Source organism: Mesocryomonas lacus, from assembly GCF_055730135.2.
Genome location: NZ_JBUZWE020000021.1, coordinates 1 through 42904, shown reverse-complemented (window position 1 = coordinate 42904; position 42904 = coordinate 1). Strand labels below are relative to the sequence as shown.

36 protein-coding genes and 4 pseudogenes are annotated in these 42904 nt (G+C 62.1%); 23 read left to right on the top strand and 17 right to left on the bottom strand.

All coding sequences use genetic code 11. From position 1 onward, the window contains the following. The first annotated feature begins 515 nt into the window (after positions 1–515). Complete coding sequence (locus ACZLZY_RS23805) at positions 516–779, top strand: hypothetical protein (protein WP_472936467.1); 264 nt, start codon at positions 516–518, stop codon at positions 777–779. A 339-nt stretch (positions 780–1118) separates the two neighbouring features. After that, positions 1119–1601 carry a Ros/MucR family transcriptional regulator gene (locus ACZLZY_RS23800; protein WP_472936466.1) on the top strand — a complete coding sequence of 161 codons (483 nt, stop codon included), beginning with the start codon at positions 1119–1121 and terminating at the stop codon, positions 1599–1601. Between the two features lie 320 nt (positions 1602–1921). Here ACZLZY_RS23800 and ACZLZY_RS23795 read toward each other — a convergent pair whose 3' ends face one another. After that, positions 1922–2137 carry a hypothetical protein gene (locus ACZLZY_RS23795; protein ID WP_472936465.1) on the bottom strand — a complete coding sequence of 72 codons (216 nt, stop codon included), beginning with the start codon at positions 2135–2137 and terminating at the stop codon, positions 1922–1924. Positions 2138–2232: 95 nt separating this feature from the next. Here ACZLZY_RS23795 and ACZLZY_RS23790 point away from each other — a divergent pair, with 95 nt between their 5' ends. After that, positions 2233–2619 (top strand): hypothetical protein, encoded by a 387-nt coding sequence (locus ACZLZY_RS23790; protein WP_472936464.1) that lies wholly within the window; start codon positions 2233–2235, stop codon positions 2617–2619. Here the strand turns inward: ACZLZY_RS23790 and ACZLZY_RS23785 are convergent. The 10 genes from ACZLZY_RS23785 to ACZLZY_RS23740 form a co-directional block, all read right to left on the bottom strand. Continuing rightward, positions 2600–3568 (bottom strand): hypothetical protein, encoded by a 969-nt coding sequence (locus tag ACZLZY_RS23785; protein WP_472936463.1) that lies wholly within the window; start codon positions 3566–3568, stop codon positions 2600–2602. The genes ACZLZY_RS23790 and ACZLZY_RS23785 overlap by 20 nt on opposite strands. Before the next feature lie 72 nt (positions 3569–3640). Continuing rightward, complete coding sequence (locus ACZLZY_RS23780) at positions 3641–4309, bottom strand: hypothetical protein (RefSeq protein WP_472936462.1); 669 nt, start codon at positions 4307–4309, stop codon at positions 3641–3643. Positions 4310–5722: 1413 nt separating this feature from the next. Further along, positions 5723–7828: an AAA family ATPase gene (locus tag ACZLZY_RS23775; RefSeq protein ID WP_472936461.1), complete on the bottom strand. Its 2106-nt coding sequence runs from the start codon at positions 7826–7828 to the stop codon at positions 5723–5725. A gap of 34 nt (positions 7829–7862) precedes the next feature. After that, entirely contained in the window at positions 7863–8222 is a 360-nt protein-coding gene (locus ACZLZY_RS23770; protein ID WP_472936460.1) for a hypothetical protein, read from the bottom strand. Positions 8223–8259: 37 nt separating this feature from the next. Continuing rightward, on the bottom strand, positions 8260–8868 hold the full coding sequence (locus ACZLZY_RS23765) for a hypothetical protein (RefSeq protein WP_472936459.1): 609 nt from the start codon (positions 8866–8868) through the stop codon (positions 8260–8262). A gap of 152 nt (positions 8869–9020) precedes the next feature. Next, on the bottom strand, positions 9021–9968 hold the full coding sequence (locus ACZLZY_RS23760; protein ID WP_472936458.1) for a 3'-5' exonuclease: 948 nt from the start codon (positions 9966–9968) through the stop codon (positions 9021–9023). A 332-nt stretch (positions 9969–10300) separates the two neighbouring features. Beyond that, positions 10301–10498, bottom strand: coding sequence for a hypothetical protein (locus ACZLZY_RS23755; RefSeq protein WP_472936457.1), 198 nt, complete (start codon positions 10496–10498; stop codon positions 10301–10303). Between the two features lie 278 nt (positions 10499–10776). After that, on the bottom strand, positions 10777–12051 hold the full coding sequence (locus tag ACZLZY_RS23750) for a hypothetical protein (protein ID WP_472936456.1): 1275 nt from the start codon (positions 12049–12051) through the stop codon (positions 10777–10779). A 353-nt stretch (positions 12052–12404) separates the two neighbouring features. Beyond that, on the bottom strand, positions 12405–12698 hold the full coding sequence (locus tag ACZLZY_RS23745) for a hypothetical protein (RefSeq protein ID WP_472936455.1): 294 nt from the start codon (positions 12696–12698) through the stop codon (positions 12405–12407). Positions 12699–12981: 283 nt separating this feature from the next. Next, on the bottom strand, positions 12982–13995 hold the full coding sequence (locus ACZLZY_RS23740; protein WP_472936454.1) for a hypothetical protein: 1014 nt from the start codon (positions 13993–13995) through the stop codon (positions 12982–12984). Positions 13996–14657: 662 nt separating this feature from the next. Between ACZLZY_RS23740 and ACZLZY_RS23735 the strand changes: the two genes are divergently transcribed. The 3 genes from ACZLZY_RS23735 to ACZLZY_RS23725 all read left to right on the top strand — a co-directional run bounded on the left by ACZLZY_RS23735 (position 14658) and on the right by ACZLZY_RS23725 (position 17539). Beyond that, on the top strand, positions 14658–14981 hold the full coding sequence (locus ACZLZY_RS23735) for a hypothetical protein (protein WP_472936453.1): 324 nt from the start codon (positions 14658–14660) through the stop codon (positions 14979–14981). 325 nt (positions 14982–15306) lie between these two features. Then, entirely contained in the window at positions 15307–15726 is a 420-nt protein-coding gene (locus ACZLZY_RS23730; RefSeq protein WP_472936452.1) for a hypothetical protein, read from the top strand. Further along, entirely contained in the window at positions 15716–17539 is a 1824-nt protein-coding gene (locus ACZLZY_RS23725) for a recombinase family protein (protein ID WP_472936451.1), read from the top strand. Before ACZLZY_RS23730 ends, ACZLZY_RS23725 begins: the two co-directional genes overlap by 11 nt. 1345 nt (positions 17540–18884) lie before the next feature. Here ACZLZY_RS23725 and ACZLZY_RS23720 read toward each other — a convergent pair. Then, positions 18885–19468: pseudogene (locus ACZLZY_RS23720) on the bottom strand (oxidoreductase); the annotation flags it as partial. 14 nt (positions 19469–19482) lie between these two features. Continuing rightward, positions 19483–20178: a DNA-binding protein gene (locus tag ACZLZY_RS23715; RefSeq protein ID WP_472936450.1), complete on the bottom strand. Its 696-nt coding sequence runs from the start codon at positions 20176–20178 to the stop codon at positions 19483–19485. A 257-nt stretch (positions 20179–20435) separates the two neighbouring features. Between ACZLZY_RS23715 and ACZLZY_RS23710 the strand changes: the two genes are divergently transcribed. Next, positions 20436–20969: a hypothetical protein gene (locus ACZLZY_RS23710; RefSeq protein ID WP_472936449.1), complete on the top strand. Its 534-nt coding sequence runs from the start codon at positions 20436–20438 to the stop codon at positions 20967–20969. Positions 20970–21052: 83 nt separating this feature from the next. On the opposite strand, the gene ACZLZY_RS23705 is transcribed toward ACZLZY_RS23710, so the two are convergent. Then, the gene (locus tag ACZLZY_RS23705) at positions 21053–22372 is read right to left on the bottom strand and encodes a TIR domain-containing protein (RefSeq protein ID WP_472936448.1); all 1320 of its coding nucleotides are present in this window, start codon (positions 22370–22372) and stop codon (positions 21053–21055) included. A gap of 538 nt (positions 22373–22910) precedes the next feature. Between ACZLZY_RS23705 and ACZLZY_RS23700 the strand changes: the two genes are divergently transcribed. Continuing rightward, a complete protein-coding gene (locus tag ACZLZY_RS23700; RefSeq protein WP_472936447.1) occupies positions 22911–23495 on the top strand; it encodes an alpha/beta hydrolase in 585 nt (194 codons plus the stop codon). Between the two features lie 201 nt (positions 23496–23696). Then, a pseudogene (locus ACZLZY_RS23695) lies at positions 23697–24116 on the top strand (DUF4231 domain-containing protein); the annotation flags it as partial. Positions 24117–24265: 149 nt separating this feature from the next. On the opposite strand, the pseudogene ACZLZY_RS23690 reads toward ACZLZY_RS23695, so the two are convergent. Then, positions 24266–24898 (bottom strand): annotated as a pseudogene (locus ACZLZY_RS23690) (alpha/beta fold hydrolase); the annotation flags it as partial. 476 nt (positions 24899–25374) lie between these two features. Here ACZLZY_RS23690 and ACZLZY_RS23685 point away from each other — a divergent pair. The 4 genes from ACZLZY_RS23685 (at position 25375) to ACZLZY_RS23670 (ending at position 30174) form a co-directional block, all read left to right on the top strand. After that, the gene (locus ACZLZY_RS23685) at positions 25375–26451 is read left to right on the top strand and encodes a sugar ABC transporter substrate-binding protein (RefSeq protein ID WP_472936446.1); all 1077 of its coding nucleotides are present in this window, start codon (positions 25375–25377) and stop codon (positions 26449–26451) included. Positions 26452–26624: 173 nt separating this feature from the next. Continuing rightward, complete coding sequence (locus ACZLZY_RS23680) at positions 26625–27662, top strand: ABC transporter permease (protein ID WP_472936445.1); 1038 nt, start codon at positions 26625–26627, stop codon at positions 27660–27662. Positions 27663–27667: 5 nt separating this feature from the next. Continuing rightward, positions 27668–29191 (top strand): sugar ABC transporter ATP-binding protein, encoded by a 1524-nt coding sequence (locus ACZLZY_RS23675; protein ID WP_472936470.1) that lies wholly within the window; start codon positions 27668–27670, stop codon positions 29189–29191. Next, on the top strand, positions 29188–30174 hold the full coding sequence (locus tag ACZLZY_RS23670) for an ABC transporter permease (protein WP_472936444.1): 987 nt from the start codon (positions 29188–29190) through the stop codon (positions 30172–30174). The genes ACZLZY_RS23675 and ACZLZY_RS23670 overlap by 4 nt, the downstream gene beginning before the upstream one ends. A 44-nt stretch (positions 30175–30218) precedes the next feature. On the opposite strand, the gene gloA is transcribed toward ACZLZY_RS23670, so the two are convergent. Then, a complete protein-coding gene (gene gloA / locus ACZLZY_RS23665) occupies positions 30219–30626 on the bottom strand; it encodes a lactoylglutathione lyase (RefSeq protein WP_472936443.1) in 408 nt (135 codons plus the stop codon). Between the two features lie 206 nt (positions 30627–30832). On the opposite strand from gloA, the gene ACZLZY_RS23660 reads away from it, so the two are divergent. The 7 genes from ACZLZY_RS23660 to ACZLZY_RS23630 all read left to right on the top strand — a co-directional run bounded on the left by ACZLZY_RS23660 (position 30833) and on the right by ACZLZY_RS23630 (position 38391). Beyond that, positions 30833–32257, top strand: a complete 1425-nt coding sequence (locus tag ACZLZY_RS23660; RefSeq protein WP_472936442.1) for an FAD-binding oxidoreductase — start codon at positions 30833–30835, stop codon at positions 32255–32257. A gap of 2 nt (positions 32258–32259) precedes the next feature. Beyond that, positions 32260–33051 carry a FadR/GntR family transcriptional regulator gene (locus ACZLZY_RS23655; protein WP_472936441.1) on the top strand — a complete coding sequence of 264 codons (792 nt, stop codon included), beginning with the start codon at positions 32260–32262 and terminating at the stop codon, positions 33049–33051. A 72-nt stretch (positions 33052–33123) separates the two neighbouring features. After that, positions 33124–33867: a FadR/GntR family transcriptional regulator gene (locus tag ACZLZY_RS23650; protein WP_472936440.1), complete on the top strand. Its 744-nt coding sequence runs from the start codon at positions 33124–33126 to the stop codon at positions 33865–33867. Between the two features lie 201 nt (positions 33868–34068). Then, on the top strand, positions 34069–35055 hold the full coding sequence (locus tag ACZLZY_RS23645; protein WP_472936439.1) for an aldo/keto reductase: 987 nt from the start codon (positions 34069–34071) through the stop codon (positions 35053–35055). Between the two features lie 132 nt (positions 35056–35187). Next, positions 35188–36024, top strand: coding sequence for a 5-dehydro-4-deoxy-D-glucuronate isomerase (kduI, locus tag ACZLZY_RS23640; protein WP_472936438.1), 837 nt, complete (start codon positions 35188–35190; stop codon positions 36022–36024). Next, positions 36021–36773 carry a 2-dehydro-3-deoxy-D-gluconate 5-dehydrogenase KduD gene (gene kduD, locus ACZLZY_RS23635; RefSeq protein ID WP_472936437.1) on the top strand — a complete coding sequence of 251 codons (753 nt, stop codon included), beginning with the start codon at positions 36021–36023 and terminating at the stop codon, positions 36771–36773. The genes kduI and kduD overlap by 4 nt, the downstream gene beginning before the upstream one ends. Positions 36774–36804: 31 nt before the next feature. Next, a complete protein-coding gene (locus tag ACZLZY_RS23630) occupies positions 36805–38391 on the top strand; it encodes a GMC family oxidoreductase (RefSeq protein ID WP_472936436.1) in 1587 nt (528 codons plus the stop codon). Between the two features lie 186 nt (positions 38392–38577). Here the strand turns inward: ACZLZY_RS23630 and ACZLZY_RS23625 are convergent, their stop codons facing one another. Continuing rightward, positions 38578–38796 carry a hypothetical protein gene (locus ACZLZY_RS23625; RefSeq protein ID WP_496253604.1) on the bottom strand — a complete coding sequence of 73 codons (219 nt, stop codon included), beginning with the start codon at positions 38794–38796 and terminating at the stop codon, positions 38578–38580. A gap of 681 nt (positions 38797–39477) precedes the next feature. Here ACZLZY_RS23625 and ACZLZY_RS23620 point away from each other — a divergent pair. The 3 genes and pseudogenes from ACZLZY_RS23620 to ACZLZY_RS23610 form a co-directional block, all read left to right on the top strand. After that, entirely contained in the window at positions 39478–39927 is a 450-nt protein-coding gene (locus ACZLZY_RS23620; protein ID WP_472936434.1) for a (2Fe-2S)-binding protein, read from the top strand. Between the two features lie 9 nt (positions 39928–39936). Continuing rightward, positions 39937–42090, top strand: coding sequence for a xanthine dehydrogenase family protein molybdopterin-binding subunit (locus ACZLZY_RS23615; RefSeq protein WP_472936433.1), 2154 nt, complete (start codon positions 39937–39939; stop codon positions 42088–42090). Positions 42091–42631: 541 nt separating this feature from the next. Beyond that, positions 42632–42904 (top strand): annotated as a pseudogene (locus ACZLZY_RS23610) (hypothetical protein); the annotation flags it as partial.

Sequence of the window (42904 nt, the reverse complement as noted above, 5' to 3'; positions counted from 1 at the left end):
TTCCTGCTAATTGCCGATCGAGTATGCCAACTGCTAAGGGTGAGCATAAGATACCGAACTTCCTCAATATCACATTAGCTAAATTAAGAATAACAAACCTTTAAATGTCGAAATTAGGCGAGGGTAGATAACCCAAGCGCTGAATCTGCTTCGACTTCAACCTGGCGCAATTCCAATAAAAACGACCGTTCGGCCTTTTAGGCGGTCTTGGGATGCTTTCGCCGGTATTCATTTTCTGCCAAGGCGGGCCGTAGGCGGGCGGTAGGTAAGCGATCTCATTGTCGGTGGCCCCTGTGTCCGGTTGTATGACTACGATCGTCTCGCGGGCCAGAGGAAGGGACAGCGCCTCTTCCCGGTTGATCCCGGCGCGCTTCAGGATCCCTGTAGCTTTGGCCACGCTGATGCGCGCTCGCTCGACTTGTTTGGGGCGAGTAGTTCGGTGATCATCACCAGTCGTTCACGTCACTGCGGCGAAAGGGGATCGCTACTCGTCACTGTCGCCTCTGTAGGTGACCTTGGGCCTGCAACTCGCCGGTGTCGTTCATCGGGTTCAAGGGCCCCTTAACCTCAACCGTCAGTGGATTGTTCGCCGGGCTGCTGAAGAACGTAATTGTGTGCGGGATATCGCCCTGCGCCATGATGCCGAGACGCTCGAGGATGCTGCGGCGAGCGGTGCCTACAGACTTGCCGCGTGCGATCGCCTTGAATATCGCTCTCGCCTCGCCGCGGCAGAAGACGCCGGCGAAGGGCGCGCCGGAGCGAGAAAGCTTCTCGGCTGAATCGGTGATGATGAATTCGTTCGGGGTAATGCCGGCGCGGTTCGCAGTGTCGAAGAGCTCTGCGTGAAAGTTGGACGTAACCCGAGCGCACTACATGAAGAGCTGATCAGTCGCGATGTTCGATTAATTGGGCATTGAACAAAACCCTCACAGGTCGACCTTCATTCGCCCATAGCGAGAGACGATAGTGCGGTGGATGCGTCTCAGCATATACGAACATGACAAACCAGCTGATGAACTATCACTATCAGCTGATCCGTATTGCATCTTGTTTGATAGCTGCTAGTCACGCTCCACTTGCATCCAGCAGCTCAACGAGAAAAAATCAGGAAGAATTTGATGGATACCGAAAACTCCGATCGGAACGAAACGGTCGAGCTTACCGCAGACATCGTGTCCGCCTATCTCAGCAACAATCATGTCGCCGTTACCGATCTTCCCGCCCTGATCGCGAGCATTCACAACTCTCTTCATTCCCTGGGAGAGCCGGCCGCTGCCCCAGTCCCGGATCACGTCGCTCCTGTACCAGCTGTGTCTGTCAAAAAGTCAATTACGCCGGAATACATCATCTGCTTGGAAGACGGGAAGCAGTTCAAATCAATGAAGCGCCACCTGGCTACAAAGTTCGGCATGTCGCCGGACGATTACCGTCGCAAGTGGAACCTGCCAGCCGACTACCCGATGGTGGCGCAAGCCTACGCGACCAAGCGCTCAGAACTGGCTTTGAGCCTTGGCCTTGGCCGTAAGAAGTCGGATCCTTCGCCTGAGCCGGTAGCTGCAAAGAAGCCTGCCCGTGCCAAGAAGGTCGCCGCGGACGTTTGATGCACCAAGGGCGCACGGTCGAAAGATCGAGCGCCCTTACTACTCCAGTCCGAGGCGCTCGACGTATCGCCTGACTCGCTGCATGGTGAAGTTGCCGCGGCGCAGATCGTCTAAAGCCTGATCGGCTTTTTACTACTTTTCCTCGAGCGCAACTGCCGAGATCTGCCAAGGTGCCGACGGCTCTGCCTGGCGACCGGTACCGCTCTGCCCGCACCACCGGACGAAAGTATTTAGTGAACGCTTCGACCGGTCGACGGCTTCCTTCAGCCCGATGAGCCCGCTTTCCCGCATAAGGACAGGAATAACTCGAAGCTTACCCATCATGGATTATTCAGCGTGTAGCCGCTGCCGCCGTTCTTAAGCGCGGTCAGAACGCCGGCCACCGCAATGGCGACGTCGGCGTGCCCACAAGGACTATGGTCGATGTTGTCCTTCGCCGAGGGCTGCCCTGCACTCGAGCCAACTGGTTCCGCCGGCGCTTCGACCCTGGCCCTGAGGATCGCATCGGCATCGGCCTCGAACAAATTGCCCGTCATGATGATCGACGCAGGCAACCAGTCTGGCGACGCTGCTCCGGCTCCACGTCCTCGCGGACTAAGGGCAGACGATCACCTGATGCCAGTACACGAAGGTGAGCCTCATCCTCACGCCGCCAGTCCTCCTCGCGACGCTGGTGGCGCCATGGCTCTGGCTGCCGGTCGTCTCCTTACCGCCCTGGCAGGTGATCTCGGCACTTGGCATCGAGATCCTGGCGTGGGGATGGTCCTTCTACCTGCCCGCCGTCTTCGTGCTTCCCATCGCCTGGAAGACGGGTTGGCTGCTACCTTCGGAAATCGGTGGCGTGAGCGTCGAGTTGCCCTTATCGGCCGCCATCTCTTCCCGGGTCGGCCCAACAACCGGAAAGACAGGCGTCAGCCCGGTTCTTGCCGTCAGCACGCTGCTGCTGTCCCTCGGGTCGAGGGCCCGCCCTCAAGACCGTTCACCGCCGGAATGCGCCGTCATCGCAAAGCGACATTGAGGGAATCCAGGTAGAAGGCGAAGTCGATGAATGTCGCCAGCGCGTTTCGAGCGGCCGTAGCTCGGATCGAGTTCTTGCTTGCTGCCTCCAGCATACCCTTGCCTTGACAGGGATCGGATATGCCTCGGATCGAGAATGCGTGCATCCTGGGTGACTCTCTCTCCATGAATGCGGTCGCGGATCTGAAGAAGCCATAGCTCTCCATGTCGACGCAGGCTATCCGGGTATTGAGCCATCTGTTGCGCGCCTTCTCCGATGCGTCCCCATACTCGTGATACCAACCAAGCTGCTCGTCCTTTTCCCTATCCTTGAGAAAACAGACGAATTCCTCGGAATCGACGACCCACTCGGATCCGAGGATCGCCCCCTCCCGGAGAAGCGGCATCCTGGGTGATGATCCGGTGGTGGAGCTAACATGTGCGTCCGCTTCGAGATGCGGACGGTCTCCCGGTTTGCGGCTTTTCAGATACCGCGAGATGAGGACGCTGGAATCGCCTAACTCGAGTGCATCACGTCGGAACCGCAACCAGCTGTCCGTGCCAAGGCGTTTCCGGTCGTCCAGATGGCTGACCGATCCGTCACTTCGGTCATCCCCCGGCTTGGACCAGCGCTCGCGACTTTCGTCGAACTTCTTGACCTTGTCAGGACCGATGTATTTGACGCTGCTCGAAATAACGACGTCCCCGAGCGCAAACTCGTCGACGTCGAGCGTCCCGGCGATACCGACTATGAAAGCTGCGGGCGGGGTTTCCTTGACGAGCTGACCATAGACTGTCGCGGCGGCACCCGTATTCCCCATCTCGGCGAGAACGACGAACTGGATTTCGATCCCCCTGCCGTAACGCCCGAAGGGAACGACGTAATTATGTATCGGCCTGCGTTTATCGAACTTTCCACCTCTGACGTAGGTCGCATTATGACGTTGCAATTCCTCGTCGATATAATCCATCTCTTCGGACAAAGGCACAAAACAGACGTATTTCGTTTCCGACATGATGACCCAGCAATATTTTGTTGATTATTATTTAAGCGTTTCGACTTGCTGGACCTGCACTGAAAATCTGTCTGTCAGTGTCCGCCAAAAAGGCATCGAGAGCCGTTGCTCAACGAGCGTGCTGCCAATATTACTTTGTTTCCCAATACCATATGATTTGCTTAACTCGACTGCATTTGGAACCTCGACACAAAAAGACATCGCAACACATCCGGTGTCAATATAAGAAAGTCTATTAACGAAAGGCATGTGATTCTCAAAGGCCCTCCTGAAGCTTGATAGCGAGTATACCGCGTGCTCATCTAATAGGGCATATCGATTTTGAATTCCTTGAAGCTTAATATCAAGTAAAAAATCCACTATTACAATTTCAGATGTTTCTAATGCGGCGCTTCTAAATTCCTGAGATCTGTCTATTATATATTCCATTTTAGATCGACTTGGATTCAGTCTACGTACAGTTGATCCGTTTAGCAGGCATATTTTGTAAAGGCAGAGATAGACTCTGTCGAAATCAGACCAGTCATCCTCCTGGACAAAAATGCGAAGATCCGCGATCGCCTCCTTGTCGAGGTTCATGTTGTGCTCGAGATAGCTTTCATGGATCTGCATGGCTTCCGAAAGCGCTGATGCAGACAGGAAAAGGCCGCCGCTGGCGGATGAATCCTGGACCTGTCGATCTTTCAAATCCGGCACTCCCTTCGTCTCCACCAACACGAGTCGTGCTTGGAACGCATGAGTCAATGTTCATGGTGACATATGTACTATCTTTTTTGCCTTAAAGCTTGACAGGCGGCAAAATTTGATCGTCGGCTCCTATGGAGCGCACCCGCCTCGATCGGACACTTGGCATTGCCGAAAAGGTGGGGCAATCATCAGCCAGACCGGCGTCCGACCTAAGGTCAGCGCACTTGTCGACATGTCTGTCCAGGTGCCGGAAGTAGGCGAGGACCATGCCGCGCCGGGGGCAAGATATCCGAGGCCGACTGTATCGTCCCGCGTAGCGGATACGGATGGCCTCTCCCGATTGAAGCAGGAAACTATCCTCGAGAGTTTCGCTGGCGACGTTCCGGAAGTCAGTGTGCGGGCGCTGCGGGCTGCCCGAAGGGAGAATGCGGACCAACCGTTTTCCGTCAAGAGCCCGGAGCGGCTTGCGATACGGAGCCCAATTTATTCGCTGTCGTGACGAATGACCGGACGATCTCTCACGACCTCGTGCGTTTCGCGGCAAAGCGGCCGGGCGCCACCACGGTCGAACCGAAGTCCAGTCACGTCCCGTCGATCCGGCATCTTCGCGAAGGCGCCGGCCTGATCCTCGACGCTACCGGCCACAACGTAATGAAGTTGTCCCTCGACGGAATGGCGGCGAACGCTCGAGCGTCGCTCCGTCCCCCATGGACTGGGCCTGGCCTGCCGTTGACCCGACAGCCTCCAGGGAAACTGCGGGTGCCCATGGAACGACGATCGCTCCATACCCTTCGGGGCGTGAACTCGTTGTTCCTCTGACCGACCGTACAGGGCTGCCTTGCGGATCATACGGCAACTGTCGGCAGCATGCCCGTGCCGCTCGGGCTTGGTGGCACATCGAATGACGCCGGAGCTTCGCTTCGGCCGCCTCCTGGTAAGCCAAACCGCATGGCTTGGTGCTCGGACGCCCCGGATCACCCGTATAAATTATGCGATCATGCCGGAAGCTGGCGAGGTTGGCCCAGAGTGCGTCGCAATGCCGTCCGTACCCTGGGCGACGGTGATCGACTACGTGAAGACAGTCTGCGACGTCGACCTTCTTTGCAGGCAGGTTGCGATACTCCGGTCCGCACGGATGGGCAGATAAGTGCTTGCATGCGGACGCTTCTCATCGCCGGGCGTTTCGTCGGCGGTCCGGCACGCCGGGCGGCTTATGATGGGGTTCTCGATCCCGGCTCTCAGCTGACCTGTCCCGTCTGCCAGGGAATCCATCTCCCCCGACTGAGACGGGGCGCAAGTCCATGCAAGCGGCACTGTTCCCAGCACCCTGCGCGGTCCATCCGGGTATCGGGCGTTCCCGAACCCGGATGGCGCTCGCGGCGTGAATGGGAATGCTCCCGGGACTTGCAGCTCCCCGGCGCTCTACGCGGCGACGTCGTCATCGCGCTGCAGCGACTTCGGCGTGAACCGCTTCACCTTGCCCAGGCTTTCCAGGACCGCGACTTCGCCGAGCCTGCCCTCCGCATCCAGACGCGATGCACACCGTCGGATCGCCGCGACGTTGGCCATCACCAGACGGGCCGCCTCGCGCTCGGCATGATGCAGCAGGTTGATGACGGAAGCGAACACGATGTCGGGCACGGGGCCCCTCGGAACGCCCGGAGACTGGAGCCAGACCGGCCCGAGACGACCCAGTCCCCAGGAGCTCTCGATCGAGAGCGCCGTCTGCATGGCCTGCGAGAGATCGCTGTGCGGCGGCCCCCCGGCGCCAGCCGACACCTGGCCGAGGATCGCCCGCTCCGCCTCACGTCCGGCAAGCAGCTGGACGATGCCCGCCATGGCGACGTCCAGGGTGAGGATCGACGCCGAAGGCCTGAACGCCGTCGTTCCGCCGGTGCCGTGCAGCGTCAGCTCGAGCACCGTGCCGAGCTTCAGGGCCATCGCCGCGCAGGCATGCCCGGCCTCGTGCACCGCCGCTCTCCAGCGCTCCTCCGTGGAAAGCACGTTGCGTCCTTCACCCGCCGCGGCGAGAAGATCTGCAATCTCCAGCTCGCGTCCGGCCCTGCGGGCGATGCCGCGGGCGCGACGGACCCACGCGCTCGCATCGGCACCCGAGGCGCCGCGTCCGGCGAGGACCACGGGCATGAGATCGTCATCCTGGAGCTGCTTGCCAAGCAGGCTCCGGATGATCCCGACCAGTCCCGCCGCGTCGGGAAGTTCGATGTGGACGACCCGGTCGAGGCGACCGGGTCGCAAGATCGCGGGGTCGATCCGGTCGACCAGGTTGGTGGCGCCGAGGACGACGACGCCGGTGCGCTCCTGTGCTCCGTCGAGTTCCTCGAGAAGTCCGTTGACGACCTGGCTCGAATAGTCGCGATGGTGATCGTGGAAGCTGCTCCGGTCTCCGAAGCTGTCGAGCTCGTCGATGAAGAGGACGGACGGCGCTTCTGCCCGTGCCGCCGCGAAATCCTTCTTCATCGCGCCCAGCGTGTCGCCGAGATGCCCCTTCGACTGCCAGGTCGCCAACGATCCCACGATGAGCGGAAGGCCGGCGCTTCGGGCAAAGCTGGCGGCGAAAAAGGTCTTGCCGGTCCCGGGCGGGCCGGCGAGCACGAGGCCGCGATCGACGGCGCTCCAGGGGATGCTGCCGGCACGATACGCCTCGAGATCGGAGATCATGCCCAGCGCGATCTCCTTCGCCTCCCCGTAACCGGAGAGATCCTGGACAAGCGGCGCGTCGATCGTCTTGGCCTTGCGGATTTCGACCGCTTTGCGGAGCTTGTCGAGCGAGGCCGCCCCGCCTCTGTTCAGGGAGACGGACATCCTGAGGTCGCTCGGCGTGACCGCGGCGATCCACGCCGCGTCATCGACCGGGACGGCGTCGCCAGTAACCGCCTCGATCAGAACCTCCATACTTCTGGCGTCCAAGGGACCGAAGGCGACCGTGCGGTCTGAGAGCGTCCTCAGGGTCTCGGGGACCGTCACGGGCACGTTGATCGCCAGCGCGACGATTGGAACATCGAGCGCGATCGCCGTCAGTGCCCGCGCCGTGATCTTGGAAAGCATGCGCTTGTCGGCATCACAGGGCATGATCACCGCGGACCGACGTTCCAGGCGTCGCTGCGTCGTCCGCATCTGGTCGAGCTGGTGCATCGAGATGAGCTTGGTCGAGTGCCCGACGAGACACATCCGGCTCACCTCTTCCAGCGGCTCTTCGAAGCTCTCGTCGGGCATCTGGATCAGGACGACCGGCGTCTCCCGGCGGAGGGCCTTCAGGAGAAGCGGGGTCGTCTCCAGCTGCGCCGCGAGCATGACGGCCGCCATGGCGACGTCGACCGACAGGGTGGACCGGTCGACCGGTTCATCGTCGTCATCATCGAAACCCGGGAACGCTTTGTCCGGAAGCTCTTTCACGGGCTTGTCGAGCAGCATCGCGACGAAGCGCTTCGCGAGCATGCCGCTTTCGGGCAGTTCGAAACCTGCGGCGGGATCGTCCACGGTTCCGGTCGGCTTAGGGGTATCGAGCATGGAATCTCCTGGAACTGTGGGGGTGAGGGGTGATTCAGTAGTCCTGGTCTTCGTGATCCCGGTCTTCGATCGGGATCTTGGGTCCGAGGCGCCAGAGACGTTCGTCGCAGCGCATCCAGCGCATCGAGAAGCCGACGGCTCGTACGACGCCGGTGATGCCCTGCACCGGTTCTCTTCCGACGATGCCGGACACCTCGCCGACGAAGCGCCAGCATTCGCCTTCGCTGCGAGGGATCCAGTCGCGCAGCAGCGGAGCCTCGGCCAGCTGCCGATCTGTCGGAACGAGCCCGGCACGGTATCCCTGCAGATCGGCGGCGAGCGATACGATGCGGTCGATCTCCGCGGACTCCTGGAAGAGTTCGACCGAGGGCATGAAGAACGGAAGTCTCGGCATCGGATGTCCTCGCGAGGTCGAAGGAAGGCTGGCGGGCCTAGAGGGAAAGCGGATCGAAGACAGTGATCCTGGTCTCGGAGCTGATCGGCTGGGCCGTGTCGACGGAGATCACGCAGCGCGAGGCGAGCGACAGGACCGAGGCGACGGGATCCTCGGAGCGAACGAGCCGGGCCAGGTCTCCGAGGGGCGCGTTGCCGCCGGCATCGAGGAGCGCATCCATGACCCGGATCCGCTCGGAGGCGGTCAGTCGGGCGTGTCCCGCGTCGGCGATCATCTGGCGGCAGTCACGCTGCGGCCAGCGCCCGAGCCGCTTGGCAGGCATCAGGACCATGCGCCGTCCGCGACGGGCGGCTTCGCGTTTGAGCCTCAAGGCATCCTCCCGGGCGGCGCCACGTTCCGGCAGGACGGCGCAAAGGCAGATGCCGTGCCAATGCCGGACCTCGACCGAGCCGTCCTCGAGCGGCATGTATCCCTGGACCCCCGGTTCCGTCTCGAGGAGGAAGAAGAGCGCCATCTGCTGCATGCTGCCCGTCAGGACCGCATTGTTCTTCGCGCTCCGGAAGGTCGTCGAGAAGGGCGCCACGCCACCCGGGCGCGGGTAGTATTGTGTCGAAGGATGGGAGAGGGGCATTTCCATGCAGTTCAACGGCGTTCTCCTTGCTGCGGCCGACGGGCCTATTTCTGTGTTCGCAAAATTAATTTAGCGAACACAGAAATTATTGCAAGTGGAGTCCGCCCGACATGGTTGACCCTTGGTTAACGCCGGCCAGTTCGAAAGTCGGGGGACCCGCCTATCGGCTACCGATAGCGGGTAGTCGCATCGAGCCGCCGCATCGGGGGCACGAAGGAATTCCGGTAGACCTCGGTCTGCAGGAATTCGAGCTCGGCACGGATCGCACCCTCCGGCAACGTCGTCTTCCAGGCCTTGCCTCGGCCATCGTCCCCGGGGTTCCAGCGGTAGCCCCGCGCCTTCAGGACATCCTTGGCCAGGAAAGGGGCGCCCTCCGCCGTGATTTCCACGGTCGTCGAACGGGCGGACTCCAGAAGGCCGGCGAACGCTCCCTTCCGCATGCAGGTGGCGGATGCGAGAAGTTCGAGCAGCGCGTCGCAGTCCGCGAGCGCCCGGTGAGCGTCGTGGAACAATCCGACCTGGGTCAGGAGGACACCGAGCTTGGCAGTTTCGAAATGCATCGCACGCCAGTCGATCTCGGCCATCGTGCATGCCCAGGGAAGCTTGGCGAAGATCGGGTGCAGCTTTTCGCAGAATGGCCGATCGAAGCGGGCATTGTGCGCGAGGATCAGGTCGGCGCCCTTCGTGAAGTCCGCGAGCGCTGCGCGGTCGATGGAACGACCGGCAAGGTCCGAGTCAGTGATGCCAGTGAGCTCCTTCACTAGCGGGGAAAGAGGCCGCGACGGCTGCTGAAAGGCTTCGTGACGATCCACGATGTCATGGATCGAGCCCGCGGAGTCGAAGGTGAACGCGACCATTCCGATCTCGACGACCTCGTCGGTGGCATGATCGAGGCCGGTCGTCTCGGTGTCGATGATGATGCCGCGTTTCAGGCTCGTGCCTGGGATCTGCACGGTGTCACGGCGCATCGGCCTGGGGGTGAGGCGACGCAGGACACGGTAGAGCCCGGTCGCCTCCAGCTGACGTACCATCGCCTCATGTGCGGCCGGTTGCCCCCTCGCTCCGTCCGGCTGCGAGTTCGGGAGATCGAGCGAGAATGAATGCTTCGGGTGCATATGAGCTCCTGGATCGGACTGCACCGGTCGCGACAGTCGCCATCTCGGCATCGCGGGACGGCGGCGGAGGAGCGAATATAGCGAACACAAAAATTATTTAAAGTGGCCTCCCGGATGTTCCGGCGGAGGCGGTGGAGATGATCTCCCAGACCGCGATGTGACCAAGCGCTTGGTCGACTTTAATAGAGACGCGTCACCGGGGCCGAAGTGGCCCGGGCGATGCTTCGTCGCATAAGAAGCCGAGGATAAGCATCCGGGCATGCCCTCGTCGAGCCCGCCTTGGCCTCACGATGCAGCATCCGTCCGATCTTCCACAGGACGTCCTGCACCCTCTAGTTCGAGATCTCGTTCTGAATATGTACCGACATCGTGTCCGCGATATAAGATGAAAGCGACTTTCCCTCGGCAGCCGCCAGCTCTCGAAGAAATTCTACATCAGTATTCTTCATCCTTATGGCAAGTTGCCTCGTCGTGTCCTCGGGCTTGTTGCGCGGACGTCCGGCTGTGGGGTACTTCTTGACTTTGGTCATGACGACTCCTTTCGACCGGAGCCTATCATCAATTAATGTGTTCGCATAATAATTTATCGAACACAAAAATTATCGTTGTGGATAACGGATGGCGATACGTCGGAATGATTCCTGCCGGAGCGTATCGCTGTGTCGGGCGGAGAAGGGGAGGCGAGACCCCGTTCGCCGTTCGCCGTTCGCGGTTCGCCGATCGGCAAGTTGGTTTCGAGTCGTCTCGACACCGGAGCACGCGATCTGGTCGATCGATCCGAAGTTCACCAACGTTCCCGGCACGCGTCCTACACGTCTCGACCTTTCCGCGTGCCTGGTACGGTGTGGGCCCCACCGTCATCTGACGGCCAGTTCGGATGATCATGCCAGACAAGTCCCGAGATCTCTCTCAGCCAATGGCCGAGCGTCGGATCCCGGTCCGAGAGCGGGAACGTTTCGTCAGACCTCGCATGGACGGTCGTCTTCGACCATACCTGCAGATGCGGCGCCATCATCGCCCTTCGCGCATGCTCGATCGCCGCCGCGTCGTCCTTGAAGGTGCCCGTGTCACTGGTGGTGAGTCCGGGTCTTTCGAATGAAAAACCGTGCGTGTGCGTCTCGTACCGGTCATCGATCGTCAGGCCTGATGGAAATTCGTAGGGAGAATCCTGGTCCCGCAAGCATGTGAGGCATGTACCCTCGAAGATGACGTCGCCCTTGCATCTCGAGTTGATGCATCCGGATCGCTCCACTTCGGAATCCTCGTCGCAGATGATGCAATGAAGGCGGGTTGCGCCCTTGGCCTTCGTGGTGAGTTGGGCCAGCGTGGGAAACTCCGTCTGCCAGTCCCGATCGGCACGACGATGGCAGACCGGGCAGACATAGCTCCTTCGTGTAGTATCGAACCCGAAGAAACGTCTGCGCTCGGCCGGCAGAAGGTGACTCATCGCGCTGTCGACCTGGCTCATGACGACGTTCTGTGCGTCGTCGGTAAGTCCATACGCCGCGTATTTCCCTGCCTCCTGCATTTCGAAGAGGCGCTGAGCCCATGGGGTCTCCCCGAAGAGCGCCTCGGCGGCGGTCAGGATGCTGCGAACCAGCTGCGACGGTTCGAACGAGCGGGGCGCCAGCGAGTGCATCAGCTGGTTCCGCTCACGCCGGACTCCATCCCAGAAGACCCGGAACCGATCATCAAGCGGCACCCGGGCGAAGGTATTATGCACCCTGACCAGATCGGCCGCATCGAGCGTCCGGAAGTCGCTGAAAGGCACGTTTCTGACGTCGGAGCCCTTCGGCCAGTCCTTGGGGTCCCGCGAGATGAGCAGGAAAGGCGAGATGGCGGCGATCCGACCCTTCAAGGCCATCTCCATCGCCTGCTGGACGAGCCCGAAGGCGTTCGCCAATGCGGGCTGGGATCGGACCCAATATTCGCAGGCGGCATCGTCGCGTTCGGCGCCGTCGTCGAACGTCTCCTGAAGTTCGTCGAACTCCTGGACGGCATGCATGGATATCTGCCATGCGAGATGGAGCTGGTTCGCGCCTGCGGCGTGGAACTCGGCGGCGGTGGGTATCTCTGCGATCATGGAGCTTTTCGGCCTGGCGTGGCGAAGGGCGACCTGCTGACCAGCCCTGATGTGCCGACTTCTCTATACCATCGTCCGAACGCCAGTCAGTAGGACGGCGCATGGTGCTACGGGATCTACCGGGCTGCGGTTCCAGGGACAGGTCCGCGAGATCGTCGGACACCCGCAGCCTCACCCTGAGTCGAAGACATCCGTTTCGGAACGAAGGCTGTGCGCCTGATCGGCAGTCGACCGCAAGCTCACCTTCGCGCGCATCATGTAGGAACGTAATTGTCTTCTGGTCGGACTTGCCGAGGCAGACCTGCGCATCGGGGTTTTGGCGGTGCAGGTCGTCCGCATGGGCGGATACCCCTTCACGACCGGGAGATGCTTTTGCGTCCGAGGTCCGCGGTCGTGCGTAGGACGTCGACGGGGTGGACATCCGCCTTGCGGCCGCTTTCCGCCGAAGTGGTATTCGACGTCGGTATGTCGGCCTCTGCAGCGGCGGTTACCGGTCGACTCTTCCACGCGGAGGTTTCTTGACCGGCGCAGGTTGTCACGCCGGCATGCTCCTTGCCTCTATCGAGCGGTTTGATGCGCCCGTAGTTCGGCGGCCCGGACACGGCCGTACGGCGTCGTCTGATATCGACATAGACGCCGTCAGCCAACTAAAGCATCCAAGATGCGAACGTTTCGGCTGCCGACGACAGCCAAATGTTGGATACACGAGGAAGTGATGAGGCTCATTTCGGTCAAAAACGTAGCCGGCCGCTGCCGGCCTGAAGGAATTTCCGAAGCCACTTTTCGGGGCCACGGAAAATCCTTTGCGCGAGGCGTTGATTCTATACTTGTCGCAGCCCGGACGGTGCGATTCTCCGCATCGGCCAGTCAGACACGAATGGATGCCGAGCCTGGTGCGATTTCAGTGGTCATCGGAAGCGCAGACGTAGATCACTTCTGACCGAAAAGCCGCTCTACCGGCATCCTGGCAGCTAGCCTCCGATCCATGCTGAGCGAAACGACAGGGAGGTGGAAAGCCTTGCTCCTCCTCCTTGAGCCGCGTTTCCCGGACGGCTCCGCGGACAGGGTCGTCCGAAGCTCGAACCCTTGTTCCGAGACCGTCAGTAAGAGGTCGCCTTCGACCTTGTCTTCCTTCAGGCATACGACCACCTCGACCGCCCCGCCGGCTGTTACCGGACGGAAGCAGACGTAGTCCAGCGCGGTAAGTCCGGCCGCTTCCAGTCGTAGTGCCGGCACCGCGACGGTCATCTGTTTGGTGCCGACCGGGGGCACTTCTCCGTTCAACGCGTCGTACAGCAGACCTGGATCCTCGAAGAGTCGAACGTCAACGCTGGCATCGCGGACCGTGGGAACGTTGCTGGTGGCGCTCCTGTAGGCCGTGACTTCGGCGGGAGTGCGCGCTTTCTGCGAGGACAGTGCTCCTGGCGGTAGATCACAGCCCCCCAGTGAAGCGTCGAACGTCGCCGCAGGGACGCCGAACGCGAAGGCGTAGACTGCAGCGGTCCGCGGATTGATGGCCGACCTTCCGAATTCGTGTGAGTGGTAGGTCGTGTAGCGGAAACCGAAATGGCGCGCCGCCTCGAGTATCGACGGGAAGCCACGGGCGATGCGGACGGTCTCGAGCGCCTTCGCAGCGCGAGCTATGCTTTCGGTCGTCTGACGGTTCACCGAGCGGGCTCCCGCACCGATGAAGGCCATGGCTTCACGGTCGTGTTCGGTGACCGGATGGCCGGTCAGAAGGAACCTGTCGGAAACGCCGAAGCCATGCGCGTAGAGCCGCGCTTGCTCGACCGAAAGATTGCCGATTCCCGATTCCTTGAGACAGTAGGTCCCTACCGGCCATCCAAAAGCCTTGGCAGCCTTCGGTGCCGATGCGAACCCCCGCCACCGCCTCACCGCCCGGAGTCTTGCTTCGCTCTTATGTCTTGTTAGATTTTTGCTCATGAAACTATAGTTGGTTTTACATACGTGCAGAGTCAATAGTCCGCTCGGGGAATCGGGAAGCGAAGCCTGACGACGTGAATCTGGGGTTAATTGCGTTTTCAAACGCATATGAGAAAAAATCCGGTAACCCCTGCTGTAAAACGGATACAGCTATTTTTCGGGATCCCATTTTAACGATCGTTCACGTGGGATCCTGAATTTTAACCTTTGATTAACCATGAGCCATTTCTACTTCTTGAACCTCAGAAAACAAAGACCAAATTCCGTCTCAAGAAGGGATATTCTTACAGCAAAATACTTATGCGGGCGAGTCGATTCCCTCAAAGTAAAGGACGGTTTCAGAGCCGGTTTTTTCCTTTGAATGTCGCTCTTTTCAGCCAAGGGGAAATCCTTCAGCACCCACGAGAAAGTTCTTGGAAAAAATGTCACTGAAGGATTTTTCCAAGCATAGAATTGCAAGAATTACGTATTCGGTCGGATGCCGCCCTGTCGTATGGCCGTCTTGATAAATCAGGACCATTGATACACTTGGCATTCATCGGCAATGAGCCGAAGGATGATGCGTGTATCCAGGTAATACATGTCGATGACGCGTGAGGGCAGGCCTCTCAGTCTCGAATACCCCGATCCACGCTTCGACTTAATGTGAAGGAGAAGACGATATGGGGACGAACAACAACAGGAGGCCGTGCTGCACGGCCCAGGACGAGATGCCGAAGGACGGCATGTCGTCCGATGATGCGACCTGGATCGAATTCCTGCCGCTTATCTACGGCGTCAGCGAAGCCCGTGATCTGTGCAGGAGACTTCGCCTGCCGGCGCCCATGATCTGCCGTCACGACGGCACGGCCGAGCCCGACCGCATGCCCGGCGAGCTCGTGCCCGGTCATGCTGCCGAGACTCGTCATGCCAAGCGTGCGTCCGCACGCAAGAGGAAGTTCGATGCGAGAGCGGCAAAACTCCGCCTCTTCCGCAAGTTCTCCTGAAACATCCAACAGCAGAAGAGGAATCTACATGAACGCGCATGTCGCAACGACTCCGATACGGGAGGGGCGGCGTTGGCCGCCCCTCGGTATCTACTATTTCAAGGAGCCCTTCCCGTGGACGAATCCGACCGCCCGCTGGCAGATACCGGTGCCGCCAGCTCCTGCAACCTCTCCCTTCGCCTCGAGATCGAGGCGTCTGAAGGACGGCTCGGCGACCCTCATCCGATGGGACCGTCCACGGAGAAGTGTCTACGAGCGCATCGCGATGCGACGCCCGCCTATCGCCTACCTTCTGAGAGCTCTGCGGGAAGATGGTCTTCGTACAGTGATCGATCTGATAGACCTTGGAGCAAGTTGGAACAATAGAAGCTTCTCCTTGCTGCACGCACACGGCGCTCTGATGCGCGAATATCAGATCATGGAAATAGAGGCTAATAAGACTCCCTGGACGACCAATCCAGCCACCAAGCCATACTGGCAGCGTCGTTATTGCCCCGTCGGGGAGCAGTACGCCGGAAACCGTCCCTCAGGTCAGGAAAAGAGCGCGCGACGGCCGGCGGCGACGAAGATGGTTCGCGCCGGTCGCTACGGTCGCTTCAGCCGCCTTTCGGCGAACGGGGACGCGTTCGCCCTCATCGACATGAGTTCGTTCGGGTTCGAAGTCGTCGCCCGATACCTCGATGGCGGAGCCGGCACCGCGCCGGCGATCGTCTCCGATTTGAAGAGGAGCAATGATGGAAACTGAGCAGGAACCGGCGAAGCCGAGACCCATAGACTACCTCTACCCCGGCGCCGCCTCCCTCCAGGCGGCAAAGGAGATCGCCAACAGGGCAGCCTCAGAATTGGAGGAGGAGCAGCGCCTGGCGACCCGTGGCGCGGATGGCGGTGACCAGAACAGGCAGACACGGGTCAAACCTATTCTGCCGTACCGCGCCCAAAGTCGTGGTGCGGTCGCCGAGGGCGACAGGTTCCTGAAGGCAGGCGCCTATGGGAGGATGAGCGCCCCATCCAAGAACGGGGCAAACTCCAGATCCTCCCAACAACAGGTCGCCGTCTGTATCACTGACGCACCACGTCATGGCCTCGTCGTTGTCGAAACCTACATGGACGACAACGTGAGCGGAGTGTCGATCGAGGATCGCCCGGGGGTAAAACGTCTCATCTTCGATGTCGAGCGGGGGTGGATCGAGGCGATCATCGTCGCGGACATCTCCAGGATAGGCCGGACGGCGGGGCTGACGATCCCGCTCATCGAATGGCTCTACGAACTAGGGGTAGGCATCTATGTGGTCGGTGTCGGGCTCATGCCCAAGGCGACCGCGATGGCTCAGGCCCTCGCTGCCGAACAGGGTGTCCTGTACATCAGGATCTCCACCGCCCAGGCGCTGAAAGATCTAGCGCTTTCCGGCAGGAACACCAGCCGGCCGCCATACGGCTACCGCAAGAATCCCCTGTTGCGTGGCGGACTGGTCAAAGTGGAATCGGAGGTCGCCTTCATAAGGGCGGCCGCCAAGGAGCTCCTGGAAGGCAAGCGGAACGTCCAGTCGGTCCTCCGCGATTTCAACGGGCGCGGCTATCGCACGAGGGCAGGGGCACTCTGGAGCCGACAGAACCTCATCGGTTCGATCCGCAACCCGGGGATCCTTCGATCCCCGGTCACTGTCGGAAGGATCGTCTACAACAAGGCTCTCTGGGGCACGAGCCCCCATACGGGCAAGATGGTCTCGGAAAAACTGGCAATCTCGAAATGGACCGTCGCTGCAAGAGTGGACGATACGGCCATTTTCTCGGAACAGGAGTTCATCGCGTTGCAGTCGCTTTTCTCCAATCGTCTGGACGAAGAGGCCGTTCGTGGCCCCAGCACCTTCCTTCGTGGCAGATGCAAATGCAGCAGCTGCGGGGCGACGATGCGTTGCGTCGGATCGACCTACATGAAGTGCTCGGTGGCAGACCTCAACGGCATCTGCAAGGATGTCTCCACCTACCCGCGTCGCACGATCGAGAAGCTGATCCTGCGACGCATCGAAACCTTGCTGGCAGATGGTTCGCTCGACGAATACGCCGCTCGCGAATACGAGCGTCGCTCGGAGGCACGCGCAGCAAGCTTCCGGGATGACATCGAGGCCGCCTCCCAGCGTCTTGCGGTGATCAGGACCCAGATCCGGAACGTCCGCCTCAATGCCCGCGAGGGCATCCTGCCGGCCGAATGGGTGAAGGAGGACCTGAAGACGCTGGCCGCCGAGGAGGCGACCGCCGATGCCGTCCTTCAGCGGCTTACCGGCAAGGCGCTCGCGATCGCGTCGGATGTCGCCGCGATCGACCGGATACGTTGCGGCTTCGCCGACATCCGGGCCGTGCTCGATGGCGGGGAGGGCGCCGCGGTAAGTTCCGAGGCGGCTACCACGCTCTCCGCGCTCGTAGACGAGGTACGGGTCGTCGTCGAAAACGACGTCCTCCGGGTCTCGGTCCTGGGCCTGGTGCAATTCGACGAGGTCGTGCCACGTCTGAGGCGGGGGCGCAGGAGGCGGCAGGAAATGGCGCAGGTAGCCGTGAACTGAGGCCAAGCGAAGTCAGAGACCGCGCAATAAGAAACGCCGCCGCCTTTCACAAGGCGGCGGCGTCGTCGTTTCAAGGCGGGCGGGAAGGGCAGCACAGATCTTTCGGACCGGCTGCCGCACTTCTTCCTGCCGACCGCCTTCAGCGTCGGATGCGCCGCAAGGGCGGCCTTGCCGACAGTTTCCTGGCGGTCGGCAACTCGCCCGCTTCCCTTTCCATGTTCGCCACCCGTTTCCGATGGTCATCGTCCGCCATGCATCGTGCAAGCGCCAGAGCCACGTCCATCAGGCACGACATCATGTCCGGTGCGACCATCCGGTTTCCGGTTGCCGATGTTGGCTCAGTCCTGATCTTCGATGTCGGACCGTCTACGGACCTTTGAATCATCAGGTCTCCTTTTTCAGTGTATTCCGGGAGGTCGAACGGGTATCCGGCGGCAGAGGACCAGCGTGGTGCGCTGCGCTCGGATGGAATGGAAGATAACCGGCGCCATTCCTGGAAGGCATCCACCGGGCGGCATCGCGACGACTGACGGTTTGCGTCTGGTATGATCGCCCGTCACTCAACTCGTGGATCCGGGGAGACGCGGACCGGCTAGGCTCCGCCCTTCTCACAGGGATGCCGAGGCGACGCGCTGCTTCTGCCAGGCAATATTTCGAGTGACGCGACGTTGCGAGTACCTATCTCGCCTGCCCAAGATACGCATCGGTCGATCGCTGGAAAGCTTCGAGGGTGGCCCGATGGTGGGAACCGAACTTTATTCCGATGGCTGGGGCTGAGCGCGTCGTCTCCGACGGTCGAATGCCCGGAGCCAATACGGCAGTCATGGTCCTCGTGGTGCGGATCAGAACCGGATCCGACTGGCGTCAGACGTCAATGAGGAAGGTTGTAGGCGGGATCGAGTATGCTGTATTTCCTGCGACCATCTCGACCCTTTGTGCGAGGACAATTTTTGTGTTCGCTAAATTAAATGGCTGGCGTCGCTGGTAATTCAAGAATCATGCGACGACTTGGTTAATTGAGTGTGGATGTTTGCGGTTCGGCCGCCCGATCGGGCTCACGTTGAGGCGCATCCAAAAGGCCGTCAGGTTCCTGTTTAGACGCTGACCGTGCCTTTTCGAGAAATGGCACGGGATGGGAAGGTTGTCGGGACTCCGACATGCGGAGAGATCTTGGTCGCATTGCGTAGAAATTGTCGGTCGCTCCTGTCGAGGGGAGAGTCCAGCCCGGGTCAGGGCCGATCGATGTGAGGGCAGCGATCTGATCCAGGCTCCTCGAGGAGACTGGGTAGCGGCCTGTTTCGGGTGACGGTCGAGCTTGTCCGCCACGATGGAAACGACCCGTCACTCACACCAGTTCGGCAAGCGCGGCGGCGTCGAAGCCCCTCAGCCCTGCGAAGTCACCCAACCTGACCTTCTCGACCCAAGCCGGATCGCTGATCAGGGCGCGGTCGACGGCGACCAGGTCGAATTCGTCGCGCTCCATCCACTCCAAAAGCCCTTCAAGCCCGGCCGCAGTCGAGCTCTCGTCGCCGAATGCACCCATGAAGTCTTCCGTAAGGCCGACAGAGACGCAGGATGATCGGGAAATCGGGGCCGACGCTCGCCCGGACCGCCGCCACGACCTCCCAGGCAAATCGCGAGCGCTCGCCGATCATGCCGCCGCCGTAGCGATCAGTCCGCCGGTTGGTGGCAGCCCAGAAGAACTGGTCGAACAGTTAGCCGTGCGCACCGTGCAGTTCGATGGTATCGAAGCCTAGGCGCTTCGCGTCGCTGGCGGCGCGGGCAAAGGCGGCGAAACGCAACGGCCGGATCATTGCGGAACGCGGGCCGGTCGACCACCGTGCCCTCCGATAGGATCAAACCTACGCCGCCTTCGACCCGGCGCCGGTAGTAGGCGGCATGCGCCAAGCCAGGGATGCCGGCGGGTGCGAAGCTGTCTCCGATCAGGAACGCCGTCTGGCAGCTGATGCATTGACCGGGGCGAGGACGGCTGCTCCCCTATCCGTCCTCAGCATCGCGTCGGCCAGATTCTCGTCGTCATCGACTGGATCTTCGTCTTCATCGACCGGCCGCTTGATCTCGCGGTCGATGCCGGGCTTCAGCCGGCTGTGAATTTCCGCCAGCTCCTTCATGATCTTCTCTGTCGCACTGGGACCACCAGCTGCATCCGCGAGTTGTGCCCGCAACCCGTCGATAGTCTTCTTCGCCTTGACTAGTTCCCGCTCCCGCTGTGCCAGGAGGCTCGACTGCGCATCTAACCCGTTGCTTGCCGCGGCGAGGGTCTCCCGTAGATCCTCGTTCACTTCGAGGAGTGTACCGAGATTGCGCTCGCCGTCCTCGAGAAAGCGGTGGAGTCTGTCGCGCTCCACCGCAAAGCTTTCGCCGGCCGCCGTGCGTGCGTCCTTCCATACCGTCCGCTCGAACGCGACGAGCGTCTCCCTCAGCGCCGGCGGAAGGTCCATGCCCGTCGCCGAGAAGGTCGCCATCTCCTCTCGGATCTCTCGCAGATACCTGCTTACCGTGCCCTTCGATCCTTCGGTCCGCGCAAGTACGCCTTTTACCGAAAGGTTTTCGCCTTCGCGAAGTATCGAAATCGAAGCGTTCCTGACCGCTTCGAGGGTGGCCTTCTTCCTTGACACTATCCAGACCCCGCGACTGTACCGTACCAGGGTACGGTGAATGGCAAACAGCTGATCGCAGTATGATGTGGGTATATGACTTTTCCGTTCCGCACTTGGATTCGGCGGACGAGAGGGGGCAGTCCGTCCACGCTGCTTCGTCTTGTTACTCCACTTGCACTTCGTTTCGCCTGAACACACATGCGAAGAAGAACTGCCCCGACGGCATCGATCCGCTGCAGATCCCAGTGGCAGTCTTTCAGGGTAGGAAAATGAACATGGACAGCAAGACGACTAGGGAAGGAACCGCCTTTCTTCTCTCACCCGCGTTCGACCGCATCATGAAAAACGCGTTCATTTCACCCGCCTTCGGGATCGACGACGATGACGATGTGATCGAAGCATGGCTCGCCTGCGACGCGGTCGGCGCGCCCCTGTGCGAGCCCGCGCCTGGATATGAGATCGTCGCAAGCAACGGGATGCGCCCGTTGATACTCCTGCGTCATGGCGAGGTGAATGTCGGCTACTACGTGGACATGGGGGCCTGGATCGATCCCGAACACAGGGGGCAAGGCTTCGGCGCCCGGATGATACTCGCCGCGGCCGGCCATTTTGGAAAAGCCGCGTTTTTTGACGCGGGCATACGGGATGCGCGGTTCGGGGTCGGTTTTTCCGAAGCAGGATACCGCATACACGAGAAGGCACGTGATCAGGCGAAACTTTCGATCAGAAGCCTTCGCCAGCGGAGGATCTGGCGGAAGGCAGGGAGGTCGGATGACTGGCTGCGACGCGAAAGAAATCCGCGAGATTGAAAACGAAGCATCGACTTGATCGAGAAGCATGTCTTCCGGCGGTCCGAGGACCTGGATCTCCGGCTCGGAGGCGCAGCGAGATGTCAGAGCGCCTTCGACGGATCGAACTTGATGCCAGCGGCACGAGATTCACTCATCAGCTCCATCCGCCAGCCGGTATGCTCCCCATAGCCGATATAGACGACGGCACCAAAATCCGACGGCTTCTCGATCTCGCCCGCGATCAGCGCACAGACCTTCTCCGGGCCGAACTTTCCGATGAAGTATCCGAGCTCGAAGATGACGTTCTGACGACCCCTCGGCGCTTTCTCCCCGCTCCCGCGGATACCGCCCTCGTCATCCGGCGTTATGAGTACCACCGCAAACTCGACGTCCTCGGACTCGTCGCGAAACTTGCTGATCAGCGTCCGGCCGCCGCTGGGCCGTTCGTGCAGGACCACGGCTTCCAGACCGAGCTTCTCGATGAAGCGCGCCACGTGATTCTTGGCACCGCTGTCGCGGCCATGCACGAGGAAGATCCTGGATGGGCCGTCACGCTTCACGATGGGGGGCTCCGTCGAAGATTTCACAAGTGTAATGGGGGCGGGAGTAGCCTGCTTCGGATGGGGAGAAATCGCGCCGACGGATTTCAATTCGCCATCTTCCAGTTCGTAACCCTCCTTTGCCAACGAGCTCCAGCAGGATTTCCGGGTGTTCTCGTTGCCGTTGAAGAGACCGCGATCAGGGTATCCCGGATCCAGCTTCGCAGCTTGGCGCACCACCATCTCGGCGACCGTCAGGCCTGAAGCGGATAGTGCGCCCGGATTGGCCACGACATAGGCCGCGATGGCATTCGATCGTGCGAGGAGACCTCCATTCTCTCGGCCGGCGTCGATATCCTGATCGCCTAGCTCGAGCAGAAAACGGTCCAGGCCCCCATGCTGGAGAACCTGCAACATGTCGCATGCGTCGAGAAGCAGTCCTCTGGAGAATTCGGGAGACCGCGCCTGCGCAGCCATCGCGTCCGGAGGCATCAGTTCCCGTACAACCGACAGCAGATCGGCTGTCTTCACGGCCCAATGGCTGCGATCGAACTCTCGTCCATCGATGTCCAAATCCCATGCGAAATCCGCCATCGCATCGCCAAGTGGGGGGAAATTCGGGTCGATTTCATACCGTATCCGGATTTCGCCGTCCTTCACCTTGATGGCGGTGATACGCCCGACCTGGGCTGGGCTTCCGACCGAGGTCTCATAGGCGAAGAGAGCTGGCATGCCGGTCAGCTCCCCGATGGCTTCGTCGTCGAGCTGACCGAAACGGTCGCTGTATTCAGGTAAGGTGAATTCCAGAAACCGGCTTCTCGGCAAAACGAACGGCCGGCCTCCCCAGTCGCCTTCGGATGACGAAACCAGCAAATTGTACATGCGGACGGGCCTATGATGCCGAAGTTGCGGGAATAGCTGTCGGGGGATGGCGACGGTCTCCTTTGACATCGGCAAAATCCACCCCGGTGTCCAGCCTCACGGTCAGGCCATCGATCTTCCTTTGGGAATACGATGGTGGCAGGTCCTTTCCGTTCGATTCACGGCGGCATGGTGGACGTCTCCCGGAGGATACATATGACCTAGTCAGGTCGAATGCTTCCGGGCACCCTTCTCCGCATTGCCAGAAGCCGCCTGCGCTTCTTCAACTCGCCCTCCACCGCAGTGCGGACGAAATCCGTTCTGTCCTCCTCCACTGATAGGAGAGCTGCGATCCTGTCGAAGGTGCCGGCAGGAAACCGCGCCTGCATGACTTCCGACCAACGTTTCGATCTACCCATTCGCAATCCCGTCATCCGTCACGCGGAACCTTGGCAAAATCCGTCGAACGGTCTGACGGTCCGATCCACGCATATCAGATAAGATGCCTCTCATCGGGACTGGTGATGGATTGGTCGCGTCCAACCGATGAGCGTTCGGCATGCGTGAGGATATCCATGGCATTGATCTGAAGGTAGTGGACGCCGCTGCCGCGGCGGCCACGTCAAGCAATAGTAAATCACCTAGCTTCACCGTGATCGTCTCCAAGGCAGTCCTCATATCGGCCGTCATGCCGCACATGCTGATGACCGATACCAATCCGGACGATGCTCCGATCGGTGTCTTCGACGGCATCCGTGCGGGCCTTGCCGCCGACCGTCCGCAGCTCTACCGGGACTTCGCGATGCCCTTCTTCGGCTATAACGAACCCGATGCGAAGCCATCTCAGGGCGTCGTCGACTCCTTCTGGGCACAATCGATGCTTGGCAGCGCGTACGGACAGTACGAATGCATCAAGGCTTTCTCCGAGACGGACTTCACCGCCGACCTTGCGAAGATGACGATTCCGACCCTGATCATGCATGGCGACGCCGACCAGATCGTTCCGATCCAGATCGCTTCCGAAAAGGCGATCAGGCTCGTTCCGAAAGGGACGCTGAAGGTCTACTCGGGCGCTCCGCATGGGATGTGCGTCACGGCTTCGGCCCAGATGAACGCGGATCTTCTGAATTTCCTCGAGGTCTGAAAACTGCCTGCGGCCGGTCGGAGAAGCGTCGCTCCGGTCGGCCCCTTCCTCATGCAGACAAGCCGCCTTCTGTCTCCATGAAGCATTTCGAGTGCCGCCGGTTGTCCATGCGGTCCGATCTGCTAGCCTGCCGGCTTACGACAGCTGGTTCCGATCGTAGCTATCCCGAGAGCCGAAACGCACCCGACCGAACGGACTACGATGCCATTCCTTCGCCGCGACAAGACTATCCGCCCGGACAGCTTCGAAGATCCGGAAGCCTTCTATGCCGCGACCCGGACGGGGATGAGAGAGAAATCCGATTACAACAAGGCCGAAGCTCAGATCACGTTCGTCGCCATCATATGTTCCACGCTGGCTTCGCCGCTTTTCGTCACGTTGGCGGAGGGCTGGTTCTTCGGAAAGGTGGTGCCGGCGACCCTCTCGGTGTTGGCGGCGATCCTGACGGCCTGGCTCCAGATCCGCAAACCGCAACGTCTCTGGGCGCTCTACCGGCGCGCCCAGCGTGAACTGGAGCGGGAAAAGGCAGCGTTCGATTTCAAGCTCGGAGCATACGGCATCGAGGCTGCGCCGGACCGGCTGCTCGCGCAACGTGTCTCGGATATCTCGTTCTGGGTGCACGAGCAGTGGGAAGGCCTCGTGCCCGAGCCCGACATGCTGGTGGCGAGCAAGGTCGCCAGCCAAGCGGATCGAAAGTCGGAGTCCGATGCTTCCTCTTTACGGCCATTCACCACCAGCGTTGGTTGCTTTATTGTCTCGATGTCGGCGAACCCGCCTGTCGGTTCAATCCGCCATTCTGCAATTGCCGCCCGCTGCGCCATCATCGTTTGCTCGGAACTCGGAGGATCCACATCGATTTCACGCAGATGGCGACGTTGCCAAAAGGCTCTTCCGGCAGCCTCTCCGGCTGGGGAATGTCCGAAGAACAGATACAGGAAATCATCCAGTACCGGGGTCTTGTTTCCTGCGTGAACAGGTACGAGCGGGTCGCTGGTGGATACGCCCCCACGTGGTGCGGTTCCGACAAGGATCAGCTTGCGAACAAGCGCTGGGGATTGCAGCACAAGCGCTTGGGCGACGTAGCCGCCGATTGAGAAACCAAGAACGTCCACCTTGATGAGCGACAGTGCGGAAAGAAACGCCGCCAAATAGGCGGCCATGGCTTCGAATGTATCCGGTGTCGTTCCGGTAGAACCAGCCACGCCCGCATTGTCCACCAGAATGACTTCACGTCCCTTGGCCAGTCCGTCCGTCAAGAGCGGGTCCCAATGATCCATGCCGGCCCTAAAATGGGGAAGCAGGACAATTGGCACATCGTTACCGTGACCAAACCGTCGATACGCAAAGGTTATTCCAGCAGCGTCAATATGACGTGTTGGTGCATTGATATGTGAGATGTTCATTGGAACCTCTGCGTTAACAATACCAGATACGAGCTGCCTGTCTGGATTTATATGTTACGACCTTGATTTCGAGCATACGTCCGTCAATCAATGCAATACAAGGATCAATGCTAGAATACCGTATTCGGCAATCTGGCTTCGTCCTTTACTGAATATGGTTGAAATCGTAGGGGTCTATAAGGGCGTTCAATGTCCGGATACATCGGACCAATCGGTCCGTAATCAATAAAGAAACCTGTGCTGGCTTTATCTTGAGAGATCGACACTTCTTCAAGCCGCCGCCATGGTTCTTTCGCTCTGCATTATTTCCAGGTTGATCGTCCTCCTTTCCCAGGCACTTCAACAGCTTGCAATCTCCAAAACCCGGATATACGGTTGACGGGTTGAACGGTTGTCATACGACTTGCCGTCGACATGCCTTAACGGAGCGCAGACACGCAGCGCCGACGGGCAGGGATCCGGGAGAGACGATCGACATGAGGAACACCGACTTCAATGCCATGAACATCAGCCGCCGAGGCTTCCTCGCCGGCACGGCCGGCCTGATGGTGATGGGCCTGCCAGGCCGCGTCTTCGCTGCCGGCGAGAAGCCGACGCTGGTCACCTCGATCCGCTCGCTGTCGAATCCGTATCACGCTATCTGGAAGCAGGGCGCCGAGGCCTTCGCCGCCTCCGTCGGCTGCGAGCACGTCACGCTGGTGTCTGAGGGCAACAGCGAGAAGGGCATCGCCGACATCCGCGCTTTGCTCGCCCGTACCGGCGGCAAGATGGTGCTGAACTCCGATCCTAACGACACGCCGGATGCCCGGCCGATCGTCGAGGCCTGCACCAAGGCTGGCGCCTACGTCGTCACGCAGTGGAACAAGCCGGGCGACCTGCATCCCGTCGACTTCAACCCCTACTACATCGCCCATATCGAGTTCGACGGCATGGAAAGCGGCAGCAACATTGCCGAAATACTGTTCAAGGCGATCGGCGGATCGGGCGGCATCGTGGCGCTGGGCGGCGCCGTATCGAACACAGCGGCGATCGAGCGCAAGAAGGGCCTCGACAAGGCGCTGGCCGCCAACCCGAACATCAAGCTGCTCGACTTCCAGGTCGCCAACTGGAAATCGACCGAAGCATTTGACATCACCTCGGGCCTGCTCACCCGCTTCGGCGACGACATCAAGGGCATCTGGGCGGCGAACGACGACATGGGCACCGGCGTGCTCGAGGCGCTGCGCGCCGAAGGTCTCGCCGGCAAGGTGCCTGTAGTGGGCGTCGACGGCATCAAGGCGGCGGTGGATGCGGTGCGGAGCGGCGAATTCGCATGCACCGTGACATCCGACCCCTATTGGCAGGGCGGAATGGGGCTCTCGCTTGGCTACCACGCCGCGATGGGAACATTCGACCCGTCCAAGGAGCCGCCGGAGCACCGCGAATTCTACGGCAAGGCCCTGCTGATCTCGAAAGAAAACGTCGAGGACTACTACAAGACGAATGTCGATGCGAAGCCGACGCTCGACTGGAACGACCTCTGGGGCCGGGTGACCGGCCAGATCCGAGTCTGATCGCCGGATTCCAATCTGCCGCGTAGCGCGTGCCGCCGACGTTTCACCGGCGGCACGTGAAGCGTCACGGCCGACGGGTCGTCGAACGACTCCCCAAGCCTCTATTCCAGCATTGGTCCGCTGCGAGCCACGCCGCTCGTCCAGGCAGCTGTGATTTCCCGGAGTATCGCCGCGTGAGCATCCAGACAGGTCCGATTGCCGCGACACGTGCGAGCCCCGGTGAGCGAGCGGAACTCGCTCGCCTCTCAGGAATGAAGTCGTCGCGTGCCCGCCTGCTGAGAAGTCTCGCGCCACTCCTCGTGCTGATAGGCCTGTGCATTCTGCTCGCGATCGCCAATCCGAACTTCATCGAGCCGCGCAATCTCGTACGCATTGCAAATTCCGCCGCGGTGCCGCTGACGCTGGCGATGGGCACCACCTTCGTCATCCTGATGGGCTCCATCGACCTTTCGGTCGAGGGCGCCGTCGCGATCGCCGCGATGACCCTGGTGCTGCTCGCAGGCAACGACGCCAATGCAAACGACTACGGCTGGCTAGCCGCTCTGGCAGCCATCGGCGCCGCCGGTGTCATGGGCTTCGGCAGCGGTGTCGTGCAGACCACCCTGCGCATCCCGTCCTTCATGACGACGCTGGGCACCTGGTTCATCGGCCTCGGCATCGCGGTCTTCATGCTGGGCGGTTCGGCTGTGCGCCTTTCCGACATGAACCTCCGCTCGCTGGCGCTGTCGCGCTTTGCCGGCTTTCCGCTCAGCGTCTGGGTGGCGCTCGCCGCCTTTGCCGTCGCGATCGTGATTCAATATCATACGCGCCTCGGCCGTCACATCATGGCGCTTGGCGGCGGCGAGGACGTGGCCGAGCTTTCCGGCGTCGATCCGCGACGCGTCCGTATCGCCACCTTTACCGTCGCCGGGCTGTTCTACGGTGTCGCCGGCGTGCTCGCCGCCGCCCAGTTCGGCCAGTCCAACGCCGTGATCGGCGACGGCCGGCTGTTCACCGCGGTCACCGCCGTGGTGGTCGGCGGTACCGCGCTGACCGGTGGCGAGGGCGGGGTCGTCAACACCCTCGTTGGCGTCCTCATCGTCACGGTCCTCGCAAACGGCATGGTGCTGCTCGGGGTCTCCCCGTACGTCCAGCAGACCGTGCAGGGCTTGATGATCATCGCCGCCGTCGCGCTATCGCTCGACCGCGTCCGTCAGCAGATCGTGAAGTGACCGCTATGCACGCGTCCAACCAGACAATCCTCGCCGCCCACAACATTGGCAAATCCTTCGCCGGCATCCCGGCCCTCAAGGACGTCTCGATCGAGATCAGGGCCGGGGAAGTGGTCGGTCTCATCGGCGAGAACGGTGCCGGCAAGTCGACCCTGATGCGCATCCTTGCCGGCACGCACCGGCCGGACCTCGGCACGTTGACGCTCGACGGTGCGCCGCTGAAGCTGAAGAACGCCTTTGATGCCGGCCGACACGGCATCGGCATGGTGTTCCAGGAACAATCGCTGCTGCTCAACCTCTCGGTTGCCGAGAACATCTATCTCGGCCAGGAGAGCCAGTTCACCCGCTTGGGCCTAGTCAACTGGTCGGCGATGCGAGCAGCTGCCCGACGTCAGCTCGCAAAGATCGGCGTCGAAATCGACGTCGCTGGGCGCACCTCCGAGCTGAGCTTCGCCGCCCGCCAGATGGTGGAGCTGGCAAAGGCGCTGACGCTGGAGGAGAGCACGAACAGGCCGCTGGTGATCCTGCTGGACGAGTCGACATCCGTGCTCGGCCGGGCCGACATCGAGATCCTGTTCGCCCGCGTCCAGGCGCTGCGGGAGCGGGCGAGCTTCGTCTTCGTCTCGCACCGGCTAGACGAGGTGCTGGAGGTTAGCGATCGGGTCTATGTCATGAAGGACGGAGCCGTCGTCGCCGAGCGGCAGGCGGACGCCGTGTCCGTGCCCGAACTGCACGAGGCCATGGTCGGTCGCGGCCTGCACTCTGAATACTACAAGGAGGCACGGCAGAAGCCGCCGGCCGCCGAAGTGGTTCTGGAGGCCGATGGGCTTTGCCTCGGAGACGCCTTCCACGGTGTCAGTCTCCAGCTACATGCCGGCGAGGTGCTTGGCATTGCCGGCGTGGTCGGTTCCGGCCGCGAGGAAGTGACACGCTCGGTCGGCGGCTTCCTACCGCATGACGGAGGTGCGCTGACGATCCGTGGCACCCGTGTGCGGCTCGACACGCCGGAGCAGGCCGTGAAGCTCGGCATCGGTACCATTCCTCGCGAGCGGCGGGTCGAGGGTCTGGTGATGTTCCTGTCGGTTGCAGTCAACATCACGCTTGCCAATCTTTCGGTCGCGATGCGCGGGGGCATGATCGACCACGGCCGTGAGCGGGCGTTGGCCGACGACTGGATCAAGCGCTTGCGCATCAAGGCGCCGGGACCGGATGCGCCCTGCCGCAACCTCAGCGGCGGCAACCAGCAGAAGGTGGTGCTGGCGCGCTGGATGACGGCTGGCTCGCGGATCCTGATCCTCGACCATCCGACCCGCGGCCTCGACGTCGGCGCCAAGGAGGAGGTCTACGAACTCGTCCGAGACCTCTGCGAGCAGGGCGTCGGCATCATCCTGATCTCGGACACGCTGGAGGAGACGATCGGGCTGTCGCACCGCGTGCTGGCGATGCGCGACGGCGAGATCACCGGCCGTTTCGACGCACCACCCGGCGGCAAGCCCGCCCAGGTCGACATCCTGCGAGAAATGGTATGACCGACATGGCTGACCGCATTCCGGCCGAGCGCCCCCGCCGCCGTATCGACGCGAACACGTTGCGCAACATCGCCCCGCCGGCCGTGCTGGTGGCGCTGATCCTGGTCGTCGAGATCGCCGCCCCCGGCTTCATGACGCTCGACACACTGAGGGTGATCCTGTCGGACACGGCTGTACTGTTCATCCTCGCCACCGGCGTCACCTTCGTCATCATGATCGGCGGCATCGATCTGTCGATCCAGGCACTGGCTTCGCTCGCCAGCGTCGTGCTGGCGCAATCGCTTCCGTATATCGGCCTCTGGGGTTTCCCAGCAGCGGTGCTGACAGGGCTGATCTTCGGTATTGTCAGCGGTGTCGTCCACGTACGACTGCGCGTGCCTTCCTTCGTCGCGACACTCGCCACCGGCGGCGTCGTCGCGGGGCTCGCGTTGCTTGCCGCCAACGGCAGGGCGATCACCATCGAAGAAGCCGGTCGCCTGAAGACCGCCTGGGTCAACGCATCGAGCTTCGGGATACCCAACGTGGTGATGATCGCGGTGGTGATCGGCATCGCCGGTATATGGGTAATGCGATACACCCGCTTCGGCCGCTACAGCGCCGCGGTCGGCGCCGGTGAGCCGGCGGCGCGGGCGGCGGGCATCAACGTCCAGCGCACTAAGATCACTGCCTTCGCGATCTCGGGTCTTCTTGCCGGTGTCGCAGGAGCGATCCTAGCCTCGCGCTTGTCCAGCGGTTCGCCGACGCTCGCCAACCAGATGCTGCTGCCAGCCATCGCCGCGGTCATCGTCGGGGGAACCGCGATCACCGGCGGGCTCGGCGGCGTCGGGCGGACGGTCGTCGGAGCATTGATCATCTCGATCGTGCGGATCGGCATGACATTTGCCGGCGTGAACATCTTCGCCGAGAATATCGTCTTCGGCGCGGTGCTGATCACGGCGGTGGCGATCACCATCGACCGCAGCAAGATCGCCATCATCAAATGAGTCGGCACCGCACCGTCCGAAGACGGTGCGGTGCCGGGCATGCCTCACATCGTGTCGAGACCGATCAGCTCGATCTTGTAGCCGTCGGGATCCTCGATGAAAGCGATGTGGGTGGTGCCGTGCTTCATCGGACCGGGCGGGCGCGGAATCTTGGCACCGCGGGCGGTGAGAGCGTCGCATACCGCGTAGATATCGTTGACGCCGAGTGCGAGGTGGCCGAAGCCCGTGCCCATCTCGTATGGGCTGGCCTGGTCGTAGTTGTAGGTGAGTTCGACCACCGTGTCGGTTTCCTCCGGTCCGTAGCCCACGAAGGCATTGGTGAACTTGCCTTCCGGATAGTCGTCCCGGCGCAGGAGCTTCATGCCGAGCAGTTCGGTGTAGAATTGGATCGAGGTATCGAGGTCTTGCACACGGATCATCGTGTGCATCATGCGGAAGCCGGCATCGGACATGGTGTTTCCTCCTCTAGGGATGCGGTGACGACAGGCAGACTCGGGCAGTTCCCGGCTTTGCGCTCGCGAAGGGAACGGCTCCGCTCCGGATGCTCATTCTTCGCGGTTGGCAGGCCAGAACGAAGGCACCTTTGTTATCCTGTACGACGGTTGTATGATAACATGACCAACCTGCTGCCTGTCCAGTCTATGTCCGGAACTGTCGCATGATGCACGACCCGCTACCCGCCGACCTAGCCGCACTGCAGGCGTTGCTGCCTGCGGCCGATCTGCTGCACCAGCCGGAGGACCTCGCCGCCTACAGCCGGGACTGGTCGGGAGACCACCAGGGCATGCCCTTCGCCGTAGCCAGGCCCAGGAACGTGGCGAGCGTGGCGGCGATCCTCGGCCTCTGTGCCGAGCGTCGTCTGCAGGTGGTGCCCCAAGGCGGCCTGACCGGTCTCGTCGGCGCCGCCGTCGCCGCGCCGGGGCGACGCGAACTCGTCGTTAGCCTGGACCGGATGACTGCGGTCCGCTCCGTCAGTCCGCTCGACTACGCGATGATCGTCGAGGCGGGCTGCGTTCTCGAGACCGCCAAGGCCGCGGCGGAAGCTGCCGACTGCCTGCTCCCGATCACGTTCGGGGCGCAGGGCTCCTGCCGGATCGGCGGCAATGTCGCGACCAATGCCGGCGGCTTCAACGTGCTGCGCTATGGCATGACTCGCGATCTCGTGCTTGGCCTCGAAGTGGCGCTGCCGGACGGGCGGGTCTGGAACGGGCTGCGCACGCTGCGCAAGGACAATCGCGGGCCGGACCTGAAGCAGATCTTCATCGGCAGCGAGGGCACGCTCGGCATTGTCACCGCGGCGGCGTTGAAACTGTTTCCGCGGCCGAGCCAGGTCGAGACGGCGCTGGTCGGCCTTCCCTCCGTCGAGGCGGCAATGGCCTTCTACGCCAGGGCACGCCGATCCTGCAGCGATCTCCTGTCCGCATTCGAGCTGATCCTGCGCGACGGCATCGAGGTCGCGATCGGTGCTGGCCTCGCGGAGCCCCTCGGATCGCCCTTTCCGGTCTACGTGTTGATGGAACTGGCGGCCAGCGGGTCGGTGGATCTCCGTCAGATACTGGAGGCCTGCCTCGAGGACGCGGCCGATCTCGTCACGGACGGGGTGCTGGCCGAAAGCCGGGCGCAATCGTCGAAGCTCTGGAGCTATCGGGAACTGATGGTCGAGCACCAGGGCCATGGACGGCCCTATTACCGGACCGACGTCTCGGTCCCCATCTCATGTATCGCCGAGCTTCTCTCCGCCGTGCTGCCGGCGACGGCCTCACAGTTTCCGGAAGTGCAGACCGTCGCCTACGGGCATGTCGGCGACGGCAACCTGCACATCAACGTCATTCCGCCGGAGAGCGTCACGCCGGAGGAGCGGGCGGCGCTGTTCCATGCCGCGGAAGACGTCATCTTCTCCGTCGTCGACCGGCTGGGCGGCAGCATCAGCGCCGAGCACGGCATCGGCCGGGTCAAGCAGCAGGCCTATCTCGATCGCGTCGATCCGGTGACGCTCGACTTGCAGCGGAAGCTGAAGCATATGCTCGACCCCTTGGCGCTGCTCAGCGCCGGCCGGATCCTGCCGGCGCAATCGAAGGACTGACGGTGGCTTTGAAGCTCGACAAGGTCACGCGGGGACCGCATCTGTCGACCCTCGTCGCCAGTTCGATCGCCCGCGAGATCGCCCAGGGCAGGCTGAAGCCCGGCGACCAGCTTCCGACGGAACAGTCGCTGGCAACGACCTTCGGCGTCAGCCGCAACGTCGTGCGGGAGGCGATCGCCCGCCTTCGATCGGAAGGTCGCATCCGCTCGCAGCAGGGCCTCGGCGCTTTCGTCGCGGAAATCCCGGCGGCGGCGCTGACCATCGAGCTCGCAGGCTCGCCGAGCGCGAAGGTGTTTCGCGGCCTGTTCGAGCTGCGCGGCATTCTCGAAGTGGAGGCGGCAGGACTTGCCGCGCTCCGGCGCCAGGAGAGCGATGTCGTCGCGCTCCATGCAAAGCTGGACGCGATGGCGGAGGCTCCGTATGGCGGTGTCGTCTGGCTCCGCATGGACCTCGACTTCCACACCGCCATCGCGGCCGCGACCCGGAACGACTATATCGCTCAGGTGCTCGTCTTCGTCTCCGAGAAGGTTCGGGAGAGCATTCTCGCATCGGGCCAGGACCGGGACTCCGACGTGCTCGCCCGGCTGACCCTCGACGAGCACCGGCGCATACTCGACTCCATCGTCGGGGGCGATGCGGCTGCCGCGCAGGAAGCGATGCGCACGCATCTCAGGGAGGCGGCCGGGCGGCTCGGCCTGATCCCTGGGCAGGCCGAAGCCGCCGCGGAGGCTGGAGCGTCCGGCGAGCTTCCACGTGGCTGGCTTGAAGGTCCCGGCTCCCGCCCTCAGCACTGACGATTTCGGAAATCGTGCAGCGCGGAAGGCCTGTCTTGCGTGTTCGGCGCGAAAGAGGAATGCTTTCAGCCCATGTCAGAACCGCTTTCCTTCCTTCCCGTCCGCCAGAACCTGAACCTTGCCGGCAACCTCACCCGGACCTTGCAGATGCAGATCGAGGCCGGCGAGCTCGCGCCCGGCCAGAAGCTGCCGACCGAACAGGCGATCGTCGAGTCGACCGGGGTCAGCCGCACCGTCGTGCGCGAGGCGCTGGCCTCGCTTCGGGCAAAGGGACTGATCTACACCCGGCAGGGTCTGGGTGCCTTCGTCGCAGAGCCACCGGTAACAGTGCCGTCCTTCACGCTGACCCAGCCGACATCGGATCAGGACGATGTTCTGGAAGTCCTGCGCGTTCTGGAGTTGCGTCTCAGCATAGAGGTCGAGGCAGCCGCTTTCGCCGCCGAACGTCGCACCGACGAGGATCTGGCGGCACTCGCCGATTCGCTCGATGCACTGGAAGCAGACAGTGAAAGGCTGAGCGAAGGAGCAGAGCACGACTTCGCCTTTCACCGTGCCATGCTGGTGGCCACGCACAATCCCTATTTTCCCGAAATCCTCGAGGTTTTCGGCGGCCTGATCATTCCGCGACAGAAGCTTCGGCTGGACGGAATGGCAGTCGGCGAACGCGCCCAATACCTGCGCCGTCTTGCAAGGGAACACCGTTCGATCTTCACGGCGATCGAGGGGCGTGATGCCTGCGCAGCCCGGAAAGCCGTGCGGCTGCACCTGGACAGGGCGCTGAAGCTATATCGCAAACTCGCGACGCCGGCGGGCTAGGACGATCGTAGCCGTCTGCGACCTGGCTGTTCCCGCAACACGGCAGCCGGCGGCAAGGTCCATGATGGGTCCTTCCTGATGGTTTAATGGTTGTCATACAACAGGTCAGCTGATAGCTCTGATCGCAGTAAGGCGCCACGTTCCAGGCGAATGCGACCATGTAAGACGATGCCGCATCGGTCGGGATCGGGAGGAGACAGCATGAAGACCAGAACTTTCGGGCGGATCGGCCGCAGCGTCAGCGAGATCGGTTTCGGCGCCTGGGCGATCGGCGCCAGCTGGGGGCACGTCGACGCCGACGACGCGAAGGCGGCGCTGCATGCCGCCCTAGATGCCGGCATGTCTTTCATCGATACTGCCGACGTCTATGGCGACGGCCGGTCCGAGCAGCTGATCGCCGAGGTCGTCGATGCCCGTGGCGGCGAACGCCCGTTCATCGCCACCAAGGCCGGACGGCGCCTGCCGGAGCAGACCGTCGCCGGCTACTCCGCCGAAAACCTGTCGGCCTATGTCGACCGCAGCCTGAAGAATCTGAAGGCCGATGTCCTCGATCTCGTTCAGCTCCACTGTCCGCCGACCGATCTCTACTACCATCCGGAGGTCTTCGAGCGGCTCGACGACCTCGTTGCCGCCGGCAAGATCCGGAACTACGGCGTCAGCGTCGAGCGGGTCGAGGAAGGGCTGAAAGCGCTGGAATATCCGGGCGTCGTCAGCGTCCAGATCATCTACAACATCATGCGTCAGCGCCCGGCCGAGCAGTTCCTGCAATTGGCTGCGGAGCGCGGTGTCGGCGTCATCGCCCGAGTGCCGCTTGCAAGCGGCATGCTGTCCGGCAAGTTCCGCGCCGACACACGTTTCGAGGACAGCGACCACCGCCAGTTCAACCGAAACGGCGAAGCCTTCGATGTCGGCGAGACCTTTTCCGGCGTGCCCTACGAGAAGGGGCTCGCGGCGGTGGAGCAAATCCGGCCGCTTGTCGGCGGGAGCGCCACCATGGCGCAGTTCGCTTTGCGCTGGATCCTGATGAACCAGGCTATCACCGTGGTGATACCCGGGGCGCGCAATGCCGAGCAGGCGGTCGCGAATGCGGCGGCGTCGGAATCGCATGAACTGAGCGACCGGACGATGGCCGAGCTCGCGTCGATCTACGACACCGATATCAAACCTTTCGTGCACCAGCGGTGGTAGCTGGGGCAGCGTCGGCATCGGGTCGTTGTCTGCCTGCTGCCGCTGTTGCGGCCTGCTGCCGAGAAAGACGGCCGTCCTTCGGCCGGCAAGAACGAGCGCCGAAAGCGCCGGGACAACTTCGGGAGGAAATTCATGTCGATAGACATTCGTCAGGCTGCGCACCCCGATGACGTGCGCCACTACGACGCCGAGGAACTGCGCCGGCATTTCCTGATCGAGGATGTCTTCGTCGCTGGCGAGATCCGGCTAACCTATTCGCATCTCGACCGCATGATCGTCGGCGGAGCCCTGCCGACCACGGCGCCGCTGCAACTCGAGGCGCCCAAGCCCGTCGGCCAAGCGAGCTTCCTCGCCCGGCGCGAGATCGGCATTTTCAGTCTCGGTGGCCCGGGGCGTGTGAAGGTTGGAACGGAAAGCTTCGACCTCGGCCTACGCGACTGCCTATATGCCGGCATGGGCGGCGGCGAGATCGTGTTCGAGAGCGTCGATGCAGTGGATCCGGCTAAATTCTACCTTCTCAGCACGCCGGCGCATGCCTCGCATCCGACCAGACTGATCCGGCCTGCGGATGCCCGACAGTTCAGCCCGGGCGAGCCGAAAACCGCCAACAAGCGAAACGTCTCGCAGTACATCCTGCCGGGGGTTTGCGACTCGTGCCAGCTGGTGATGGGCTTGACGGAACTGGAACCCGGCAACGTGTGGAACACCATGCCGACGCACACCCACGACCGGCGCTCGGAAGCATATTTCTACTTCGGCCTGCCGGCGGATCAGCGCATCGTCCACCTGATGGGCGAGCCGGACGAGACGCGGCACCTCATCGTCACCAACGAACAGGCGATCCTCTCGCCGAACTGGTCGATCCACTCCGGCGTCGGCACCTCAGCCTATGCCTTCATCTGGGGCATGGGCGGCGACAACATGGACTATGTCGACATGGACCAGGTGGCGATGGACCAGCTGCGGTGAGCGGCCCCTTCGACCTGTCCGGCAGGACCGCCCTGATCACCGGCGCCAATACCGGGCTCGGCCAAGCAATCGCTGTGGCGCTGGCCGAAGCGGGCGCCGGCATTATCGCCGTCGGTCGCTCCGACCCGGCCGAGACCGGCGCGATGGTTCGGACGCTAGGTGCCGCCTTCCGTTCCATCGAGGCGGACCTCTCCTCGACGGCGCTCATCGCGAGCGTCTTTGCAGAGGCGACCGAGGCGGGGTCCGTCGATATCCTCGTCAACAATGCAGGCATCGTGCGGCGCGCCGATGCCGTCGACTACAGCGAGGCCGACTGGGACGCCGTCATCGACACCAATCTGAAGACCGGCTTCTTCCTGACGCAGGCCTTCGCCCGGCCGATGCTGGCGCGGGGATACGGCAAGGTGATCAACATCGCCTCGCTGCTCTCCTTCCAGGGCGGCATCCGGATTCCGGCCTACACCGCCTCGAAGAGCGGGCTTGCCGGCGTGACGCGGCTGCTCGCCTGCGAGTGGTCGGCGAAAGGCGTCAATGTCAACGCCATCGCGCCGGGCTATTTCGTCACCAACAACACCACGGCGCTGCGCGAGGATGAGAACCGCAGCCGGCAGATCCTCGAGCGGATCCCGGCCGGGCGATGGGGCGAGCCGGGCGATATCGGCGGCGCGGCGGTGTTCCTCGCTTCGTCCGCCTCGGACTACGTCAACGGCATCGTCCTGCCGGTAGATGGCGGCTGGCTGGCGCGCTGACGCGCCTCGGCATCAGGGAAGAGGCGGCAGCATGGTCGATTACATCATCGTTGGGGCAGGGGCGGCAGGCTGCGTCCTCGCTGCAAGGCTGAGCGAGGATCCGGACAATTCCGTGCTGCTGATCGAGGCCGGGCCGAAGGATACGAACCCCTATATCCACATGCCCGTCGGCTTCGCCAAGATGACGGCGGGCCCGCTGACTTGGGGGCTGAAGACGGCGCCGCAGAAGCACGCGATGGACCGCGAGATTCCCTATGCGCAGGGCAAGGTGCTGGGCGGCGGCAGCTCGATCAACGCCCAGGTCTTCACCCGTGGCGCGCCGGCCGACTACGACTCCTGGGCGAACGAGCATGGCTGCCACGGATGGTCGTTCGCCGAAATCCAGCGCCTCTTCGTCCGCATGGAGGACAACGACACGCATGCCGGCGACTGGCACGGCATCGGCGGGCCGCTCGGCGTTTCCAGCGTGCCGCCGCACAGGCTGACCCGCGCTTTCGTCCAAGCCTGCCAGGAGTTCGGCATGCCCTACAATCCGGACTTCAACGGGCCCCGGCAGGCCGGCACGGGCGCCTACCAGACCACCACGCGGAACGGCCGCCGCTCCTCGACGGCGGTCGGCTATCTCAAGGGTGCGCTGCAACGGTCGAATCTTGTCCTGCGCACCGGCGTGGAAGTGTTGCGGATCGTGGTCGAGAAAGGCCGCGCAGTCGGCATCGAGATCACCGAGGGGGGACGGGCGGTCATTCTTCGATGCGAGCGGGAAGTGATCGTCGCCGCCGGGGCGATCGGCAGCCCGAAGCTGCTGCTGCTGTCCGGCATCGGTCCGGCGGACGAGCTTCAGGCTGTGGATGTTGCCGTCGTGCACGACCTGCCGGGTGTCGGCCGAAACCTTCAGGACCATTACGGAATCGATCTCGTCTACGAGCTGAATGGAGACCACAGCTACGACAAGTACAGGCGGCCGCACTGGCGAGCCTGGGCGGGCCTCGAATACGCACTGTTCCGCAAGGGGCCGGTGGCTTCGAACATCGTCGAGGGCGGCGCCTTCTGGAACTCCGGTCGGGACTGCGAGATGGCGCCCGACCTGCAGTTCCATTTCCTGGTGGGTGCCGGCGTCGAGGCCGGCGTGCCGCAGATCGCCGGCGCGGGCGTTACCGTCAATTCCTACACGCTGCGGCCGAAGGCCCGGGGTAGCGTACGTCTTGCCAGTGCCGACATCCGCCGGCAGCCGGTGATCGACCCGAATTTCCTTGCGGATCCCGATGATCTGCGCGTCTCCGTCGAGGGGGTGAAGATCACCCGCGAGGTGATGCACCAGCCTTCGCTCGGCCGGTATGTCCGGCAGGAGCATTTCCCTGGCAAGAGCGTACGCTCTCAGGCCGAGTTCGAAGCCTATGCCCGGCAGTACGGCCGCACCTCCTACCATCCGGTCGGCACTTGCCGGATGGGCATCGGCGCCGACGCGGTAGTCGATCCCGAGCTCAGGGTGCGCGGGATCGAGGGTCTGCGGGTCGCAGACAGCTCGATCATGCCGAGCCTCGTCGGTTCGAACACCAATGCCGCGACGATCATGATCGGCGAGAAAGCCGGCGATCTGGTCCGAGGCAATCGCATCTGATGACCCGGTATCGAAGGTCGAGGTACCCGTCTGATACAGACCGGGTGTCCGTGCGCGCCGGTGGGTCGGATTTCTAGGCAGCCACGGAATTCTGCCGACCTCGAAGTTGTCCGTTCGTGTCTCGTCGGCGAACGAAGGTCCGGTTCTCGGACTTATTCGTCCGACGCGGTCGCGGGCCGAGCGACGTCAGTCGGCGAAGCGGAGTGGTTCGGCCGTCCGGCTAAGATCGTGCCGGGAAAGTCGGTCGGAGAGTTTTATCCGGTTGCGATAGAAAGCCCTTCGACACAAGTCATGCACGGCTTCGTCGTCCTCGATGTATTTGTTCTGGTCGGCGCAGCGCCGAATCTTCAACCTACGCAGACTGGCCTCATGCTGCTGCTTTTCACGGTCGAGGCGCTGAAGCATGGGTGATCGAACTGGATAGGTCTCGAATTCCGCGCTCCACGTGCCTCTGCCTAATCCTCCGTGCAGTTCCGACTGCCGCCGGGTAGTCCCGAACTGCGTCGGGGTTGACCTCAGCGCCGATGCTGACGTTCGTCTGCTTGAGCCTCGTCTCCAGCCTGATCCGCAGGTCGCTGCCGTTGCGGGCAAGATGGTCGCCTCTCGCCTCGCGGAGCTCGGCCACGTGTGCGGCCGACGCGATCAGCGGCTTGCCGACAAGCATGTCCGCGGAGAACTCCCCTCGGAAGAAGAAGGCGCGTGTACGCCCGGCACGAGGAGGAAGAGCGGTTCGCGATCGATAAGGATACCCCGCTTCGCCAGTGCAATGCTTCGTGTGATGCGATGGAACAGCCGGACGGCGAAGCTTGTCTCCAGCCGTGCGAAGAATGCTGGCCGCCGACGACGAAACTCCGAGCTGCCGGCCTTCCTTGATCAAGACTCCGATCACAACCGCTTGGGCTTAAACGGCAATCGACCCCGACGAATCCGGATTTCTCAGCCCTCGTTGCGGACGTGGGTGTCCGAAGTGTTCCGAACCGCAGGCCATAGATCGCAGTGGACGTACGCGGATACTCTTTGATCCGGATCACCGCCTGCCCCCGCAGACGGGCGGGCACGAAGGTGTCGCTTCGGAGAGGAGAACCGATGATTAACATCAGCGTGAACGGAAACAGCCATCAGTTGGATGTTCCGGAGGACATGCCTCTTCTGTGGGTCCTGAGAGACGTCCTGGGAATGACGGGAACGAAGTACGGTTGCGGCATTGCTCAATGCGGCGCCTGCACGGTGCATGTAGGCGGTACTGCCGTCCGCTCGTGCATCACCCCGGTAGGCTCTCTCGATGATCAACCCGTCATGACGATCGAGGCCGTCGGGCAGACGCCGAACGGCGGCAAGATCCAGCAGGCCTGGCTGAACAGCGAGGTCGTCCAGTGCGGATACTGCCAGTCCGGGCAGATCATGTCCGCGACGGCTCTTCTGGATCAGACACCCAAGCCGACGGATGAGGACATCGACGCCGCGATGGCGGGCAATCTGTGCCGCTGCGGGACCTACGTCCGAATCCGCGAAGCCATCCACCACGCTGCAGCTTAGGAGAGATCGATGGGACAGGAAAAGATTTCTCGCCGGAGCCTCCTGAAAGCAAGTCTGCTTTCCGGAGGAGGAATGCTTCTCGCTATCAGAATGCCCGGGCTTGCCCGAGCCGAACTCTCTGCGGCGGGGTCGGCCGAGAACTTCTTTCCTAACGCCTTCGTCCAGATCGGCAGGGACGGCGTGATCACGCTGATCATGCCGCATACGGAGTCGGGGCAGGGCGTATACACCTCAGGGGCCATGCTGGTGGCAGAGGAGCTGGAGGTCGGGCTCGACCAGGTGTCCGTGCAGTCCGCCCCGCCCGATCTCGCCAAGTACATGGATCCGATCCTCTACGATCAGGCCACCGGCGGATCGACCTCGACACGAGCCGACTGGGTCCGCCTTCGCGAGGCCGGTGCCGCGGCACGCATGATGCTGATAGCGGCGGCGGCGCACAAATGGGAAGTCGATCCGTCCAGTTGTCGTGCGGCACTGGGCGTGGTCCACCACGATGCGACCGGACGTTCCCTTGGATACGGGGAGCTGGCCGGCGATGCGGCGGGACAGGCGATACCTGAGAAGGTCGTCTTGAAACTGCCTGGCGACTTCAAGCTTATTGGTACCAGTGCGAAACGCATCGACACGCCTTCGAAAGTGAACGGGACCGCTACGTTCGGAATCGACGTGCGGCTGCCCGATATGCGGTTCGGGACTCTCGCCCTGGTTCCGGTCAAAGGTGGCAGATTCGTCCGCATGGACGAGGCGGCTGCACGCAAGATCGCCGGCGTACGTGATATCGTTCGCGTCGGCGACGAGGCGGTCGCCGTGATCGGCGATCACATGTGGGCCGCTAAGCAGGGCCTGGATGCGCTTTCGATCGAATGGGATGCCGGCCCGAATGCAGGTCTTACGGTAGAGGCCGTCGTGGCATCGATGGAAGTCGCCTCGAGATCTCCGGGAGTCTCCGCCCGCAAGACTGGAGATGCGGAAGGGGCGATTGCTGGCGCGGCGACGAAGCTTTCGGAAACCTACCAGCTGCCGTTCCTGTCCCACTCTTCGCTGGAACCCCTGAACTGCACGCTGCACATTCAGAAGGATAGCGCCGAGATCTGGGTTGGAACGCAGGTTCCCGTACGCGCACAGAAGGCCGTTGCCGAGGCCACCGGTCTTCCGGTCGAGAAAGTGATAGTGAACAACATGCTGATGGGTGGCGCCTTCGGGCGACGTCTCGAGATCGACAGCATCGCCATTGCTGCTTCGATCGCGAAGCAGGTTTCCTATCCCGTGAAGCTCGTCTGGACCCGCGAGGAGGATATGCGGCACGACTACTACAGGCCGTACTACTACGACCGCGTCGCTGCCGGGCTCGATGCTACGGGCAAGCTCGTCGGCCGCACCCATCGCGTCACCGGTGCCTCGCTATATGCGCGTTGGGCCCCCGCCGCGTTCAAGGACGGCCTAGACATCGACGCCGTCGACTGCGCGGCCGAGACGCCCTACGAAGAGCAGGCGGTGTCTGCCGACTACGTCCGTCATGAAACCGAAGGACTGAATACCAGCTGGTGGCGAGGCGTCGGACCCAGTCACAACGTCTTCGTCGTCGAAAGCTTCGTCGACGAGATGGCTTCGGCCACGAAACAGGACCCGGTCGCGTTCAGGCGTGGGATGCTCGGCAAGAATCCGAGAGCGCTGGCCGTGATGGAGCTTGCCGCTTCGAAGGCGGGATGGGGCGAACCGCTTCCTCCCGGTGTGGGCCGCGGCATCGCGGTGCAGTTCGCGTTCGGGAGCTTTCTCGCATGCGTCATGGAGGTCGAGGTTCCTGCATCAGGCGATGTCGTATTGCGGCGAGGGGTGATCGCCCTCGATTGCGGCATGGTCGTCAACCCGGATACGGTTCGCGCGCAGATGGAGGGCGGTCTCATCTTCGGGCTGGGTGCTGCCATGTACAACGAGATAACTCTGACCGACGGTGCCGTGGATCAGAGCAATTTCGACACGTATAGAGTCCTCAGGATCGACGAGGTTCCGAAGATCGAGGTCCATATGGTCAGCAGCACTGAACTGCCCGGGGGTGTAGGCGAAGCGGGCACTGCCATCGCCGCCCCGGCCCTCGGCAACGCGATCTTCGCCGCTTCGGAAAAGAGGTTGAGGCGGCTTCCATTCGGGAAGGTGGCCGCTTGAACTAGCAGCTCGCAGGAAGCTCGAGCATGCGTCATGTGACCCCGCGGCCATGCCGTGGGGACTCATGTTCGTTTTCGCGAGGTCAGGGTCTGGGTGATCTGAATGATCAAAAATTTTTAATCGAAAATCCGGCCGGGTTCGCATTGATGCGAAACTGTCCTTGATCTGACTTGGATGACGGACCGACAGGACTCGATGGGTTGCATAGCGGCGGAAGAAAGTGGCCGGCCGGCGCGCTAGAAGCTAACGAAAGGGCCCCCTTGGGCAAAGCTGGCCGCGACGATTCTCGAATTGAGGGATGGAGCGTCGGGAGTGCAAACTCGGCGCTTCCAGGCCGGCCCCGGGTCCTTTCCCAGCGGGTCGGCCCCTACACCATACAAATTCGTATGCATGCGACACCCCTCAAATCTGAGCGGTGGAGACAGACACCATCCAGCTTTGGCTGATGGCCACATTCTGCAGTACGAAGCCGGCAAAGAGACGCCGCCGTCCGCAGCGTTCATAGGGCCTTAACCGTAGCGAACCGTTCTACGGAACTCGGTTGCGTGCGGTCGCATTTGCGGCACAGAAATTCCAATCCGTAGACAGATGTGATCCCGATCCGATGAGCATATCGACAGCCACGCAGCGCCTCGACGTTACCGGCTATCCCTCGCGAATGGTGCTGGCCGCGACGGCCGGCACCTGTCTCATCGCAAGTTTTGTCGCCGATCTCGCCTATCTTGGCACTGCCGACGCGGCCTGGACGATCTATTCCGCATGGCTTGTTCTTGCCGGAGTGGTCGCCAACGGCTTTGCTGTCATGGCAGCTTTC

Coding starts and splice junctions, on each gene's coding strand:
- ACZLZY_RS23650 (WP_472936440.1), top strand. CDS start 33,124: ATGTCAGAACCGCTTTCCTTCCTTCCCGTCCGCCAGAACCTGAACCTT.
- ACZLZY_RS23795 (WP_472936465.1), bottom strand. CDS start 2,137: ATGACGGGCAATTTGTTCGAGGCCGATGCCGATGCGATCCTCAGGGCC.
- ACZLZY_RS23750 (WP_472936456.1), bottom strand. CDS start 12,051: ATGATCGCAGAGATACCCACCGCCGCCGAGTTCCACGCCGCAGGCGCG.
- ACZLZY_RS23620 (WP_472936434.1), top strand. CDS start 39,478: ATGATTAACATCAGCGTGAACGGAAACAGCCATCAGTTGGATGTTCCG.
- ACZLZY_RS23630 (WP_472936436.1), top strand. CDS start 36,805: ATGGTCGATTACATCATCGTTGGGGCAGGGGCGGCAGGCTGCGTCCTC.
- ACZLZY_RS23755 (WP_472936457.1), bottom strand. CDS start 10,498: ATGACCAAAGTCAAGAAGTACCCCACAGCCGGACGTCCGCGCAACAAG.
- ACZLZY_RS23785 (WP_472936463.1), bottom strand. CDS start 3,568: ATGGATTATATCGACGAGGAATTGCAACGTCATAATGCGACCTACGTC.
- ACZLZY_RS23735 (WP_472936453.1), top strand. CDS start 14,658: ATGGGGACGAACAACAACAGGAGGCCGTGCTGCACGGCCCAGGACGAG.
- ACZLZY_RS23705 (WP_472936448.1), bottom strand. CDS start 22,372: ATGTACAATTTGCTGGTTTCGTCATCCGAAGGCGACTGGGGAGGCCGG.
- ACZLZY_RS23775 (WP_472936461.1), bottom strand. CDS start 7,828: ATGCTCGATACCCCTAAGCCGACCGGAACCGTGGACGATCCCGCCGCA.
- ACZLZY_RS23800 (WP_472936466.1), top strand. CDS start 1,119: ATGGATACCGAAAACTCCGATCGGAACGAAACGGTCGAGCTTACCGCA.
- ACZLZY_RS23770 (WP_472936460.1), bottom strand. CDS start 8,222: ATGCCGAGACTTCCGTTCTTCATGCCCTCGGTCGAACTCTTCCAGGAG.
- ACZLZY_RS23740 (WP_472936454.1), bottom strand. CDS start 13,995: ATGAGCAAAAATCTAACAAGACATAAGAGCGAAGCAAGACTCCGGGCG.
- gloA (WP_472936443.1), bottom strand. CDS start 30,626: ATGTCCGATGCCGGCTTCCGCATGATGCACACGATGATCCGTGTGCAA.
- kduI (WP_472936438.1), top strand. CDS start 35,188: ATGTCGATAGACATTCGTCAGGCTGCGCACCCCGATGACGTGCGCCAC.
- ACZLZY_RS23700 (WP_472936447.1), top strand. CDS start 22,911: ATGCGTGAGGATATCCATGGCATTGATCTGAAGGTAGTGGACGCCGCT.
- ACZLZY_RS23725 (WP_472936451.1), top strand. CDS start 15,716: ATGGAAACTGAGCAGGAACCGGCGAAGCCGAGACCCATAGACTACCTC.
- ACZLZY_RS23760 (WP_472936458.1), bottom strand. CDS start 9,968: ATGCACCCGAAGCATTCATTCTCGCTCGATCTCCCGAACTCGCAGCCG.
- ACZLZY_RS23625 (WP_496253604.1), bottom strand. CDS start 38,796: ATGCTTCAGCGCCTCGACCGTGAAAAGCAGCAGCATGAGGCCAGTCTG.
- ACZLZY_RS23615 (WP_472936433.1), top strand. CDS start 39,937: ATGGGACAGGAAAAGATTTCTCGCCGGAGCCTCCTGAAAGCAAGTCTG.
- ACZLZY_RS23670 (WP_472936444.1), top strand. CDS start 29,188: ATGACCGACATGGCTGACCGCATTCCGGCCGAGCGCCCCCGCCGCCGT.
- ACZLZY_RS23645 (WP_472936439.1), top strand. CDS start 34,069: ATGAAGACCAGAACTTTCGGGCGGATCGGCCGCAGCGTCAGCGAGATC.
- ACZLZY_RS23710 (WP_472936449.1), top strand. CDS start 20,436: ATGGACAGCAAGACGACTAGGGAAGGAACCGCCTTTCTTCTCTCACCC.
- ACZLZY_RS23685 (WP_472936446.1), top strand. CDS start 25,375: ATGAGGAACACCGACTTCAATGCCATGAACATCAGCCGCCGAGGCTTC.
- ACZLZY_RS23675 (WP_472936470.1), top strand. CDS start 27,668: ATGCACGCGTCCAACCAGACAATCCTCGCCGCCCACAACATTGGCAAA.
- ACZLZY_RS23660 (WP_472936442.1), top strand. CDS start 30,833: ATGATGCACGACCCGCTACCCGCCGACCTAGCCGCACTGCAGGCGTTG.